The organism is Photobacterium sp. TLY01, assembly GCF_021432065.1.
Lineage (GTDB): Bacteria > Pseudomonadota > Gammaproteobacteria > Enterobacterales > Vibrionaceae > Photobacterium > Photobacterium halotolerans_A.
Genome location: NZ_CP090365.1, coordinates 1,153,173 through 1,210,843 on the forward strand (window position 1 = coordinate 1,153,173; position 57,671 = coordinate 1,210,843).

A 57,671-nucleotide genomic window follows, 5' to 3' on the forward strand; every position below is an offset into this window, starting at 1 on the left:
GCCTCATAGCCCCAGGGATCGGCCTTGTGCGGCAGGCTGTTGCCCGACTGATCACGCAGCTCAAATTTATAGCGCTCACCGGTGCCCAGCCCCTCGACAAAACAGCCCCAGTAGCCTTGGTCCAGTACGGATAACGGATGGGCGCGGCTGTCCCAGTGGTTAAAATCCCCCACGACACTGACCGCAGATGCATTCGGCGCATACACCAGAAAACGTACGCCGGAGATCGGTGAGCCGCCGGTTTCAAGTGTTAACCGTTGCGCGCCCATATGATGATACTGGCTCGAAGGATGAGCCAGTTCAGCCAGATCCGGCAACCAGTCTTTGATCTTTACTCGTCCGGCGCCCACACTTTACTCCTGCTTCTCAGCCGCCTGGCGGCGTACATCCGTCAGTCGTTTCGTCAGATCCATGATGTCCTGACGGTTAAACAGATCTTCAAGATTCACCGCCAGCTTACGTCGCCAGTTCGGATATTCATCCACTGTGCCCGGAATATTGACCGGCTTATCCATTTCCAGCCAGTCTTCCAGCTGCAGGCTCAGCAATGCACTGGAACCGGCCGCAAGATGTAACTGCAGCGCTTCGGCAAGGGTGCGATCCATCGGGACATACTGCGCGTCACGGCCGACATTTTGCGGCAGGAAGCCATGCCAGTTGACGCTGTCCAGAATGCGCTGTTTGCTTTCGGCACGGCTGTCGAACAATCCCTGCAGTTGCTGTTCATCCGGGTACAACCCCAGCTCACGGCCCAACTTGAGATCGTCGCAATGCCAGAAGCCTCTGAGTGTCGGCATATCGTGGGTACACAGGGCCGACATCGACTGCGCGGTATAGTGAGACGGAGAATAATAGCCGCCGTCTTCCGCAGTTTCGAAGAAAAAGACCTTGTAAGAGTGGATCCCGGCGCTCGCCAGTTTATCGACGATTTCATCCGGCACTGTGCCCAGATCTTCACCAATCACAGTACATTGGTGACGATGACTTTCCAGCGCAAGAATCGCCATCAGATCATCGACCGGATAGTACATATACGCGCCTTGCTTGGCCGATTCACCTTTTGGAATCCACCACAAGCGAAGCAGACCCAGCACATGATCGATCCGTAACGCACCGCAGTGGCGCATATTGGCACGCAGCAGTTCAATGAACGGCTGATAGGCCGTTTTACGCAAGGCCTGCGGGTTAAACGGTGGCAATCCCCAGTTCTGCCCCAGCGGGCCGAGAATATCCGGTGGCGCACCGACACTGACCCCCTGACACAGCGCATCTTGATCAGCCCAGGTTTCTGCGCCGGAATCACAAACGCCGACAGCCAGATCCCGGTAAAGCCCCATCACCATGCCTTTTTCTTCGGCAAGCTGCTGCGCTTCTGCCAGCTGGGTATCGGCCAGCCATTGCAGATACATATACAGCTGAACCTGCTCAGGATGTGCGGCAATGAAGTGTTTCACAGCAGCATTATCAAAATGGCGATATTGCTCAGGGAAAACCGGCCAGCCCCAGATTTGATCATTGTTCGCTTTCAGCTCGGCATGGAGTGCATCAAACGCCGCCTGATGCATCAGGCTCTCCCCGCCGGTTTCGACGAAATCCAGAAACTGTCGGCCACGGGCGCTCAGCGACGCCAGATGGCGCTGCTGAAAGGTGTGAAACAGCATGGGCAACACAAGCATTTTCAGACTTGCCACTTCACTGTAATTGACCCAGTTGCTGTCACGGGCCGCCACCAGACGCTGCTGGAATGCATCACTGCCCACTAACTGCAACGCCTCATCACACTGAGCGAATTCCGGGACCGAGCACACATCAATATAGATAATATTGAGCCAGCGGCGGGAAGACGGGCTGTACGGACTTGCCCCTTCGGGATTGGCCGGAAACAAAGAATGGATCGGGTTCAGGCCAACAAAATCGCCGCCACGGGATGCAATATCAGACACCAGATGCTTGAGATCGCCAAAATCGCCGATCCCCCAGTTATGACCGGTCCGCACTGAGTAAAGCTGGACGCTGGCACCCCAGAGTTTTTTGCCCTTCTCCAGCGCTGGCTGCTTATAACAAGCCGTTGGGGTGACAATCAGTGTCATCTCATACGGTGACTGACGGCGTTTACGAAAAATCTCAAGCTTGTGGTAGCCCAGCGCCAGTTCAGGCAGCGCGAACGTCATCCCGTTGCCCTGCTCACGGTCATCAGCCACCAGCTGCGACTGCAGCCAGCCTTCCATGACGTCGCCCTGCTCGGTTTCGAGCCGCCAGCTGAAGTCGCTGATCCGGGCACTGCGGCCCAGGGTCAGCTCAATATGAACAGGCTCTCCACGGCGGATCACTTTCACCGGTGCCAGCACTTCTCTTGGCTGCAATCTGGCCGCTGAGGATTCGAGCGCCTGATCACTACTGGTATCGTAGCCCAGCGCAGCCAGTAACCGATCCAGTGTCTCGGTACTGACCGGTGTTTCTTCACCCCAGGCACTGATGTAGCTGTCTGCCAGCCCGGCTTGTCTGGCAATCTCTTTCACAACCTTTTCTGTTCTCATTCTTCTTCTCCGTGACACGCTTCAGACTGACTGTCTCTCCCACAAGTACAGTCTTTGTCACTCCTTACAATAAAGCCGGGACTAGCCAGCCCCGGCAAAAATATCAGCGTTTCACCGCTTTTAATTGCCAAATATTCTCTACATAGTCGCGAATACTGCGGTCTGAACTGAACTTGCCGACCAGCGCGGTATTGAGTATGGCTTTTCGCGCCCAACCGGCTTTATCCCGGTAAGCATGGTCAATGCGTTCCTGAGCCGCCACATAATCCGCAAAATCAGCCAGCACCAGATACGGATCGCCCCCTTCGAGCAGGTTGTGGCGAATGCCCGCCAGTGCGTCCGGCTCACCCGGTGTAAAGGTCTCACCCAGCAACAGATCCAGTGAGGCTTTCAGCAAGCTGTCAGACTCATAGTAACGGGTTGGCTGATAGCCTTTCTGTACTAGTTCCATCACCTCGTCCACCAGCAAGCCGAAGATAAAGATGTTGTCATCACCGACTTCTTCCCGGATCTCAACATTAGCACCATCCATGGTGCCGATAGTCAGCGCACCATTCAGGGCCAGTTTCATATTTCCGGTACCGGAGGCTTCCTTACCGGCTGTCGAAATTTGTTCAGACACATCCGCCGCCGGGATAATGATCTCCGCCAGGCTGACACGATAGTCAGGGATAAAGACCACTTTCAGCTTGCCACCCAGACGAGGATCATTGTTCACTTTGTCTGCCACTTTATTGATGGCAAAAATGATGTCTTTGGCCAGCGCATAACCCGGCGCGGCTTTGGCTGCGAAAATGAACACACGCGGCTGCATATCAAATTTCGGATCATTGAGCAGACGGTGATAGAGCGACAAAATATGCACCAGGTTCAGGTGCTGACGTTTATACTCATGAAGGCGCTTGATCTGCACATCAAAGATGGCGTCGGTGTTCAGTTCAATGCCCATGTTGTCGGCCACCCAGTCAGCCAGACGTTGTTTGTTGGCCTTTTTCACGGCCATGAAAGCTTGCTGGAACTCGGCGTCATCGGCAAAGTCAGCCAGTGACGACAGTTGTTCCAGATGAGCCGGCCAGTCTGTACCAATTTTTTCATCAATGAGTGAGCTCAACGCTGGGTTACAGAACTTCAGCCAGCGTCGTGGGGTGACACCGTTCGTGACGTTCTGAAGTTTACCCGGATACAGTGCGTCAAACTCAGGGAACAGATCGCGCTTGACCAGCTCCGAGTGCAGTGCTGCCACACCATTCACCGCATAGCCGCCAATCACGCACAGGTTTGCCATGCGCACCATGCGCTCGCTGCCTTCCTGAATCACAGACAGTTTGCGTTTCACCTCATCATTGCCCGGCCATTTTGCTTCGACCTGAGCCATAAACCTGTGGTTGATCTCAAAGATGATCTCTAAGTGACGCGGTAACAGATTTGCGATCAGAGATTCGCTCCAGGTCTCCAGCGCTTCCGGAAGCAAGGTGTGGTTGGTGTAGGCAAAGACTGAGTTACAGACAGACCAGGCATCATCCCAGCTCATGAAGTGCTCATCGAGCAGAATGCGCATCAGTTCAGGAATCGCGATCGTCGGGTGAGTGTCGTTCAGCTGAATGGTTTCCAGTTTGGCCAGATCTTCAATCGCATGACCTGCCGCCAGATGGCGACGCAGAATATCAGCCACTGAACACGCGCAGTGGAAGTACTGCTGCATCAGACGCAAGGTTTTCCCCTGCTCATGATTGTCATTCGGGTACAGTACTTTGGTGACATTACCGGCCTGAATCGCCGCCTGCTGCGCCCCGATGTAATCACCGTCGTTAAACAGCGCCAGATCAAACGGTGCCGGCGCACGACATTCCCATAAACGCAGAGGATACACACTGTTATTCTGATAACCGATAATCGGCAGATCCCAGGCGATCCCGTCGACTTGCATGCCAGGCACCCAGCGGCGACGTTCAGCGCCAGTCTCGTCGCTGTACACTTCCACATGACCATATAAGCCGACCTTCTGGTTCAACTCAGGGCGTAGCACTTCCCAGGGATAGCCTTCCTGGCCACGCCACGCGTCCGGAGCTTCCATCTGGCGGCCATGATCAAAAGATTGTTTGAACAGACCGTACTCATAGTGCAGGCCATAACCTACAGCCGGAAACTCCTGTGCGGCCAGTGAGTCCATAAAACATGCCGCCAACCGGCCCAGTCCGCCATTACCAAGCGCAGGATCGCGCTCTTCTTCCAGTAAATCGGTCAGGTTCTGACCCAGGGCTGCCATAGCGCCGGACACCTGCTCGTACAAACCCAGGCTGATCAGATTGTTCCCGGTCAGGCGGCCAATCAAAAATTCCAGTGAGAGATAATTTACGCTGCGGCAAGCTTGGGCAGACAATTGCTGCTCGGTCTCAATGAGATTGCCTGTGCTGATCTCGGCCAGTGCACGGCTCATGGCCAGATACCAGTGGCGCGATGTCGCTGTCGCTGGTGTCTGGGCATAAGTCACCAGAAGATGTTGCTCAACCGAAGCCTGAAAAGCCGCCTGATCAAAGGTAGGCATTTTGGTTTGCGTTTGCATCATTTGTTTCTCGCTGTCGGGTTGTAATTGTAGAAAATGAAAAACTGTTGAGGCTAATGCTGCCTGCGCGGTTCCGGAAAAACATCCTCCCATGCCGGAGAGGCGGAGGGATGAGCACGAGGGCGTAGTGACAAGCTCACCAGAATTGTGTGACAACCCGCTGACTTTTCGGGTGATACGCCTCTGCGGTTCTGATATTCATCACAAATATCGCGGACCATGCGCTTGTGCAAAGAAGCGATAAAATTCGCAGCACCTGTTACAAAAGTGTGACAAGCCCCTTATTTTTGGGGATGAGAGGTAAAACAACTGATGATTTAGTGAGTAACTCAGGTGATGATAAATGCGCCTGCACACTCATTCATGACAATAAAGATTAATCAGAATTATGTGGATACCTTCAAAGCTTACCCGTCCCGGACGGTTACACAATGCGATCATGCGTCCCAGATTGCTGGACCTGCTGCATCAGGCGCCCTCATACCGTCTGGTGCTTTTCCGATCTCCGGCGGGTTACGGCAAAACCACCATGGCTTCTCAATGGCTGAATGAGCATCCGCATACAGGCTGGATTAACCTTGATGACAGCGATAATGACACTTTTCGTTTTGCCAATTACCTGCTCCAGGCTCTCAATAAGGCGACAAAGGATGCCTGTCTCAAGACGCGGGCGATGGCAGAACGCCGCCAATTCGCCTGTCTGAGTACCCTGTTCAGCGAGCTCTTTGCTGAGCTTCAGGATTATCCGCATCAGACCTATCTGGTCCTGGATGATTATCATGTCATCACCAACGAAGACATCCATGACGGTATGCGTTTCTTCCTGAAAAACATGCCGGATGAACTCACCCTGGTGGTCACCAGCCGCAGTCTGCCGCCCTTGGGCACAGCCAACCTGAGAGTCAGAGATCTGTTGATCGAAGTCGACCATGAATGGTTAGCCTTTGATGAAGAAGAGACCGCGCGCTTTTTCAGTAAACGTGTTGCCAATGAGATCGAAACCAGTGCACTCAGCAGCCTTCGTGCCCAGGTTGAAGGCTGGCCTTCGGCCTTGCAGCTCATTGCGTTGCATGCACAGCAAAAACCGAACCACCTGGCTGAATCGGCGTTATCTCTGGCCAACTTTAACCGCAGCCACCTTTGGGACTATCTGGCCGAAGAGGTCTTCGACCTGCTTGATGAAGACACCAAAGCCTTCCTGCTGCAATGCTCTGTTCTGGATATGTTTAACGCTGAACTGGTGATTGATTTGACCGGGCGCAGCGATGCACTGGTGAAGCTGGAGTATCTGAACCGCTACGGGCTTTTCATCACCCCGCTGGAAGGCGCCGATAACTGGTACCGGTTCCATCACTTATTTGCGGAGTTTCTGCGCCACAAACGCCATTCGCATATTCCTGAACAGCGCGAAGAGTTGCATAACAAAGCAGCGAAAGCCTGGCTGAATCAAAGCAGTCCGCAGCAAGCGCTTTATCACGTACGAAAAAGCAATAATCAGGCGTTAATGGTCACGATTCTGAGCGATCACGGCTGGAGTATGTTTCACCACGGTGAGCTCAAACTGCTGGAAGAATGTATCGCCAATTTGGATCGCAACATGCTCTTTAGCAGCCCGCGCCTGATCCTGCTCCGACTCTGGCTGGTGCAAAGTCAGCACAGGTATAACGAAGTGGGTGATCTGATTGCAGAGTCTGAAGCTGAAATGCAAAGCAATCACATCAGTTTCAACGACGCGCTGCAGGGCGAACTGAATGCGTTACGGGCGCAGGTGGCAATTAATCAAAGCAAACCGGAAGAAGCCTTACTGCTCTCTGAACAGGCACTGGGACAATTACCGGCCAACACCTATCGCAGCCGCATTGTTGCCACTTCAGTGGTGGGCGAAGTCCATCACTGCCTCGGCAATCTCAGTCGTGCACTGCCGATGATGCAGCAGACAGAAAAAATGGCTCGTCAGTATCATGTTTATCATCAGGCGCTTTGGGCCTTGCTGCAGCAAAGTGAAATCCTGCTGGCTCAGGGCGCCGTACAGCCTGCTTATGAGCTGTTAGAGCAAGGATTTAAACTCGTCCGGGAGCAGCAATTACAGCAAGTCCCGCTGCATGAGTTTCTGCTGCGCCTGAAGGCGCAGATCCTCTGGTGCTGGAACCGGCTTGATGAAGCGGAAGAAGCGGCATTAAAAAGCCTGGATGTTCTGGCCCCTTACGATGATACAAAGTCTCTTCAGGCCTACTCTATGCTGGCCCGGATTGCTATCACACGCGGGGAACAGGACAAAGCCGCGCGCTATCTGCAACGCTGTAACGAGCTGATGGAAACCGCCGATTATCATATCGACTGGCGTGCGAATGCCGATGTCGCCAATTTACTCTACTGGCAGCGAACCAAAGAGCTGGGGAGTGTCCGTCGCTGGTTATCACAAGCCGAGCAGCCCGAGGGCGCCTGCAACCATTTCCAGCAGCAGCAATGGCGTAATCTGGCCATGGCGCACCTGATGCTGGATCAGACTGACCAGGCACAGGATATTCTCAGCATGCTACTGGACAGTTGCGACAAGCATCAGCTGGTCACCGACAGAAACCGCAACCTGATCCTTCAGGCCGTCATCAGCAAAAAGGCAGGTGATCGACAAGCCGCGTTAACCCATCTTGCCGAAGCACTGCGGCTGACCAACAGCACAGGGATGGTCGGTAACTTCCTGATTGCTGCGGAAGAGATTCAAGACTTACTGCAAGCCTTGATCGATGAGAAATTATTGAACGAATTGTCGCAGCACCGGGCGCGTCAGCTCTTGCGTGAAATGAGCAGTAAAGAGCGCCATCGACTGGTTCATTTTGATGAAGCCTTTGTCGAAAAGTTGCTCAATTTACCGGATTTACCTGAACTGATCCGAACCAGTCCGCTGACACAAAGGGAATGGCAGGTACTGGGATTAATTTATACCGGCTACAGCAACGAACAGATCGCGTCTGAACTGGATGTCGCTGCCACCACGATAAAAACCCACATCCGAAATTTGTATCAAAAGCTCAACATCGCGAACCGGAACGAAGCGATTGAAACCGCTCAGGAACTGCTTAGCCTGATGGGTTACCAGGCCTCTTGATGATGCCCGCCTCAAACCAGGGGAGGATTCTCCTCCCCCTTCACTCATCCCTGCCCGTTGATGCTGGCACTCAGCTTGCTAGCAGCTCAGCAGTGGTAACGGCCTGAATCTTGACCGGGAAACTCTCTGCTGCCGACAGCACAAAGGTATGATGCTGGCGGATTAACGCTCCGGTTGCATACGGTTTATCATGGGTGGTATGCGCATCAGAAACCAGTGCAATTTCATAACCCAGTACAGCCGCACGCCGTGTCGTGGTATCGACACAAAAATCTGTCGCATAGCCGCAGACGACAAGCTGTTCAGTCTCAAGACGATCCAGCGTGGCTTTCAGCACAGTGTTATGGAAAGAATCCGGCGTTGTTTTACGCACAAAAACATCCCCCTCTGAAGTGATGAGATCTCGATGGAGCTGCCAGCCATCACTCTGATAGGCAATCTCAGTGTCAGGCTCTTCATGCTGAACAAAAATCACAGGCAAAGCTTTCTCTCTCGCCCATGTGATGAGCTGATTAATTCGTGCAACCACGGCATCTGCTTCAAATGGCTGCGGCTCCGGTTCAAAGCAGAGACGCTGTACATCAATAACCAGAAGGGCTTTTTTCATTTTGTGTCCTTACATCATGATATGGCGGAGAAAATGTCAGTTCATCCAACAGTTGCACAATATGCATTGAAACCCATGCGTTCACAATCCTGATCTCAGAATGAAGCTGCAGCGAGTTCAACTTTTTAGAACGATCTGTTCACTTCTCTGCGCTGGTGCTCCGTCGCAGTCAGCGTAAAATCGGGAGTATCAGAAGGTATTCATTCAGTGTAAAGGGGGCAGTATGTTTCACGCTCACGTATATTTTGACTTACCACAATTGGATTTAGCGGAACAGGTACGCCAGCGCATTATTGCAGAAAGACAAGCCGATATTCTGGCAATTTATCCGCTGGTGCCACGCTTGGTTGGCCCGCACGACAAGCCAATGTTTGAAATGCACTTTGCAGATAATCAGACAGGATTTATTGATTGGCTGGATCAGCACAGAGAAGGTTTGTCTGTACTGATCCACCCGGTGTCAGCCAATGAGCTGGATGATCACACAGTCCATGCACGCTGGCTTGGTCAACAGCTGCCCGTGCACACGGCCATTTTTACAGCTCGACGGTGATCTTTTCCGCCAGAGACATCGCCAGATTATTGTCGTAGTACGCTGCTTCATTGATGAAATGCGGGTAAGCTTCATAATCGCCATCCCAGCAAATCTCACTGCCGTCAAACAGGGTAAAGATAGGATCGCCGCCATGCAGAGGCTTGAAATCGTTATCCTGTACATTTTTATGCACCATGCCGATTCGCTCACCTTGCGCGTTTTCCGGCAGTTTTAAGGTTTCGGTGTAACGAAATGCTTCATAAGTGGGCGGTAATTCCGGCAACTGGCCTTTGTTATACAGATCGACATAATCCAGGATATGACCTGTCATGGTTTCCATCCAATCCAGCACATCCTGTCGAATGACCGACTGCGGCTGAGGGCCAATCTCCACAATCACACCCTGCTGGGCAATCGAACAAACGAACTTATGCTCAGCCAATGGGATTTGATCTTCAAAGACCACCACAGCTTCAGGCATGTTCGCTTTCACGTACGCGCCCATCCGGATATTGAAATCATCCGATTGCAGCACAATTAACGTTGGCCCCATGTTGCTGGTTGTATTATGTAAATCAATGATGAAATCGGTTTTGGCGTCGCCTTTAGGACCCAAAACAGCATTCATGACCTTCGCCCTGCTTTGCTCATAGTTCGCCAGTTCAGGGTTGGCCAGATCGTCCACCGCAAACTGGCGGTTCAGATCACTGTCAACGTAGCGTTTATTCTCTTCATGCGCTTTTGGATTAGCAAACAAAGTCTGCGTAGTGAAGCTCTCCCGGGTAATGCGCCTGGCATCTTGCTGCCATTTACGCAGCAGATAAATGCCGCTGAATTCATTGCCGTGAGTACCGCCAACAACAGCGACAGAATTAATGCTTTTCATCCTTATCATCACCACTTGAAGTATTGGAAAATTTGAAGAAAACCCAGTATGCCAGCCTTCTCAACGGCAAACAAACGAATAAACAGGCAAATTTAAGGCAAAGTTATTCACAGGTTAATAGTCAATCTTTCCTCGCATCGATTTCACCTGACCGCGCTGTGTTTTCTTATCCACCCGGCGTCGCTGAGAGGACTTGGTCGGTTTGGTGGGCTGGCGTTTTTTCTCTTGCTTCGCTGCAGACTGAATCAAGGCCTGCAACCTTTGCAGCGCGTCTTCTTTATTCTGCTCTTGTGTTCTGAACTGCTGCGCCTTGATAATGATCACGCCCTCTTTCGTTATCCGCTGATCAGAAAGCTGCAACAGCCTTTCCTTATAAAAATCAGGCAAACTTGAGCGCTTAATATCAAAACGCAAATGTATGGCACTGGAGACTTTATTGACATTCTGCCCGCCTGCTCCCTGAGCACGAATGGCGCTGATGTCTATTTCCCAGTCAGCGATTTGTACTGTGTTTGATATATGCAACATAACAATTGAATCATTTGAACTTCACTCTCTTGTATTATCCGAGCCACACGCCTGAAATACCAACGAAAAGCCAAACAAGTCCGGGTGATCAGGCCTTTAATCTGTGATCTGCTCTGCATCTCGCTTGCAGGAGGATTCATCGTATTTCTGAGGCGGCGTATCCTGTCATCCTCAACAATCATCATGTTTTACAACAGTCTGTTATGAATACTTTATTAGGATATCTGGCAGAATCCGGTCAATTTTTGCGTCCATGGATCAGTGACATCGCCACAGCGATGATTGCATGCCTGCTCGTTGTGTTTGGCTCAGATATCAACCGGATTCTTCGGCGTTATCTTTCAGGTACGAACTTTATTCTCCGTACCTGTGCCTTCATTTTTGTGAACGCCTTTGGCTATGGCTTCCTGATCATTGCTGCTGCACCCTGGTTAGCCACCAAGCTCAGCGGAATGAGTAATGTGTGGCTGTTTACGATAATACTGGGGACTTTCATTTTTCTGGGCAGTTGGGCGCAACGAAATAACCAGGTGTAAAAAAACCGCCGTTCATTACGGCGGTTCATTCAGACAATTCGCTGATTAGAAATTCACGGTCAGACCATCAGTGCCAAGCACCTGATCCAGCAGCGTGGTATCAATGATCAGCGTATCCCCACTTTGCTCAGGATCATCTTCGTTGCCATTACACACCAGGTTCAGGTCATAAGTATCTAATGGCAGGTAGCCAATCTCATACTGGCCTGTAACAGGGTCTACCGGTGCTGATGTCAAAGGTTCATTGTCTGAACCTAAGTCTTCAAACTGACCACCATTGGCTAATGAGTACACATAAACAAAAGCATTCGACAGATCACTGCTACACAAAGATGCGCCAACCGTGCCATCTATCGTTGCGACAGCTGTATTATCAACAACACGAACGCCGCGAGGTTTCAGCTGATAACCGTTGGCATTCAGTACCATACTTTTACGCAGATCAAATTCAATGGTATAAGCCTGGGTTGAATCCGCCTCAACAGTAAACCCATCCAGTTTCAGCTCGCCGCTGGGCACGCGGATATCTTCCACTGCATCTGTCTCAGTCACAACATGTGAATAGGGTGTACCGTCAGAATAGGTACCATTTTCCAGTACAGAGAGACGCATCTGCGTATAGTTACCTGCCAGCAACACTTCATCGCTCAATACCTGAAGCGCATCACTGCCCTGATAATCCAGCAAATCAATCACCATGAACTCAGGATTGCCGTTTGCATCTTCAGGAATAGAAAGTCCATCCGGCACACATGATGCTGAGCTTTGATCCGCAGCAAACGACGTTGTTCCCCAAGACGCTTCACTGCCGCCTGAGTGATGCACAGTAATGTTGTCAAATGCCACACAGACTTGCTTTAAACCGTCAACCGGGGCATCAGACATGGCCAGAGAAACCTTTCCGGTCGACTGGTCATCGGAATCTGATCCACAACCGGCCAAAATCAGACTGACCGTACCGGCTAACATTAATTTTTTCATTTGATTGCTCCACTTGCTTTTTAGTCAAGCTTAACGAGTTATCGCATTGAAAACAGCTGATGCGGCAAAAGTTAACAGCAATATGACAGTGAAAGAGACGGCGCAGAAATGAAAGGCGGGAGAAACTGGCTCACAGTAAAGTGAGCCTAATCGACACGCATACAACCATGCTGAACTGAGCGAGGATTCTCAAGACGGTGCAGGCAGGAGCCGATGGATTGCAGATCCTGATATTGGTACTTCACAACCATTGCCGCCGCCAGCAGCAAGCCAATGAGCGAGATGCGAGTCAGCCACAACCATTGCTTATGCAATGCCATTGCCAGAGTGAACAGGCACCCTAAAACGATAAGCAGCAAACTTGGTGCAATATAACCAAAAAGCACTCACTCACCTCAAAAATATGCCAGTTGGCGAAATAATACGGTGTTATTCACAATATTTAAAGGTGATTTATATACATTTACACTCGCTTGGAGAACGAATGACATCAGAATAAATGAAGGCAAATGCAGTCTTGAACTGAGATCTCAGTTGAAACACCAAAAAACAAAAAAGCCTCGATTTCTCAAGACTTTTGTGTACAAAGCAACAACAAGAACCTAAAGATTAAATCACAAGGCCGCCATCAATTTTCAGCGTCTGACCCGTGATAAACGCGGAATGATCACTGGCTAAAAACAGCGCACCGTTCGCAATGTCTTCTGGCTTACCCATGCGCTTCAATGGCGTTTTCGACTTCATATACTCCAGAATTTTTTCTGGCAGGTTAACGGTCAGCGGTGTCTCTACAAAACCAGGGGCGATACAATTTGCTCTGACCTGAGCGCCTTTTCGTGAAAATTCCTTCGCCCAGCCCTTGGTCATCGCAATCACGCCGCCTTTTGTGGCCGCGTAATTACTTTGTCCGATATTACCGTCTGTGCCCACGACAGATGACATGGTGATGATTGATCCTGCGCCTGACGCCATCATGACAGGGGCAACAGCCTGCGTCATGTTGAACACCCCTTTCAGGTTCACGTCCAGTACCATATCCCACTCATTTTCGGTCATTTTCTCAATCAGGTTATCCCGGGTGATCCCGGCATTATTTACCAGCACATCAATACGACCATAATCTTTTACAATGTTGTCAACAAAGCGACTTACTGACTCCCGGTCACAAACATTCAGCTCAATGGCTTTTACATTTTTGTAAGTTTTCTCCAGTTCAGCCATTGCTGCTGCATTCATATCACAGGCATAGACAATCTCTGCCTGCTGGTTGGCAAAGGTCTCCACAATACAACGGCCTATGCCTTGTGCGCCTCCCGTTACGATGCAAACCTTATTGTTCAACATACTTAATTCCCTCTGAGTTCAAAAACTGAAGCGAAAATCGAATCCAGTGCGGGCACACTGTTTCACCGCTCACTTCCATCATATTGATTTTAGAGCAAACAAATCAAAAGATTACCCTCAATGCTGCAATTCACCTTTGCGACCACTCTATTTAATCTATTAATCTAATCGCCTGCGGAATACCAAAGCGGTAATCAGCAACCCTATCAAGATAGTTTGTTACCAATATGACATTAAATTACATCAGTCGCATTTTTCTTCGAGTCATCAGTGATATTTCATATAAAACAGTGAATTAATCGCTATCATTATCCCGTCATCAACTCTTCACTGGTAATGAAGGCGGTGTTTGCTATAAATGTATCAGGGAAATGCTCAGGGATTAGAGGCAGACATGCTTGATAAGGTAGTTTTTTTTCTACACGTCGTGCGACATGGCTCGTTAAGCGAAGCAGCAAAGCAGTACGGAATTTCTGCGTCTGCCGGCAGTCGCTGGCTCAATGAGCTGGAAGAAAGCATGGGTGTCAGCCTGCTGAAAAGAACAACACGGAAAATATCGCCGACTCAGGCAGGACAACGCTTATATGACAGGTTCAGCCTGATCAACGGTGAGATCAATGACGTCTTCAATGAAGTTCAGAATCTGAGCCATGAAGATAAAGGTCAGATACGCATTGCCAGTACACCCCTGTTTGCCAAGCACTATCTGAGCCAGATTATTGGTGAATATGTTCAGCTTCACCCGTCTATCAACTTTGTTGTTCTTGAAACCGCGTTCGAAGTCGATCATGTTCATGAAGTTGACTTCGCTATCCGTGCCAATGCAACTTACAGAGGCTTTCAGGATAAAGACAGTTTACTGGTAAAACGATCCCTTATCCGTGAACCGCTGATCGCCTGCTGTTCGCCCAAATATCTCTCGCTACATGGTGAGCCGCGTTTACCAGAGCATTTAAAACACCACTTTTGTCTTTACGCCACCACACTGGTCGGAGGCAATAAATGGATCTTTGAGCAAAATGGGGAGTACAACTCTGTCGAAATAGCCCAAACCGTAGAAGCAGATGACAGTGAAATTCTGAAGAATATTGCGCTTGCCGGCGGTGGTATTGCTTATCTGCCTTATAGTCTTGTCAGCGATGAATTGAATAACGGCCAGCTTCAGCCTGTGCTCAAAGATTATGTCAGTAGTCAGTTTGAACTTAACCTTTACTTTAAACCCCGTAAGTATATGCCTGTACGTTGTGTCAATTTTAAAGATTATTTAATTGAACGGGTTGAGGAAATGGACAGAATAAATAAAAAAGCCCTGGGATTGCCCGCCCCTGTAAAAATGCGTGTGACAGTATAGAGCGCTTGGTCAGTTTTTTTTGCGATGATTTCCGGTGAATAGAACGTATAAAAAAACCGGGGAAACCCCGGTTTTTCTTTCATCAGCCATTCCGTCAGGAATTAGTCAGCACATGGCTTGCTGCGCTCATGACGAGGAGCGTGGTTACGTTCACCACGGTAGCTGCCACGATGGTCGCCACCACGATTACGGTCAAAACGGCGTTCGCCATCACGACGACCACGGTTTCCATCACGGCCGCCACGCGGAGCACCATCACGTGGTGCACCATCACGACCGCCACGACGGTGTTCGCGAAGCACGTTGTCTTCAACGACTACAGCTTTTACGTCATTCTGACGAATGCGCAATTTCTTCAGCTGAGCGATGATATCCGGCGTCATCTTCTTCGGTAACTGGACATAAGTATGCTCAGGTGCCAGCTTGATTGCACCGATAAAGTCTTTACTCAGACCCAGTTCGTTCGCGATTGCACCAACAATGTCTTTCACCTGAACGCCTTGCTCACGACCTACTTGCAACTGGTACGTATCCCAATCAGCAGTGTTGAACTGGCGTCGCTCGCCTCTTTCACCACGATCACCACGTTCCGGGCGGTCACCACGGCGATCACGACGCTGCTTCTCACGCTCAATGGCAGCAATCATTGGATCCGGACCTTTGTAGAACAGCGGACGGTTGCCTTGCTGACGTTTCAGCAAGATGGCAGCCAAAGTGGTTGCATCAACATCCACTGAGCTCTGCAGTTTCTCAACCAGCTCGACAAACGCTTCCAGACTCGCGCTTTCTTTCTGCTCTTCCAGCTCTTTACCCAGACGATCCAGACGAGCCAGGGCTACGTCATCACGCAGAGGAAGCTGAATTTCTTCCATGCGGGACTTGGTGACGCGCTCAATGGTACGCAGCATGCGGATCTGGTTGGTGCGAACCAGAAGAATTGCTTTACCTTTACGTCCGGCACGGCCGGTACGACCGATACGGTGGATGTAAGATTCCACATCGAACGGGATGTCGTAGTTAAATACGTGCGTAATGCGTGGTACATCAAGACCACGAGCAACAACATCCGTAGCAACCAGAATATCAATCACACCGCGTTTGATGTGATCAACCGTACGCTCACGCAGCGACTGAGGAATATCACCATGCAGTGCCGCCGCTTTAAAGCCACGGGAAGACAGCCAATCAGCCAGTCGCTCGGTATCCTGACGGGTACGGACGAAGACGATCGAAGCATCGGTTTCTTCCGTTTCCAGCATACGAATCATTGCTTCGTCTTTTTCTACGCCTTTTACGACCCAGAACTGCTGTTCAACTTTTGCTACGGTACGGTTTTCACCAGCAACATCGATGCGAGCAGGGTTACGCAGGAAACGATCAACGATTTCCTTCACCATCGGTGGCATTGTTGCAGAGAAAAGCACACGCTGCGCTGACTCTGGCGCTTGTTCCAGAATCCAGGTAACGTCGTCAACGAAGCCCATCTTCAGCATTTCATCGGCTTCATCCAGAATGAAAGTATGCACTTCATCCAGATGCAGACGGTCACGGCTGATCAGATCTTTCACACGACCAGGGGTACCCACGACAATGTGAGCACCATTTTTCAGCGCTCGCATTTGATCAACGATAGAAGCACCACCGTAGATTTCTAAAACTTTCAGACCCTGGATATTTTTACCCAGGTTTTTAATCTCAGCTGCAACCTGAATCGCCAGTTCACGGGTTGGTGCCATCACAATTGCCTGAGGCTTATGCTGCTTCAGGTTAATTTTGTTCAGCAGTGGCAGAGAGAATGCAGCAGTTTTACCTGTACCCGTCTGAGCCTGACCCAGCGCATCGGTACCGGTTAAAAGAAGTGGAATGGAAGCAGCCTGGATTGGAGTAGGTGCCACGAAGCCCATCGCATCAAGTGCGGATAAAAGAGTGTCGGCCAGATCTAACTGGCGAAATTCTGTAACAGATTCTTGCATTGGGATCCCAATAGGTAATCGAACGTAAACGGGGCCCCTTTGCCTTTAACACGGTTCAGCAACTGTATCCACAAGCATGGGCCTCGACTAAGGCGCGCATTGTGCGCTATTCAAGTCGAAATTACCAGAAAAAATTGATTGCTGTCACAAATTATAACTTAAGCAATTATTTATTATTCAAACAGCTTGCGATGTATACACTCTGGCAGGTTTTCTAGGCATACTGATTCTCATCCCATTGAAAATATTGATTCCTGCCCGCTTGCTTCGCCAAATATAATCCCTGATCTGCTCCGGCTAACAGTACTTCTTCCAGAATGTCTTCCGTCGGCACTCGGGTATATAACCCTATACTGATGCTAATCACCCCTTGACGCGTGCCGGAATGTGGGATCTTTAACTGATTGATAGCTTCAAGCATTTCTTCAGCCAGCAGCCTGAGCGCCTCAGTATCCATTTCTGGAACAAGGCAGACAAACTCTTCACCGCCATAGCGACTGAATACCGCTTTTTCATGCCTGCTGGCTATCTTGTCTAATGTCACAGCAACCTGCTTCAGGCACACATCACCCCTTTGATGCCCGTAAGTGTCATTAAAAGACTTAAAATGATCGACATCGAGAATCATGATACTCAGTGGTAGCTGTCTGCGCTTGGCCACCTGCCAGTAGCGTTTCAGCGTCAGATCAAAAAAACGTCTGTTCGCGACGCCAGTCAGGCCATCCTGCATAGACCAGGCTTCCAGCCGTCGGTTCGCATCTTCTAATGCTTTATTGGTCTGCTGTAATTCCTGCGTGCGTAAATGAACCCGCTGTTCAAGTTCAGCATTTAGCCTGGTCAATGCTTCATGACTTTGCTTAATCACGATTTGCTGACCCAGTGCAGCACCAAATAATTTCATGATCTCTTTCTGGTGATCCGTCAGACTTCGCTGGCTGATCAGGTTATCCGCTGCGATCCATCCGATACAATGATCACTGTTCCACATCGATATCATGGCATTCCAGCCTGTACCGACCTGTTGCGTGCCGTAATAAAGCGGCGCATTTTCCTTTACCACAACCACATCTTTACGGCTGAGTGCTTCATGTACCAGCGGATGATCAGGAATATCGTTCACAAAACTGCTGCGGGAGACAACGTTGCCCTGAGGATCCGTGCCGTAGGTGCCTTGCATGGTGTACTGCTGCATATCGGTCAGAAAAATTGCTAACCGGTCGATGCCCAGTTTCTGACGGCCCAGTTCTATTGCGGTTCTGTACAGACTGTCGAGATCGTTCGACTCAGCCAGCGCCAGTGTCACTTCATGTAGCTGCTTTAATAATGATAAGTACTCTCTGAGCGAGTAGTTACGCACCTCCAGTTCAGCCTCCACACTCCGACGGCTGATATTATGGGTCAGTGCTTCTTCTCGCAGCATGTGGACGCTGATATCGGACGCGATTAACAACAGCACGCGCTCGAAAGCTTTCAGGTTGTCATCCAGACGTTCCGGCTTTGGCGTTTCTGCATATAAATAGGCTACCGTTTTTTCGTGCATGATGATCGGAAAAACCACCTGACGCCAATCACCTGACGTATCCTTCCAAATGGCTTTGAACGGTGCAACAGACTGTGCAGACACGGCCTTACGGGATTGTTTAGATTCTAAAAGTAAATCAGACGGTACACCGTTGTAGCTCGATAAGGGTAAAGGATGCAGGTAGTATTTAAACTCTTCGTTACCCATCCAGCTTGCCAGCACTTTCGATTGGCCTTCATGCTCAACAATCAGTGTCAGGTAGGTTAAATCCAGCATATGATGCAGCGTTGAAAGCAAACGATGGCACCAACGCTCCATGTTTGCCTGACGGGCAAGCGTATCAACGAGTTTATCCAACTCATCGTTGAGTTTAAACGGCATGCTTTTCCTTACGCGATTATCTGTCTTATCACTTCATCGTGGGTCGAACAGAGTACAAAATACTCCAGATTGAAAATAATAACGACCTCAGATGCACACTTCGAAAATTGCGGCCTAACTTTCTGCAACATTTGTGACCAATCATTAATATGAACAATTAATGTCCGTTACCACAAAGAAAAAGCCAAAATGGCTATTGATGCATATATCATTGTATATTAAGTCGTTATGACATATTCATACTGAATAACAGATCACATTCTGGTGACCTGAATTCCGGCAGGATGTCCAATTTTCACAACAGCACGCGTTGCCCGTCTCAACCGCGAAGGCCGGAAAAATCGGATTACCCTTGGTTTTGAGCCTGTTAAAACGTATAGTGTGACGGTTCATAATCCGGGACCAGGCATAATGTTTCAAGATAATCCGCTTTTAGCACAACTGAAAAAACAAATTCAAGAATCACTTCCTAAGAAAGAAGGCCAAATCAAAGCCACCGACCGCGGCTTTGGTTTTCTGGAAGTTGATGGAAAAGAAAGTATCTTCATTCCACCTAACTATATGAAGAAGGTCATGCACGGCGATCGAGTCGTTGCTGTGATTCGTACTGAAAAAGAGCGTGAAGTTGCTGAGCCGCAAGAATTGGTTGAACAGTTCATGACCCGCTTTATTGGCCGCGTCAAACTGATCAAAGACCGCCTGAATGTTGTTCCGGATCACCCACAGCTGAAAGAAGCGATTAAAGCCCGAACAATCAAGGGATTAAACCCTGAATCACTGAAAGAAGGTGACTGGGTTGTCGCGCATCTGACTCGCCACCCGCTTGTGGGTGATAACAAGACTTTCTTCTGTGAAATCAAAGAAAAAATCACGGACAGTGAAGATAAAATTGCCCCTTGGTGGGTCACACTGGCACGTCATGATTTGCCCAATGCTGAACCTGCTCCGCAAGAGAGCTGGAACATGCTTGACGAAGGGTTGACCCGTGAAGACCTGACTGAAATCCCTTTCATCACGATTGACGGCGAATCCACCAAAGATATGGACGACGCCATCTATACCGTTGCGAAAGAAGATGGCAGCTTTGAAATCACTATCGCGATTGCCGATCCAACTTCTTATATTGAGGTTGGCAATGAGATGGACAAAGAAGCCCGTGAACGCGGCTTCACAATCTACCTGCCCGGCCGCAACATTCCGATGTTGCCACGTGAATTAAGTGATGAGCTCTGTTCTCTGATGGAGAATGAAAAGCGCCCTGCACTTTGTTGCCGTGTGACGGTTGATAAAGACGGTGTGATTGGCGACGACATTACTTTCTTTGCCGCCTGGATCCGCTCACAAGGCCGTTTGAGCTACGACGACGTCTCGGACTATCTGGAAAATGGCAGTACAGAAAACTGGTCTCCTTCAGCTGTCATCGATGAGCAAGTCCGTGCCCTGCAGGCTTTTGCCAATGCCCGCAGCGACTGGCGGAGCAAAAACGCTGTCGTCTTCCCGGATCGTCCGGATTACCGTTTCGAGTTGAGCGAAGACAACGATGTGATCGCAATCCATACCGATCCGCGTCGTACGGCCAACCGAATGATTGAAGAAGCCATGATCACCGCGAACATCTGTGCCGGACGTATGCTTCAGGAAAAATTCGGCAAAGGCGTTTACAACACCCATGCCGGCTTCAATCCTGAAAAACTCGATACCGCCATGGAGTTTCTGACCAGTGCAGAAGCACCATTCGACAAAGAGCAGTTATTGACGCTGGAAGGCTTTAGCGCCCTGCGCCGTTGGCTGAACACGCTTGATACCACTTATCTGGATAACCGACTGCGTAAATTCCAGGCCTACAGTGAAGTGGGTAACTTGCCTGCTCCGCATTTCGCTATGGGTTTGGATGTCTATGCAACCTGGACCTCTCCGATTCGTAAATATGGCGATATGATCAACCACAGAATGCTGAAAGCGGTCATTTCCGGTAATGCGCCTGCACAAACGCCAGATGACAACATTGGTGAGGAAATTGCTACTCATCGCCGTAATCATCGCATGGCAGAGCGTGATGTGGCTGACTGGCTGTATGTCCGCCTGCTGAAAGATGCGGTTCAGCAAGGAACAGTATTTACCGCAGAGGTTTTCGACATTAACCGTGCCGGCATGCGTGTTCGCTTGCTTGAAAACGGGGCTTCGGCTTTTGTTCCTGCACCGCTGATTCTGGACAATAAACAGCGTATCGAATGTAACGGTGATTTAGGCATCATTAATATTGATAAAATTCGCGAGTTCCAACTTGGTGATCACTTCGACATCGTGCTGACAGAAGTGCGTGAAACAACACGTCAATTGGTTGCCAAACCTGTGAAGCAATTTCCTGAAGTGAATACTCAGGAGCCGGCAGAACATCAGGCTGAAACTGAAAAAGCGTGATCATCCCAAGAACCAGGCTGGCATTCTCCAGCCTGGTTTCTCTCTCCAATCTGAATCGTCTTAAATACACTCTGGTATTCCATGTCCTATCTCAACAACGTTGAACAATGGCTAGATAATGTCGTCATTGGTTTGAATCTGTGCCCGTTTGCTGCAAAACCACGCAGAAAGGGACAAATTCGTATTGCTATATACGAGACAGATTCTCTGGAAACACTGCTGGAAAATATCTATCAGGAATTAATACGCTTGGATGACACGCCAGTGTGTGATCTTGATACAAGCCTTATCGTATGCCCTAACGTTTTACAAGATTTTGACGAGTACAATCAGTTTCTTGATATGGTTGATGCCTTGATCAGGCAGTGTGATCGGGATGGTATCTACCAGGTAGCCAGTTTTCATCCTGATTATTATTTTTACGGGACTCAACCAGATGATGCTGAAAACCTGACCAACCGGGCACCATACCCCATCTTCCACCTGATTCGTGAAGACAGTATGGAAAAAGTACTGGCGCACTACCCTGATCCTGAAGGTATACCTGAGCGCAATATTGAAAAAATGAATGCATTATCTGAAAAAGACATTCGTCGTCTTTTCCCGTTTTTATTTAGCAAACCCTAAATGACAAACCACGCAGGGATAATCAATTTCATACATCTAACCTATGAATCAGAATAACTCATCGGCCAACCTTATCGAGTGTAAGCATTCAAATGTGTTGGGATTAAGCATTAAGTTAGCTATGATATCTCCTTGATAGGGAATATTGTAATGCATACACTCTCATTTTCAGTATTTAGAAACGCCAAAATGCGTTTCGCATTGCCTTTGGCCCTCGTGGCAGGCACTTTTGCGGCTCATAGCAACATCGTTGCTTTCATGTCGCAACACGTTGATGTTTTGCTACTGCTTCCCTACATTCTGTTGAGCCTGGTGATGATGCTGTGTCAGCCATTCAACCAGAGTAAGACAGGGATCAGCGCAATGCTGATGCTTCTGGCGTATTACCTGATTCAGCAAAACCTTCAGGCGCCACTTTCACAGTCACAAACCGGACTCACCTATATTTTACTGGCTGTACTGCTGCCACTGAATCTGTTCCAGCTTCACTTCATCCCGGAGAGACGGCTGTTCTCACGTTTCGGTTTGATCTACCTCAGTATTCTGGGCCTGCAGCTATGCTGGGGCTGGTTACTGATCAACCACGTCAATCCTGAACGTTATAACGCCACCTGGCAGATGTATTTTTATACGATTGGTGAGTTTTCTCCGTTACCTTTGCTCCTGATCATCATGATTGTTGCCCTGGCCTGTGCCAGTGCTTCGATTATTCTGAAAAGAAACCAAGGCTATGATCAGGCAACTTTCATCTGCCTGCTATTTACCGGACTCACCCTGTTTCAGTTCCAGCAACCTTACATATCCAGTATTGCATTCACAGCCGCTTCCAGCCTGCTTTTGCTGAATCTGATTTCCTGTTCTCACGAACTGGCTTTCATTGATCCGCTCACAGGTATACCCGGGCGCAGGGCAATGGAAACGGAGTTAAAACACCTTGGCCGCACATACACGCTGGCGATGCTGGATGTCGACCATTTCAAAAAATTCAACGATAAATACGGCCATAAGACAGGTGATGATGTCCTGCGTTTAGTTGCCCAGCTTCTCCTGAATATCAATATCAAAGCAGATGTTTACCGTTTTGGTGGCGAAGAGTTCACCATTTTGATCAAAGGAAAGACCAAAAATCAGTGTCTTGATGCGCTCGAAGAATTACGGGAAGCCATCGCAAGTTACCCGATGCACATCAGAGATAATGAAAAGCGCCCTGCCGATGATGAAGACGGCAAACGTAAACGTGGTAAGCGGAAACAATCCGAAGTCGTACAGATTACTGTCAGTATCGGTGTTGCAGACAGCCTGGAAGATTCCAGAACCGCCAACGTTCTAAAAGTGGCGGACAAAGCGCTGTATCAAGCGAAGCAAAATGGCCGGAATCAGGTCGTATAGCGTTCTATCATTCTGACTTGGTATCAAAGCACAAAAGCCTTATCTGTACTGATAAGGCTTTTGTATTTTTCTGTTCAGGATTTTATTTATATCCACCAACAACCAGTGGCAAAACCTGCTTTAATTTCACCTGATTTCTGTGCACCGCTTCCGCAGGCAGCGGCAGGAAACCATGTTTTTCAATGATGGACTGGTTATCCTGGTCAAACGTGAGATCAACCAGTCGCTGCTGCTCGCTTGTCAGCCCTTTCTGTTTGGGTGGAATATTCAATGACAGATAATACACATTTGCCAATGGATAACGCCCCGACAGCACAGTTTCCGGATCGATGGTGAAGGCTTTGCCTCTGTCATCTAAAATAGCAATCCGCTTCAGGTCGTCGGGTACACCAGGTAAAACAGAGTAGCCAATTGCATTGATATCACTGCTGATCTGCTCGTTCATTTCATCGTGACTACTGAGAAATTGTGTCGCCAGATATTGATCTTTCCCGCAATCCACCAGCTTAGAGAAATTTAAGTGTGTATCCAGCTCACCGGAAACAGCATAGGGAACGGCCGTTGAAAAATCCTCATTCTGATGATCCGGCAACTGGCGCCAGTCCAGCTTCTGAGGTGAATCCTGACAGCCGAAAATCTGCTTCAGCTGCCCCATCGTCATGGCCCTTACAGGGTTATCTTGATTAACGAGAATAGAAACTGCATCGTAAGTAAAAAATATCTGTACCGGCCGATAACCGAATTTATTTTCAAACAAGGCGATTTCGCTATCCAGCCATTTGCGGGAACTAATCCCCATACTGGCTTCATTGGCGATCATCGCCGCCTGAATATCGCCTTTTTCAATCAATTGAACAGGCGTATTGTTCGCATTGGCCAGTTCATGAACCATTACATTCAGCTCTTTTTCAACGGCAACAGCGGCATACACTGAACAGCTGGCCAGCATGATCCCCGTTGCAATCAGGGTGTGTGTCATCAATCGCATGGTGTCATTTATCCTGTCACTGAGTTTGCTCGGAGCTGAAAATTGTCCAAGCCGGCTTCACGGTCATTTCCGGTTTAGTGATCACAGCAATGGTGCGGCGTTTACGTACTTTTAAGAACTGGGTCAGTGACGTAATCTGCGAATACCGCTGCTCAGAAATACGTTCCGGGGCAATACCGTTCAGTACCAGAGCCTCTTTAATGACGCCTGTACGCCTTTTTGCCAAGGCATCATTATATGCATCTGTCCCTTCCGGGCTGGTGTCCCCCACTAAAATCACTTTGGCTTCGTGATTGTCATTCATGATAGCGAGCAGTTCATCGAAAGAGTCTGATTGATCCATCCGGATATGATCATCATCAAAATTGAAATACACCGATAAGACATCCAGCTTCTCAAATATCTGCCAGGAAGCACAGCCATGCTCATCCACCTGGGCACCCCGCAAAGTGTCTAAACAGACATCCCTTTGATTGATCACGCCATCCTGATCTGAGTCACGCAGATCATCCATCTGGTGGCGTGTCGTGGTTGTATCCGGCATGTCAGCACAGGCAGACAATAATAAAGGTAAGGTGATCAATCCAATCTGGCGAAGTCTCATCCGCGTTTCTCCTTCTCTGTCTGCCATTCTTCAGGATGTTCTACGCGTAATGCATAAGTCAGAATCCCCATCGCATTGAACATGCGGTAAGCGGCCAGGGTGTGATCGTATGACGCATTGACATAGTTCTTTCTGGCAAGGAAGACTTCCACCTTTGCGTCCAGCACATCAAGCAGGCTACGTCGCCCAACATTAAACTGCTGTACATAACCATCTTCTGCTGCTTTCGCGGCATCCACGTTCTGTTGCAGCAGCTGTTTTTGTTTATCCAGCATGTTATAGGCATTCCACGCCAGTGTTGTTCCTTCGCGCACCTGACGTTCCGCTCTTAAACGGATTGATCTGGCTTGCTCTGCGCGCCAGGCAGCCGATTCCACGCGGGCATTGGTGCTGCCACCGTTGAACAAATCATAATCCAGTGTCAGCATCACGCGGGCATCTTCCTCCGGCCCTTCGACGCCCCCGATGTTGTCATTTTTGTTGCCATAGGCTTCCAGTTTCAGCTCAGGGTAATAGCCCCCTTTCTCACGCCTGACTTCTTCGCGAGCCGCTTTGATATCCAGGATGGCTGCCTGGATCTCCGGATGATTTTCAACGGCCTGGTTGATCGCGATATCCAGATCAGGCGGCAACAAGCTGTAATCAAATACAGGCGTCACCAGTTCTTTGGTCGGCAGCCCGACCAGGCGCATAAACTGGGCTTCCTGATCGTACAGATTATTCTGGGCAGAAATCAGCGTAGATTTCGCCGTAGCCACACGGGCAGCAATCTGAGCCAAGTCCGAGTTACTGCTCAGCCCTTTCTTTTTCCGGTCAAGAATATTGTTATAAATGGTTTCATGATCGATCACATTGCGTTTGCTTAACTCAAGAATTTGCTGAGATTTCAGGTACTCGAGATACACACGCACTACATCGAGTGCAACATTTTCTGCGTCGGCGATCAGTGTCAGTCGCTCAGACTCAGCCTCGTAGCCCAGGCGGTCAATATTGGCGGATGTTTTCATGCCATCAAAAATCAGCTGTGACACTTTTACGCCCATTTCAGTGCGTGTCAGTCCTCTGTCATCCGGCGCAATTTTATTCCCGCTGCTATAACGGGTTTCTTCATAGCCCGCCGCCGCGTAAAGATTAACCTGGGGCAAATAGAAGCCTTGCGCTTCGTCCTGATCTCTGACGACAGACTGAAATCTGGCATATTGTCCCAATACTTCCGGGCTGTAATCGATGGCCGCTGCAACCGATTCTTCCAGGGAAAGTGCATAAGCAGAGGATATTCCCATCGGGGTCAAGCCCAGCATACAAGTCATCAATAGTCGTTTGGATCGCATTACCTATCCTGTCCTTGTTGTTATTAGGGTTCACGCAGAGCAACTTCTTTCGCTCTTAATAAAGGTTTAAGCCAGTAGCTCAGAACAGTTTTCTGGCCGGTCAATATATCAACGGCTGTTTGCATACCGGGTATGATCGTGAAAGGCTGCGCCTCTTCATTTGCATCAAGCCGGATATGCGCCCGGTAATAAGCATCCCCTTCTTCCGTTTGCAGTGCATCAGCACTGACATAAATGACTTTGCCTTTCTGACCGCCATAAATCACAAAGTCATAAGCGGAAAATTTTACCGTCGCTTCGAGTCCCACGTGCACAAAGGCGATATCCTGAGGCGAAATTTTGGTTTCGACAATCAGACTGCTGTTATAAGGCACCAATTCCATCATGGGTTCTCCGGGACGAACAACGCCGCCAATCGAGCGGATCAACACATCTTTGACCGTGCCATCCACCGGGGATAAAATTTGTGTCCTTTTGAGCTGATCGGCCAGTGCCTGCTGGCTTTCATTCAGCTGAGCCAGCTTGGCCGAGACTTCGTTTAACTGGCCCTGTGCCTTGGAGCGAAAATCAAACGCGATCCCTCTGAAATCAACAATCGCTTCAGAATAAGTCGCTTTCTGCTTTTGTGCCAAAGTGTTGGCGCTGGCCAAATCACCCACCAGCTTGACATAGTCACGTCTCAGTTTAAGCAGCTCAACTTCGGCCACGGCACCGCTTGCCACAACATCCCTGAGCATTGAGATCTCTTTTTCGACAATTTCCAGACTGCGCTTGAGCGTCTGTATGGTGTTCTGAGTATCTCGGTATGCCTGATCCTGCTGATCAATACGAAACTTCGCCTGCTCCAGTTCAGAAGCAAGTTGTTCTAAACGCTCAGCATAGTTGGCTCTCGCATTCAGCTCAGCGGGTAAGCCCGGATCAATGTCCAATGGCTGCTTATCGATGACAACTTGCTGACGCCAATCGTCTGCCTTTGGATTCACCTTCACACTCCCCAGCTCGGCTTTGAGTCGCTTTTCCTGAGCCAGTAAGCTCTGGACCTGCTGGCCGGCCTCCTGATAAGCAGCGCGAAAGCGGGTATCGTCCAAGATCATCAAAGGCTGGCCCTGACTCACCCGGTCGCCCTGACTCACTAATACCTGCCTGATAATGCCGCCTTCCAGGCTCTGAATCTTTTGTACCGATAATGTGGGAACCACTTTTCCTTCGCCTACGACCACTTCATCCAGCTTGGCCCAACTGGCCCAAATCAGGGTGGCTGCACACAGCGCGACACACAGCCAAATCAGCTTACGTGACCGGTAAGCCTGACGATTGTTGGACCACATGATCTGACTACTCATGCTGACCCCCTTTCACGATGCTGACTGAACGAATCCGGCTGTTCTGCCTGCCTTCCTGACGGGACAGAATGTCCTGTGGCTTGCCATCGGCCACCAGCTTGCCTTTATCCAGCACCAAAATACGGTCACAAAGCGATAAAAATGACGGCTGATGAGAACAGATAACCATAGCAGTACTTCTCGGCAGCCTTTGAATGCTCTGGAAAAGCTGTGCCGTTGCCTGTTTGTCTAACCCTGTGGTGGGTTCATCCATCAGTAAAAGAGAGGGATGGCGATAAAATGCCCGGGCGATGGCCACAGCCTGTCTCTGTCCACCAGAGAGATGCCGGCCATTTTCACCCACCTGAGTTTCCAGTCCCTGCGCCAAACGCGGCATATAAGCATTTAATCCGGAGAATTCAATCGCGTTTGCCAAACGTGTTTCATCGATGACGTCATGACCAAAGGTAATGTTTTCATAAACGGTACCGAAGACAAATCCTGGCGTTTGTCCTACCCAACCTACGGCATCTCGTATCACGCTGGGTGGCCACAAATTGGCATCCAGTTGCTCGTAATACATTTGTCCATGTGTTGGTTGCAGTTGTCTGGCGATCAGCGCCATCAGTGTGGATTTACCTGACCCCGCATTACCGATGATGCCAATGCGTTCACCGGCTTTCACATTGAACGTCAGCGTTTCCAGGACATCCAGCTCTGAACCCGGGTAACGAAAACTCACGTTATCAAGGGCGAAACTGCCTTTAAATTCGCCGCGATCAATCACCTGATGCGGTGTTTCTTCCTGCGGTAAAGCCATAATCTGGTTCAGGCCCTCTATGGCCGAGCGGGTTTGCTGATAACGCAAAAGCAGCATAGAGAGCTGATTGACCGATCCGGCCGCCCGGCCGCTTAACATCACGATGGCAATTAATCCGCCCATGCTCAGGTGACCTTCCGCAATTTGATATACACCCAGCGCAATCAGAAAGACGGTCACCAGTTGTTGGCTGCTCATAATCGAGTGCGAGACCAGGTTTGAATAATATCTCGACTGTGTCTGCCACTCAGACAAGGCAACCACTGTTTGTTCCCAGCGTTTTTGCACCAAACCTTCCGCATTATTCTGCTTGATTTCCGTCAGCGAATTCAGGTTGTCAAACAACTGGGCCTGTCGTTGCGTGGCGTAGCGGCCGGATTCTGTGAAAGTGTCGGCAATCTTATTTTTCATGACGGCACTCAACAGCAGCAAAGCCAACATAACAGTGACAGGCACAAACATCATGACCCCGCCCAGCCAGCCAATCAGCAATAAAAACAGAACAGTAAAAGGTAAATCAATCAATGCCACCAGGGTGATCGACGTAAAGAAATCTTTGACACTGTCAAACTCCTGCAGCTGGCGGGCAAACGCCCCCACCGACTGTGGCCTGTGCTCCAGCTGCATGCCCATGACCCGCTGGAACAATTGAGCCGACAATTTGTTATCCAGATACCGGCTGGCCATATCCGTGACTGAGCTTCGTGCACTGCGCAGCAGCCAGTCGAACACAATCACCACCAGCACACCAACAGACAAGACCCAGAGCGTGTTAAATGCCTGATTGGGAACAACCCGGTCGTACACATTCATCGTGAACAGCGGCATGACCAGCGCCAGTAAATTGATGACAACCGAAGCCACAAACATATCTCTGTACCAGGGGCGTACTTCCCTGAGTACGGCACGAAACCAATGCTGCGGCTTCGCTGGTTTCACATCATCGACCCGGCTGTCGCTTTGCGGCACGGCTGACACCTGCCAGATTTCCGGCTGTATCGCTTGCTGAACTTGCTCTTCTGACCAGTGCTGTTCTTCGGTGTTTTGTCCCGGGAAATGCACCCTGTATTGCCCCTGATCTTTCGCAATCAGAATCACGGGCAGGCCGGCTAACGAAGTCGCCACTGCAGGCAAGGTCGCCTGATCAAGAAGGCGTTTGTCTATAGCACCACTTTCCAGTTGTACCTGCGCCGCCGCACGTATAAATAGCGTTTCAGTCAGCAGGCCTTGCTCCAATGGCAGCCCTGATGTCACCTTCAATGGGTGGCAACGCAGACCATAATGACGGCAGAACCAAAGCACCGTTTCCAGCCATTCATCTTTCAGCGGTTTATCCGACATCTTCATGCTCAGCTATTTACAATTAAGTTTTGGTCATCAATCATTTTCTGGAGCAATTCAGCTTCAGAAACCCCTGAGGCATTCCCACCGTAAAGATCATCACGAGAGACGTTATCCAGCACGATAATTTGCTCGACCTGGCTTTCATCCGGTTTGACATGAATTTCAATGCCCGATGCAGTTTCTCCGAAATCAATCACCGCATCTGCCGACGCACCGTCGGTGATATTCAGCCCAGCCAGTATGCCACTTAAATCAATGGCATCGCTGTCAGCAGAATAGTCAAAGTTCATAATGGTATCCGTTGATGGGGAGCCAGCGGTTCCGCCGTCCAGGACAAAGCGATCCGCCTCGCTGGTTGCGGTAAAACTGTTATCACCGGGTTCTGTCAGGCTGACCTGGATATTTTGCGGCATGCCGGTGGCGGTATCGCCACCAAGTGTCGCAGAAGGGGTTATCGACAACTCAAAGTCGCTGCTGCCACTGTAACCTCCGGCAATGCTCAGTCCGTCGACATCGCTCTGATCGATAATCCAGTCACTGCCTTGCTTTGTGCCTGCCGATAATGTCATGCCATCCGGTAATCCGGAAATGGTCAGTGTGCCTGCCTCATTCGCAGCAGGATTCATCAGCGCCAAAGATAAACCCAGCGGAATCTGGCCATTGGCTTCCGCAATGATGCTGGGGTACTCGACGGTCAGAACCGGTGTATCCACCACTGGCGTTATCGTGATCACCATATCTTGTGTCGTTTCAGGCCCGTGATCGGTCACGTGGGCACCCAGAACCTGATTGCTGTCCACCGTTGAGGCCGTCAGCGTGATATTCAAATCGCCGAATGCATCACCGGCATAGAGCTCAAAACTGTCGACCTGGCTGGCCGGCACAATCAAAGTTGCTTGCATACTGCCATCGGCATTGAGCATAAAACGGGCAAACAGATCGCCAACTTTAATGCGATCAAGCCCAATCAGCGCGCTGGGATCAGAATCTGCATTCACTGTTACCGTCAGCGAAATAAATTCATCGCTGCTGGTTTCAGCGCTGGTGATATTTACCGGGACAGTGATTGGATCCCCTTCACTGCCCGACATCGAATCGGGCACGCCAAAGAACTGGGCATTGTCCCCCACCGGATTCACCCCAACCGTAAAATCTTCCGTGGTAAATTTCACATCTGTGGTGCCAATCTCCTGGGTCATCGCTTCGAGCGTCAGTGGCAGGTCACCACTGAAATCCTGCGGTGGCAAGATGTAGATGCTCCCCAGTTGATCCGGTTGTACCTGCCAGGCCATGGTCGGTGTGCCGTTAAATGTGCCGCCGTCATAGCCATTGTTCGGTAACAGCACATATTCATCGCCCTGTTTCAGCACCAGTACCGCACCATCAGGTACGCCTTTAATGGACAAAGACAAGGTTTCAGATCCATCCGTATCGATGAGAGAAGCGCTGAGGTTTGACAGCGCAATATAGCTGTCTTCATCACCGGTAACATCTTCTGCCGTTAATTGAGCCAGATCGGTAACGGGGGCAACGTTAATCGTGATCGTGGCAGACTTGTCTGCGGTATCTGTGACGGCCACACCGGTTGCTTCATCGGTAATGTTTGCGGTCGCAGTGATCGTGATATCACCACTGAAATGAGCGGGCGGCACTAAGGTGATTTCGTCCAGACGGGCGGGATCACTGACAAGCCAGACCCCATTCCCCTGATAGGATAACAACCCCGGATCATCAGCAACCAGTTCACAACCAACAGGCAAAGTCAGGGTCAGTGAATTCACGGTTTCCTTCCCTTCGCTGGGGATCCCTTCTCCCTCGATACTCTGGCCGCTCTCAATACTGTCACCCAACACAAGCGCCAGATTAATATCCGCGGCAACATCTTCCTGCATGCTGGTGACATCAGACGTGAGCGTCATCTCATCCACGACCGGCTCAACCACGATGTTGATCTGCTGATTAGTCGTGACGCTGTCACCGTTACAGCCCGAGGTTTCAATCACAGCGATATTCAGAACCAGGTTGCCTGCCCAGTCTTCATCCAGGCCCACCACCTGCAGGGTGGCTAAACCTTCCGGTGGAATGGTATAGCCAATCACATTGCCTTGTTTATCGTATTCTGTAATGACGCCTTGCCCCTGAATCGTCACCCCTTCAGGTAAGCTTGAAGCATCAACAAAGAAGGAAAGCGCATTGTCGGGATCGCTGGCAACGTCCGGGTTCAGCAAACCGCTCAGATCAATCGGTTCACCTTCCTGGGTATGGACTGGCTGGCTGTTATCCTGAATGTCGTCCGGTGTCCCGACAGGATCACAGGTTCCGCCACCAGAGTGGCCGGTAATCTGTATATTCAGAGGCGTATCAATAAAGCGCGCATCTTGATCGTCAATCACACGGGCACTGACAATAATTTCAACAATACCCGTATCTGAGGCGCTGGAAATCGTGGCTTGCTGCAACAGCATGGCCGCCTGCTCTTGGAACGAGTCGCTGGTCAGCCCCGTGGCGGGAATGACCCAGTTTCCGTCTGCATCCTGAGTCGCGCCATTAGGATGCTCGACAATAAAGTTGTAACCGGCAGGCATCTTAATCAGGATGTAATCCAGATATTCAGACCCATCCAGATCCGCATCGACAAACCAGACGGAATCGGACAAATCGATCGGCCCGCCATCTGTGCTTTTCAGCACTTCAGTCGTTGATTCCAGACGGGTATCCAGTTCTACCCGGCCATGAAACTGAACATCCACCTGTGCCTGAATCCATTTGACGTCTGTGTCTGAGGGATGATCTGGTGAGGTGTCTGTCACCTGATAAGACACAGGGAGCTTGAATGTACCGCTCAGATCTTCAGAGGCACGGACGGTTATCCGGCCACTTTGGAACAGCTCAGCCAGGCTCGCATCCGGATCAAGCGTACTGACATCCAGCCCGCCTTCCGGCACCTGAATCTCAACGCCATCAAAGTAAAGCGTCAGTTCCTCAGGAAGAGAATCAATCTTATATCCCGTCAGTGCTTCACTGCCATCCACATCCTGGCTGGGCACAGGTAACACGGTCACACTGGCTTCTCTGTCTTCGATGCCATCCGCCGTGAAAATGGTGCCATCCTGTTCATCAACCACAGGAGACACAGTGATATCCACCCCCAGATTAAACGTGCCTGAGTCCCCGTCCGGTTCTGTTGAAACCACCAGAATATCCAGGTGAATATCGCCGCTGAAATCCTGCGGGGCCTTGATATATGTATTCTGTAATTGTTCGCTGGTGATCTGGTACTGGATGCCGGTGTCGGGATCAACATTGGCGATTGGCAGCGTCAAGGGATTGCCTGCGCTATCAACCAGGGTAAACCCATCCGGCAGGTTGGTTAACAGCAAATTCAGCACTTCAGACTGATCGTCGTCTGAGGTACTGAGCATAAAATCAAGCGGGATCAAGCTGTCTTCAGCAAAAGGTGAAGTACCTGAAATCACCTGAGTGTCAGAGTCAAACTGCCAGTGGCCCTGCCCGCCATCTGTGACATCCGGGGCATCGACCACACCTTTGAGTTCAATATTGATGGTTTGGGTGCTGCTCTCTGCCGTCTGATGGATCGGATCCAACCCATCGGCTGTGGACTCAGTGGCGATTGCTGTCACTTTGACTGACAAAGATTGAGTCACAGAGCTGATATCTTGCTTCGGAATGAGCCTGATCTGGCCTGCAGCCACTTCATCTGCAGAGACCACATAGACGCCCGGTGACACTTCCTGCGCCGTACCGCCTTCAATTAACCAGCCATCCTGCACTTCGATACGATAAGAGAGGGTTTCTGAACCGTCCTTATCTGCCAGCTGACCCGTAATAATGTTATTCAGGTTAATGGCTTGATCTTCAAGCCCTTTATAATCCTGAACAGATAACTGGGGCGCATCGGCATCCGGACTGACATTCACTGTGACTTGATGGTTGATTTGTGCGGTTTTATCACTGCTGTCAGCAAACACATTGCCGCTCTCAGTGGCAATTGCGATGACGGTGAAGGTGAAAACACCGGCCAGATTGGCATCGGCCCGAATGGTCATCTGCGACAACTGTGCCTGCGTATAGGCTTTTCCTTCCTGAACCACATTGCCGTTAAGCATCAGGGTAATGCCGTCAGGAATGCCACTCAGTTTGTAGCTCAAACTTTCTGAGCTGTCCTGATCCACCAGATTGGCTGTGATGTCCAGCGTGGGCGCATTGGGATCATCTTCCACCAGATCATAAACGAAGGTGGACTCCGCCCATTCCGGGGCATCGGCGACAGGCAAAACGGAGACATCAAGCGTTGCATCAATGACTTTTGAGTCGTTATGAGTGCTGATGATTGCTGATATATCCAATGATATCTGAGTCGTGGTATCAGACTGATTGAAAGGCGGTAAATAAGTGAGATCTCCGGCGGGCTCTACCGCTCTTCCGTCACCGATTTGGGTTAACTGATCGCCATAGAGAACAATCACACCATCGACCGCCGTCAGCGCTTCGCCATTCAGATACAAGGTGCCGCCCTGAAGGGATGCCTCGCTGATTTGAATCGAAGTGACCTGCTCACCCTGATCGTTATCACCGGGTGTGACGACAATATGCAAAGCGCCGGTTTGGGTATCTTCTACCGTTTCAGCATTCAATGTCCGGATACTGCCGGCGTTATCGCCCAGAGTCAGATTCGCAGTATTGGTTGCTTCATCGCCATCATGATCACGAACCACATAGGTCAGATCATCAATGATGGTTGGATCCGTCTGCACCGCACCTTCTGTGGTCAGATCCAGCCGGCCATCCTTGTGCAAACGGAAAGAGCCATAGATTTCATTGTTTTCGGTATTGACCAGATTGACATCAAAATAATCAACCCCTTCGCTTGCGAAATTGTATTCCACGCCGTTATAGGTGAAACGGTTCAGTTCTCCGCCATCGGCGCCCAGACGAACATCGGTCAGCAAATTGGTTGAGAAGCTTTCGCCTTCAACCAGTTCCAGGGTACTGTCGGTGCCTTCCGGTACGGAATCCTGCACATTCACAGTCAGTGTCACGCTGTCGGACGTGTCACCATCCACATCAACCGCATGAACGTCAAAGTTGAGCGGCAGGTTGTTTTCTCCGTTACCCGACGGATGATCCAGCGCGGAGACTAAAACAAACTCCGTTGTGCCATCGTTGTTGAGTTTAAGCCTGAATACCTCGTCACCTGAAGTCTGCGTTTTCGCGATGTACCAGCCATTGACATCTTTATCACTCAGCAACACAGCCTCGCCGCCACTTTGATAGCCCAGGGCATTGAAAGCATCCACATCCAGGACGATTTCAGCAATATCATCACTGCCTTTCGCGACAGATATCACAGGCGTTGCTGACACAATGCCCGCTTCTGTGCCATCACCCAGCAAGCCATCTTCATCCACAGAGATGGCGCCCGTCACCGACAACACCGGATCTTTACCATCAAAGACAGTCACTGTCGTATCCGCTTGTTGCTGCGTGCCATCACTGTCTGTGACAACCACAGGCAGCGTCAGATCAATCTGAGTATCTTCCTGACCTGAGTCACCGTGATCGATTGGCTTGTGCAGTGAGAAATCCAGATCCACGCTTGCTGTCGTACCTGAAGCTACCGAGATCGTTTCAGGCAAGGTCACCGTAAACACGCTTTGACCATTTGGCAGGATGGCATCGTAACTGCCATCACCATTATCGCGCCAGATCAGCGCTTCGTGGTCGTGGGTAACGGGCTGGCCGTTACTGTCCAGAACCGGATCGCCATTGTTCAGCTGGAGGCCGATTTTGACAATCGGATCCTTGTTCGCTGTAACCGTAAGCGACACTGTCGCATCGGCATCCAGTGCCGCTTCAACCTTAGGTAATTCTGTAACAGAGATGGCCCCGGAAGTAATGCCACCGGACTGGCTGTCATTCAGATCAATAGGAAGCGTTAATGTTGAACTGTCACCGTCATCATCAATCACAGTCACCACCAGAGGCAGTGCCGTCTCGCCATTGAGCTGATCGATGGCTTTTTTCAGCGTGAAGTCATACGTGACTGTAGTGTCGGATTCCGGTTGATAGCTTCCCAACTGAACCGTAAAGACTTCTTCGCCACCGGCCCAGGCTGTCAACAGACTGCCATCGGCTGACAGCGTATAGGTGATCGTCTCACCGCCGCTGCTTAAATCCGGCTGATCAGCAAGATGAAATGCCAGGCTCTGAATGGCATCGCTGCCGACAGTGAGATCGAAGCTCCCTTGCCCGACAACATCCCCGGACGCCAGATCATCTTCATTGAGGTTAACACCTGATACAGAGCTCAGTTGCGGGTCAGCCCCGTCTTTGATAGTCCAGACAAATTCGCCTGCAGGAATCGTCGTCCCGTCCGAGTCTTCACCGATAATCGTCACCGGCAAAATGATGGCGTCGTTCGCAGTGGTGTGATTCATCGGCCGTTCTAACGTCAGCTGAACATTGCCTTCAATGTCACTGCCGACCACCCTGCCGGACATGGTCATACTAAGTACGATCTCGCCCTCAGCCGTGGTGCCGGTGATCACCCGGCCATCACTGCTGAGCGTAAACTGAATCAGCTGATTATCCGCACCCGTCGTCAATTGAAGCGCATTTAACGAAGCCAGCGTTGCCGGGTCGAAAGCAAACGTCGCCGTGGCAGGATCATCTGAACCGGCAATAAACTGAATGCTGCCATCAAAAGACTGGGCACCGTCGGACACTTTGCCTTCAGTGGCCGTCGCGGCATCGTCGACAATTTTTCCCGCGGCACCGTCATGGACATTGATGACAACGTCTGCAATGTCATAATCGATATCGCTGTCACCGGCCAGATAAGAAAACCGCACCGTTTGTTCCTGACTGTTATCCAGATCACGGTCGGCTTCCAGTGTCCAGCGGCCGTCACTGTAAATAGTCAGAACCCCTTGTGCCGTCGTAAATTGCGCACTCCCGCCAACTGGGATCGCCGCGTCTTCCATGACGTTATCACCATCAAAATCATGACGAATGAAACGTACAACCAGACCTTTGTCCAGGTCATAATCATTGGCAAGAATATTGCCTGAACTGAGTGAGGCTTCGACAACATCAAAGCTGTCATCTTCCGCGACGGGTTCCGAATCCAGAATATAGGTCACAACTGGTGCCAGAACGGTTTCTGTGGTGCCGTCCGCATCCTGCTGTGTGCCTTCGATCATAATGGCTGTTTGTGTGGTGTCGGTACCGATACCTTGATCGACCGGCGCATGCAGGGTGACGGTTATCCCATCTCCAGCTCCGTTAATCACAGCGCTCAGCACCAGCTTGCCATCGCTGCGAATGACATTCAGGCTCTGTCCATCGGCAGATAATTCGGCACTGACTGACAGACCGTTTGACGTCAGTGCATTGAGATAAGGCTGATCCGCATGAATACTGAACTCAGCAAATTGAATGTGAATCTCTGACACGGCTTCAGATGTGCCATCGCCATTTGCGCCCAATTCAGATTCTTCCAGCAAGACGCTGTCAGGCAACACCAATGTCGGCATGTCATCCGTGGCCTGGTTGCCGGCCAAATCGGTCACGCTGGCATCCATGGTCCAGGTTGCCTGTGCATTCAGTGCGCTGATGTCGATATTCTCGATCAGCCAGCGACCATCCGCCGCGATCTGACCGGTCAGCAAGACACTGTTCGTCCCGTCAGAGACAGTCACTTTGACCGTCTGTCCTGCTTCAGCACCTGTCGTCGTTCCTTGTAACGAAGTCAGGTTGCCGCCTTTAAAGTTGTAGATTCCCAATCCATCAAGCGTGTCGATGTCTATGGTCACCTGCGTATCAATCACGACTGTGTTATCTGTTGCGCTGGCCGGGTTACCGGCCAGATCGCTGGTGGTTGCAGTGACACTCAGCGGGCCATCTGCCAGTGCTGACAAATCTTCCGTGATTTCCCAGGCGCCCTGGTTCACCGTGGCGGTGAAGCTGTGCGACACATGATTACTGTCGGTCACCAGGATGGTCACCGTCTGACCATCTTCGACATTCGTGACGGTGCCGAACAAACGAGTGGCAGGCAGCTCAGACGGATTGAGGAAATTATCGTCTCCGCTGTCTACATTGACCGTAATCGCCGCCTGGGTATCTTTGATGATGGTATCTGTGTTGGTGGCCGGGTTGCCTGCAATGTCTGTGGTGTCCGCCTGTACGGTCAGCTCACCATCAGACAAGCCGCTGAGATCCAGATCCGACAGGCTCCACACGCCGCTGGAAACTGTCGTCTGCGCCGTCACTGTGTCGCCGTTGATGTCTGTGATGGTCACGAATACCGTCTGACCGTCTTCGACATCATTGACCGTACCTGTGATATCGCTGAGCGGCGATTCCACGTTATTCAGGTATTCATCGCCCTTGCCGTCAATCTCGACAGTAATGGCGGCCAGTGTATCTTTGATCACCGAAGCTTCTGACGTGGCCGGGTTGCCGGCAATGTCTGTGGTTTCGGCTTTGACTGTCAGTTCGCCTTCGGCCAGGGACGAAATATCGCCATTGATGGTCCATTTGCCATCAACGACTGTGGTTTCCAGCTCAATACTGGTGCCGGCTGAATCCGTCACAGTGACATAGACAGTCTGTCCGTTTTCGACATTGGACACAGTGCCACCGGCCCAGCTGGACTCCGATTCTTCTTGATTCAGATAATTATCACCGTGACTTAATATCTCAACCGAAATGGCCGCCTGAGTATCTTTGACGATCGTATCGGTATTCACAGCCGGGTTGCCTGCAATATCCGTGGTTTCTGCCAGAACCGTCAGTTCGCCGTCCGCCAGGCTGCTGAGATCCAGATCGTCAATCGACCAGACGCCACCCGTCACTGTGGCGTCTTGGGAAACTGTGTTGCCGTTAATGTCAGTGACAGTGACAGACACAAGCTGGCCATCTTCAACGTTTTCGACCGTGCCGGACAGATCACTGACCGGGGCTTCAGCAGCATTGAGGAAGTCATCGCCTTTGCCGTCTATGGTGACTGTAACAGCTGCCTGAGTATCTTTGATGATGGTATCTGTGTTTGAGGCCGGGTTACCTGCGATATCCGTGGTTTCCGCCAGAACGGTCAGCTCACCTTCTGCCAGACTGCTGAGATCCAGACCGTCAACAGACCAAGCGCCTGCGGAAACCGTGGCTTGCACGGTGACGCTGTCACCATGAATATCTGTGATAGTCACAGTCACGATCTGGCCGTCTTCGACGCCAGTGACTGTGCCTGTGATATCAGAGACAGGTACTTCGTCTTTGTTGAGGTAGTTATCGCCTTTACCGTCGATATCAACCGTGATGGTTGCCTGGGTGTCTTTGATGATGGTGTCTGTATTTGAAGCCGGGTTGCCTGCGATGTCTGTGGTTTGCGCCAGAACCGCCAGCTCGCCATCCGCCAGGCTGCTGAGATCCAGATCGTCAATTGACCAGACGCCTCCTGTCACTGTGGCGTCTTGGGTCACTGTGCTGCCGTTGATGTCGGTGACAGTGACAGAAACCACCTGGCCGTCTTCAACATTCTCGACCGTGCCGGAAAGATCACTGACCTGGGTTTCAACCGCATTCAGAAAGTTATCGCCTTGGCCATCGATAACAACCGTGACGGCCGCCTGAGTATCTTTGACAATCGTATCTGTATTGGAGGCCGGGTTGCCGGCAATGTCCGTGGTTTCTGCAAGAACCGTCAGCTCACCGTCTGCCAGGCTGCTGAGATCCAGATCGTCAATTGACCAGACGCCACCCGACACTGTCGCCTCTTTCGTGACTGTATCACCGTGAATATCAGTCACAGTGACAAACACACTCTGGCCGTCTTCAACGTTTTCGACTGTGCCGGAAATATCACTGACCGGGGCTTCAGCGGCATTGAGGAAGTCATCGCCTTTGCCGTCGATGACAACCGTGACAGCGGCCTGAGTATCTTTGACAATCGTATCGGTATTGGAAGCCGGATTGCCGGCAATGTCCGTGGTTTCTGCCAGAACCGTCAGCTCGCCATCCGCCAGACTGCTGAGATCCAGATCGTCAATTGACCAGACGCCACCCGACACTATCGCCTCTTTCGTGACTGTATCACCGTGAATATCAGTCACAGTGACAAACACACTCTGGCCATCTTCAACGTTTTCGACTGTGCCGGAAATATCACTGACCGGGGCTTCAGCGGCATTGAGGAAGTCATCGCCTTTGCCGTCGATGACAACCGTGACGGCCGCCTGGGTATCTTTGACAATCGTATCGATATTGGAAGCCGGGTTGCCTGCTATATCCGTTGTTTCTGCCAGAACCGTCAGCTCGCCATCCGCCAGGCTGCTGAGATCCAGATTATCAATTGACCAGACGCCACCTGTCACTGTGGCGTCTTGGGAAACTGTGTTGCCGTTCATGTCGGTGACAGTGACAGACACACTTTGGCCGTCTTCAACATTTTCGACCGTGCCGGAAATATCACTGACCGGGGCTTCAGCGGCATTAAGGAAGTCATCGCCTTTGCCGTCGATGACAACCGTAACAGCGGCCTGAGTGTCTTTGATGATGGTATCTGTGTTTGAGGCCGGGTTGCCTGCGATATCCGTGGTCTCTGCCAGAACTGTCAGTTCGCCGTCTGCCAGGCTGCTGAGATCCAGGTCGTCAACAGACCAAGCGCCTGCGGAAACCGTGGCTTGCGTAGTGACACTGTCACCATGAATGTCTGTGATGGTCACAGTCACGCTCTGGCCGTCTTCAACGCCAGTGACTGTACCTGTGATATCAGAGACAGGCACTTCGACTTTGTTAAGGTAGTTATCGCCTTTACCGTCGATATCAACCGTGATGCCCGCCTGCGTGTCTTTCAGTATGCTTGTGGTGCTGGACGCCGGGTTACCCGCCACATCCACGGTCTCGACGGTAATGGTCAGCTCACCGTCCGCCAGTGACGAGACATCGCCGTTCACCACCCATTTGCCGTCCACCACAGTGGTCTGCGTCTGAATCGTCAGCCCGTTCACATCCGTTGCTGAGACTGTCACGGTCTGGCCGTCTTCGACATTGGACACCGTACCGCCGGCCCAGCTGGAGACTGATTCAGCCTGATTGATCACGTTATCGCCATTGCCAAACACTCCGACCGAGATCGCCGCCTGAGTATCTTTGATGATGGTATCGGTATTAGAGGCCGGGTTGCCTGCGATATCTGTGGTTTCTGCCAGAACCGTCAGCTCGCCGTCCGCCAGCCCGCGCAGATCTTGATCCGGCAGGTGCCACACGCCACCGGATACTGTGGTCTGCGCCGTGACTGTGTCGCCGTTGATGTCTGTGATGGTAACAAATACCGTCTGGCCGTCTTCGACATCTCCGACCGTGCCTGTGATCACACTGCCAGGCACTTCAAACTGATTGAGGAAATTATCACCCTGACCGTCAATATCAACCGTCACAGCTGCCTGGGTATCTTTGATGATGGTATCTGTACTGGTCGCCGGGTTGCCTGCAATATCTGTGGTTTCTACCGTAACTGTGACTTCGCCGTCCGCCAACGACGAAATATCACCACTGGCGAACCACTTTCCGTTAATAACGGTGGTTTCCACCTGAATGCTTGTCCCGTCTGAATCAGTGACTGTGACATAAACTGTCTGTCCGTCTTCCACATTAGATACTGTGCCGCCGGCCCAGCTTGAGACCGACTCTTCTTTGTTGAGGTAATCATCGCCGTTGCCAAACACCCCCACAGTGATAGTGGCCTGAGTATCTTTGATGATGGTGTCTGTGCCAGAGGCCGGGTTGCCCGCGACATCTTTGGTGGCAGCACTAACGGTTAGCTGTCCATCAGCCAGAGACGACAGATCCAAGTTATCCAGCACAACCTGACCTGCTGAAACGATACCGTCATATTCCAGGGTATTGCCGGCTGAATCAGAAATGGTAACTTTTACAGGCTGACCATCTTCGACATGTGTCAGTTGTAGCGTGACTTTTGTCTGCTCCTGACTGATTTCGGCCAGATTCAGATAATTATCGCCGTTACCGTCCATCTCTACACTGAGCTCAGCCAGCGTATCTTTAATGGTCGAATCTGACGCATCGACGCTGTTATCCAGCACGTCCGTCGCAACGGCATAAACGTCCAGCGGGCCTTCGGCAAGGCCGCTCAAATCAACATTATCAATCTCGTACCTTTCATCCTTGACCCTTGCTGAAAGCGACAGTGTCTTGCCGTTTACATCGGTAACCGTGACGCTAATTGTCCACCCGTCCCGAATGTCGATGGCATCACCACTGATCGTGACCGATGGCACTTCAAATTGGTTTTCGTAACCGTCGCCACCATCATCAATACGGACGGTCAGTCTGGCATCTGTACTTAACAGGTTTAGAACGCCATCAGTCGGGGAATTGCTCTCAGCTCGATACGAAGTAGGCTGAGTGTCGAAACCGGCTTCCGGCAAAACTTCAGGTAAGTCTGGCGCGATATAGGTGACAAAACCCGCGCTGTCGCTGGAGAGATCCTGGCTATTATCGGAGGAGGCCGGTGCGGATGATGCAGGTGTATCATTCTCTGAAGACGCAGGCGCGGATGCTCCAGGGGCTGACTCGCCAGCTTTAACGGCTTGCTCAACCTGACCGGTATCTTCAACCAGCGTGATGGTTGGATCCATGTGCTCATCTGGCGCCAGTCTTTGCCAGCTTCCGTCTGGCATTACTTTCCAGATTACACCCTCAATCTCAATATAAAATATTGGATCCATTGCCTGCTCCTGAAGCCTGATTCGCTGATAACAACACGTTCACATTAAAACGAGTCGCATATTAGACTAATATTCTCAGCTACAAACACAAGTAAAATTATTACAAGCAAAAAAATTCAATCGCCAGAATTCACTGAATGAATAAAAGGCATATTTTTCAGGTGGGCATTTATGTGGAAATAATGAGCAGGAACATCGGAAAAGGTCAGGTATGAACCTTAAAAAGACCCTGTAAAGTGTAATGCTATTGGTGAGGCAGATAATAAAAAGCCCGGTGAAAACACCAGGCTATGGTTACTAATCAAACCACTTTTTGTAAAAAAACAAAAAGAAGGTCCAGCTATGCAGCAACGCCAATAATATGAGAGAAGTGACTTAACAGATCGGCGGCCAAACCAAAGCTAAGTATTCATCTCGGGAGTGGCCTGCACCTAAGTGAAAGCAGGCCTTTTTATCATTATCCTTTTACCCCTCCGGCAGTCAGACCACCGACAAGAAACTTCTGAGCCAGCAAAAATACCAGTGTGATGGGCAGTGCCGACAACACAGCGGCGGCAGCGAAATCACCCCACAGGTAATTTTGCGGATACAAATATTGCTGCATTCCAACAGCTAATGTGTAGGAATTTACATCACGTAATAACAGAGATGCAACAGGAACTTCGGTTACAGCGGCAATAAACGAAAGAATAAACACCACAGACAGGATAGGTACAGATAACGGCAGTAAAACCAGTCTGAACGCCTGCCACGGACTCGCCCCATCTAAGGCTGCAGCTTCTTCCAGTGAATTGTCGATGGATTCAAAATATCCTTTAATTGTCCACACGTGCAGCGCAATACCGCCCATGTAAGCAAAGACCACCCCACCGTGAGTATTCATGCCAAGAAACGGAACATAGGCACCCAGTCGGTCGAACAATGCATACAGTGCTACCAAGGCCAATACTGGCGGAAACATCTGTAATATCAGCATAGCACGCAGAATTTGGCTTTTACCGGCAAAGCGCATTCTGGCAAAAGCGTAAGCGCAAGTTGTGGACAACGCCACAATTCCGATGGCAGTCAGTCCCGCAACTTTCACAGAATTCCAAAGCCAGGTCAGTACCGGAAACGGTGGCAGCGTTTTACTGCCATCGGCATGTTCAACGGCAATTCCTAACGCCAGTTTCCAGTGTTCCAGTGACGGGTCACTTGGAATCAGCTCACCAGAGGCGTAGTTTCCTTCTCGGAAAGAAATAGCGACCACCATCAGCAGTGGCAACATGATCAGCGCCAGAAAGCACCACATTGCAATATGCGTCGCCCAGACGCGATATTTTAAAGATTTCGGTTGTACCATCGCCATGAGTCTTCCCCTTACTCAGCATCCAGTTTTGTGAATTTCATATTCAGTAATGACAAACCGCCAACCAGCAAGAATATTAAGGTAGCAATCGCCCCCGCCAGACCAAAGTCCTGTCCGCCCGCACCTTCAAATGCGATGCGATAGGTATAACTCACCAGAAGATCGGTATGGCCGGCTGGCACGCTGGTGCCCAGCATGTCCGGTGCGCCGTTGGTCAGCAGCTGAATCAAGACAAAGTTATTAAAGTTAAAGGCAAAACTGGCAATCAATAGCGGCACCATCGGCTTCACCAGCATCGGCAGCGTAATGCGGAAGAAATTATCCAGCGGACCGGCACCGTCCATGGCGGACGCTTCATACAAATCATCAGGAATGGCTTTAAGCAAACCCATGGCCAGAATCATCATATAAGGGTATCCCAGCCAGGTGTTCACAATCAGAATCATGGTTTTGGCCAGAAACGGATCGGTAAACCATGCAGGGCTTAAACCAAACAGACCTTGCAGAACCTGGTTAATTTCACCAAAACTCTGGTTAAACAAGCCCTTGAAGATAAGAATCGAAATAAAGGCAGGAACGGCATAAGGCAAAATGAGCAGCACACGGTAAAGGCCACGCCCTTTCAGAGCTTCCCAGGACACCACCTGCGCCAGGACGACACCTACGGCCAGGGTAAACACAACCGTCAGGGCCGAGAACAGGATGGTCCAGATAAAAATGCTGACAAAAGGCCCCTGAATGCCGGGATCGGTAAATATCCGGGTGAAGTTATCCCAACCGCTGTTGACGATAAAACCCGGTGACATGGATTCACCGATGAACTGCCCTGCCTCGTTGACTTCCTGATAATAACCCGTCTCCCAATTGGGTTTGTACACCTGCTTGGTCTGCTGGTTGATCAGCGTTTCACCATCGTCCTGCAGTGCAAAAAGCGACTGGCTGGCCGCAAATTTACGCAGCCCCGACATCGTCAGGTGATCGCCGTTTGGCAAGCTGACGACCAGGGCGCTCAGCTGCTGACGGTTCTGAATCACTGTTTTGAGTGGCGCTGCCTCTGTTGATGGTTGCTGTGCCAAAGACAGATTCAATGATTCTGGCAATGCCTTCAGATCAATGGGATCACTCAGATACCAGCCATCCTGAGTATTGAGTGCTAACTGGTAGCTTCCTTCCTCACCATACAGCGAAAAGCTATAGCTTTCTCCAGTCTGAAATGACTGCTCCATTAACACTGACTGGGCGCGTTGAAAGCTAAGTTGATTGCTGCCGCTGTAGTTGGTGAATGAGAGGCCAACGGTATACACCAGAGGGAAGATGATAAACAGAATCATCCCGGCGACCCCCGGATAAATATAGCGGTGCGCATAGGTGCTCTTGCGGGCGAACACATACACGCCCAGCGCAGTCAGAATAAGAGTGAGTAACGCAAATGCATATTCAGCACGTGCATACATCAGTATGGTGGCATAACCGTTTATGGCGCTCACTCCACCCAGCGCAGCCCACTTTAACCAGGTTCGCAGGGCAGGTTTGTTTTTTGAGTTCATGGTCATATCGGTAGCGTCAAGAGCCAGTTCGGCAACAGGATGAGACTGCATCATCGTTCCTCGCAGTACGTCAGAGGAAGGAGCAAGCAGATGCTTGCTCCGATAGGTAAGTTTACTTGGTCATTCGATCAGCAACAGTATTTAATGCGTCTTCAACAGACTGACGTCCATTCACGACATTGTTAATCGCTGCTTTCTCTGCATACCAGAAAGAAGACATCTGAGGGATATTCGGCATGACTTCACCGTTCATTGCATTCCCCATGGTGGCAGAAATACGGGCATCCGAGCTCAGCTCTTCCTGGAACGAGTTCAGCGCAACCGCACCCAGCGGGGTGTCATTGTTCACTGTGCGCAGACCGTCGTTTGTCAGCAGGTAGTTTTCAAGAAACTCAACTGCCAAATCTTTATTTGGCGAAGCAGAGCTGATACCAGCGGTCAATACGCCAACAAATGGTTTAGACGGATTGCCATTCAGCTTCGGCAGCATGGTCACGCCGTAGTTGATGCCTGCTTTATCAATGTTCGCCCAAGACCAAGGGCCATTGATCGTCATTGCCACGTCGCCTTTGTTAAAGCCGGCCTCAGCAATGGCATAGTCGACATCTGGTGCAATCACACCTTGATCTACCAGGCTCTTCACAAAGCTCATTGAACGTTTGGCACCTTCGTTGTTCACGCCAACATCTTTCGCGTCATAGCCGGAAGCCGTGAATTTAAAGGCATAGCCGCCGTCAGCTGCCAGCAGAGGCCAGGTGAAGAAAGGTTCTTGCAGGTTCCACATGATGGCGCGTTTGCCTTTCTTTTTCAGCTCAGCATCCAGTGCAGCCACGTCTTCCCAGTTCTTCGGCGGTTCCGGCAGTAAATCTTTGTTATAAATCAGTGATAATGCTTCAACTGCAACCGGATAACCCACGTATTTACCGTTATACGACACGGCATCCCAGGTGAAATCGGCAAACTTACTGCGATAGGCATCAGAAGGTTTCACTTCAGTCAGCAGCCCAGCCTGAGCATAACCCCCAAAACGGTCATGCGCCCATAGAACGATATCCGGGCCGTCTCCTGTTGAAGCCAGCTGAGGAAACTTTTCTTCCAGCTTGTCCGGATGTTCAACTGTGACTTTGATGCCAGTCTCAGCTTCAAACTTTTTACCGACTTCAGCCAGGCCGTTATAACCTTTATCACCATTAATCCAAATCGTGAGCTGACCTTCTTCAATGGCAGCATGCGCTGAAACAGAACTGAGTGCGGCAAGGGTACAGAGTGCGACAGTACTGAGGACTTTCTTCATTGTTATATCCTTCCAGATGGTTAACGTTGCGTTTTCAATTGGCAACACATTTTCCAGTCTCTATCATCTATCAGTCATTCTTGTGAAGCATCATCCCAGGCGCTACGCCCCCCATCATGCAGAGTGGAAATCGTGATCCTAATCATCCCCGTGGGTGACCAAGTTCAAAAAACAACGATCATTCGTGACAGAGAGCACATACTACTTGCAATGATTTCAGCAGACAGCACACCGCCTGAGAAAATGTGATCTGAATACTCCTCCCCCGCTCATCCCCCTGAGAAGAATAGTTCAGGGAGGATGTTGGACACAGGTGTTTTACGCACAATGGCATCGACCTCAGCAAGGCTTGAGCGTGTTCAACGGTAAACTGTCTTTTTATTGTTGACTGTTGCTGCATGAAGCAACATTGATGTCCACCACTTGGCATCGTCACACCTGCGGAAATGTTGGGGAAGTCATTTTCGCAGTTTACGGGTAGCAGCCACTCCAATGCCGCTGTACTTTGGGCGCTACCCTGTTTTTTTCTACACCGACTTTACTGGTACGCAGAATGGCATCTACCATGGTGCGGGCCAGAGATAACATAGAGGGAAGCCAGATGGCGAGTGTCACTTTACGCAATGTTAGTAAAGCTTATGGCGATAACCTGATTTCAAAAAACGTCGATCTGGATATCGCTGAAGGAGAATTTGTGGTGTTTGTCGGGCCATCTGGCTGCGGTAAATCCACGCTGTTACGCTGTATTGCTGGTCTGGAAGACATTACCTCAGGTGATTTATACATAGGCGAACAGCGGATGAATGACATCCCACCAGCCCAGCGCGGTGTGGGGATGGTTTTTCAGTCTTATGCGCTCTATCCGCACCTGAACCTGTTCGACAATATGTCGTTCGGCATGAAGCTGGCCAAAGCCGATAAAGCAGAAATCCGTAAGCGGGTTGAAAACGCCGCTGACATTCTTCAGTTAGGCCACCTATTAGACCGTAAGCCCAAATCGTTGTCTGGCGGACAGCGCCAGCGTGTTGCAATTGGCCGGACACTGGTCGCGCAACCCAATGTTTTCCTGCTGGATGAACCTTTGTCCAACCTGGATGCGTCGCTTCGTGTGCAAATGCGGATTGAAATCGCCAAACTGCATAAGCAACTGGGCTGCACCATGATCTATGTGACCCATGATCAGGTTGAAGCCATGACGATGGCAGACAAGATTGTGGTGTTAGACGGCGGTTTTGTCTCTCAGGTTGGTAAGCCCCTTGAGTTATATCATTATCCAGAGAACCGCTTTGTTGCCGGTTTCATCGGCTCTCCAAAGATGAACTTCATGAGCGTCTTTGTCGAGCAGGTTGAAAAAGAGCGCGTCATGGTTCAGTTGGCGAACGGCACCACATTCTGGATCCCTGTAGATGGCACCACAGTCACCCGCGGTGATCGGATGTCGCTGGGTATTCGCCCTGAACACCTGCTCTCAGGTGATGAAGGGGATGCTACCGTTGAAGGCGACATTCAGGTGGTCGAAAAACTGGGCAATGAAACGCAGGTGTATCTGAATCTGAAAGGGGTTGATGCGGATTTCGTTTACCGCCAGCCAGATATACTGGATGTTGAATCAGGCCAGGTACTCAAAGTCGGTATTCCGGCACATCGCTGTCATCTGTTCCATCGTGACGGCCAGGCTTGCCGCAGACTCTTCCAGGAATTTGGCGTGTAATCTTTGTCAGTGAGAACATCTGTTCATCGCGACTCTGTCCGTAAACATACGCTATAAAACTGAATCCAAGCTGTTTTCACCGCTCATCACCGGGAAGCCCATCAGGCTTCCCGGTTTTTTTATTCCTCATACATCTAATCAACAGTAAGTTCAGTACAAGATAGGAATAAACAGGTGGCCGATTTTACAGTATGCTTGTTAGTGGAACGTGTCAGGACGACACTGACTGGCACTGTGTTACAGCGATTGAGCCGGAGGTCACAATGAGTATCCGAGAACGCATTGAAGACATTGAACTACGCCTCACAGCCGCTTATCAGGAGGGTGATTATCAGCAAGTAAGAATGCTGGAAAACCAACTGAAAGAAATTCGTGGCCAGCACAGTATTGTGGATGACAAAGAACCTTACACCCCGGAAGGCAGATTCTATCCCGATGACGGGGAGTGATTACCCTCAGTCATATTTCTTCAGCCCGGCCAGATGATGGCCGGGCGAATCATAACCAGAATTCACCAGATTATCTGGAATTGGCGGGCCTGAATGGGCGAGAAAGATGTCATATTGAAAGTGACTCGCTGAGCAGTGCCACTTGCGACGCCAAACGAGCTCCTCGCCTGTTGCCAGATCAGGTTTTGTGCCTGAATCAGCCCGACCGGGGCGGACAGGTGATCACTCAGCACATCTGCAACCTGTCCATCTGCATCGACAGTGACGGGGGCATAACCTGTGGCGCCGTAGGTATAGTCTTTCTGACCCTGAGGGCCAGATTCACTGAGTAAAGTGTTCCCCAGCCAGTCAAACTGCGTTTGTTCACCATTGACGGTTTTGCTGATCCGGCGTCCCAGAGGATCATAAGTATAGGCAGCGGTCACTTCGATGCTGGATTGCAGTGTGGTTTCACCATTTCCGGCATCTGCGCGGGTCACCCGCTCGCGCTGGTAAGCGACTAAACGTTCTGCGTCGTTATAGGTGAAGCTTTCGATGGTGCTGCCGTCTTTACGGGTTTTCTTGTTCAGGTTACCGCGCAGGTCATATTCGTAGCTGAACTGGTTGTCTTCCAGCAACTTGCCGTCCGGGCTGTAAACACCACCGAAGTCTAACCGGTTGCCTAAATCATCGTATTGATACTGATATTCACCAGTGACTGTGTTCGCCTGCACTAAGCGCTGGCTGGCATCGTATGCAAAGGTCTGATTCTCGCCATCCTGAGTGATGCTTTCCAGCAGCCCCGCCAGACTGTACTGATACTGCCAGTCTTTACTGAAAGCGCCCTGATTGTAACGCCTTGAGGTTAAACGGTTTAATGCATCGTACTGATTGGTTAACACCAGCCCGTCGGGTGTTTGCTGGCGGGTGAGAATCCCGTTGGCATTCCAGTTGAATGAATAGCTCCCCTGCGGCGTGGTCATGTTCTGGCTCTGACCATTCGCATCATAGGCGTAACTGACGGGTGTTCCTGCGTTATCCCATTGTGCAATCTCACCAAATGGGGTGTAGCTGTACTGATGGGTCAACCCCTGACTGGATTTTCATTGCCAACCTTCACCAGCAGCCAGCATCATTTATCAGTTAGGAAAGAGCTTATCCTTCATTTTGAAAAATAATAAGAGCGAGAGTAAATACAACAAAAAAGCAAGTAATCGCCCTCCCAACATAGGTACAAGCAGCCCCATTTCTAACTTTTTAAATAAAGATGGTGTAATCACATAAACAGGATAGTAATAACCGGTATCAAGGGCTAACCACACTAATCCATTTGATGCGTTCACTATTCCCAGAAGATATGTTGCAACCGGGAAAATCAAAATCAACAGACTAAGATAAATCCTCAGCTTTCTAGCCATTAGTTGCACCTCTTACCACGTCTTGTCATACGGCAAGTTAGAAGGTTTGCTAGTCGGTCATATCTTGCTTCAGTGCGTATGCAAAATCCTGACAATTTCTGCACACAACACAATATGTGTTGTTATCCCATTCCCGCGAATATTGTCCAATGCTTGATGCATTAAATTATCGTCATAGACAGGCCCAAAAAAAAGTCATAATCATTTCTGTTATAGCCATCGTCTGAACGAATATCGTCAGCAAAAAAATCCAACATTTTCATTTGGATTACCGTCAAACCAAAGCTGTTCATGTGCGCGATGATAATTGCTTCTTCCTTCGGGAATACGGTTGTTACTGTAATAAGATTCATCACCACTCAATGGTTTGAACCCAAATCTTTCTAATCCCAATGGCGATATAACTCAGTGGATTACCTCAACATAAGAATAAGTATCCACAGTTAGTAGATCAGATAAAAACCAAACTCTTAAACAACTACCAAATCAAGACCATAATTACATTTAACTTTGACCATCATTAAATACATCAATTAAAGTCTCGACTTGAAGGCCTAATGCATTAGGCTCTCCATCATTACTCACTCCATAAATCATTAGATAATCAGAAAGGGAGCTAATCACAACCTCAACCTCATCTTCAGACAGATCAATCAAATATTGACCTGAGGGATACTTACCTTTTTCGAAATACTGCCCATCTTTTTCATATTCAATAAGTCTTTTGACCAAGGCTGAATCTTCAACTTCCTCAATTAGAAGTTTGATATCTGACAAGTTAATTTTAAATTGCATTGTAACTACCTTATTGATTTAGGATTATAACTAAAACCTAAGTCATTAGCCTTGGCCTGTGCAGATCCACTTCCTGAAGAACGGGTCGTTCCTTGTTGCCAAATTTGAGGCCCTCGAGATTTCCCATAAGTCGTAACTACTTTTCCTTCACCATTCAATATAACGGTAGCTTTACTGCCTTGATACTTAACCAAACCGTTAGCCTGTTCTACAACTTTTTTTGGATTCCGAACTGCATCTAATATGTATTCAGCTTTGACACCTTTACCACCATTTCTTCCAATAGCCTGGTTCAATCCGTGTTTTGTATACCCAGTGATTTTACCTGCAACGGCTTTATTCGCAACCCGGCTCGCAGCCCCCCAATCCCGTTACGCCGGGTATCACTAATCCCGCGACATCAAAACTCAGCGCTGTTAAGTTACTGCTTAAATTCCCACAATCACCAAGAACATTGTCGGTTAAAATTCGATATAAACCATAGCCAATAAACCCGAAGTCAGCGACAGTGTCAATAATTAACCCTGTCGAATCTGTATAGTTCAGCGGGTCTGCACCGGCATAGCTGTACAGGTTGTATCCCCCACCCAACCCAATCGGATCCCACTGAATGTACCGCCCAGTATTCGGATCGTAATCCCGGTAGAAATTGTAGTTCAGGCCGGACTCCGCATCCCGGTATTGCCCTGGAAAACCAATGTTGAAGGTGAGTGGCTGAGCAGTGCCACCTGTTTTCCCAAACGGGCTCCTCGCCTGTTGCCAGATCAGGTTTTGTGCCTGAATCAGCCCGACCGGGGTGGACAGGTGATCACTGAGTACATCTGCAACCTGTCCGTCTGCATCAATCGTGACTGGAGCGTAACCTGTGGCGCCGTAGGTATAGTCTTTCTGACCCTGAGGGCCACTTTCACGAAGTAAAGTGCTCCCCAACCAATAAAACTGCGTTTGCTCACCATTGACGGTTTTGCTGATCCGGTGTCCCAGTGGATCATAGGTATAGGCAGCGGTCACTTCGATGCTGGATTGCAGTGTGGTTTCACCATTTCCGGCATCTTCGTTGGTAACCAACTAAACGTTCTGCGTCATTGTAGGTGAAGGTTTCAATGCTATTGTTTAATTAGAGTGTTTCGCCAATATCGGTCTTATCTAGGTTATTTGTTTTTTAAATCAATAACTAAATAACTCTCACCATCAAATATCCCAAGAATAATAAAATTCAATTTTTTCAACACATTAGAAAAAAAATTATTCATATCATCTACATTGCCATTTGAATTAAAACATTCGAATAAAACACATACAAAGTGCCAACTTAGCTTGGTTGCGTAAATCAATTCAAGTAAATCTTTATCTGAATCAACCATCTGTTTACTTATATAATGATAGGCATCGCCATTATATAAAAAACCCCGAGATTTAAAGTCATTTATTTCATTTTCACTCGCCATTACATCATCAAAAACACAACACAAATCATTCCTTTTTATTAAATCATAAATAAATAATGACAGCCAATCACTTGAATCAACAACTTTCACTATTCCAGAGTCATTTTGATGATCCTTTGAATTCACATTAAACACACCACCCGAACTGAGATTTATCTCAGAAATAGCATTAAAATTCTTAGGTACAATTACGTAGCATGGATAAATATTATTAATTATTTTTTCAATCAAGCTCTTATAAAACTCATTACTATCATTTAAGTAGCTACTAATATATTTTCTGACTATTTCAATATCAACGTTAATAATATCAATGTTAATGTTATTATTTTGGTTTAACTGTTCCATCTGGATAAATCCTCCACCCTGGACCTTTCCTATCATTTAAATCCCAATGCGGACCAACAGGCTCACCATGATCAAGATCAGGATGTAAACTCTCTGGACCATTTGGGTTCTTATAACCTCCATATGGACCACCTTGAGGTTCTTTTCCCTTCCAAACCCATTCCTCACCGTCTTCACCTATAGGAGGCTTTGTTGGATCATCAAAGTCAAAATCAGGAATAGGACAAACATTGGAGTCACCGGTACTCCCCTCCTCATTATTATAAACAATCCAATCAATTAAGGCAGCTCCTCCTATGGCTATACCGTACCCTACCCATTTGGGCCAAGCTGCATCTGTTGGATCTGGTATCGCTGTATCTGTGCCAATCCAGCCACCAACAACAGCAACTGCAGAATGACCTAAAGGATCAACATAATTTAGTGGGTTCCCAACCACATAAATAAATGGATTTACCCCACCAGTAAGCCCTATTGGATCATACTGAACATATCGTCCAGTTCTAGTGTCATAGTCCCTAAATAAATTATAACTTAGCCCTGACTCAGAATCGTTGTACTGCCCAGGTAACCCGATATTCAACAATATAGGTTGTGGTATTGATTCCAAAGTAACCCCAAACGGACTCCTCGCCTGTTGCCAGATCAGGTTTTGTGCCTGAATCAGCCCGACCGGGGCGGACAGGTGATCACTCAGCACATCTGCAACCTGTCCATCTGCATCGACAGTGACGGGGGCATAACCTGTGGCGCCGTAGGTATAATCTTTCTGACCCTGAGGACCAGATTCACGGAGTAAAGTGTTCCCCAGCCAGTAGAACTGCGTTTGTTCACCATTAACGGTTTTGCTGATCCGGCGTCCCAGAGGATCATAGGCATAGGCAGCTGTAACTTCGATGCTGGATTGCAGTGTGGTTTCACCATTTCCGGCATCTGCGCGGGTCACCCGCTCGCGCTGGTAACCGACCAAACGTTCTGCGTCGTTATAGGTGAAGGTTTCGATGGTGCTGCCGTCTTTACGGGTTTTCTTACTCAGATTACCGCGCTGGTCATATTCGTAGCTGAACTGATTATCTTCCAGCAACTTGCCGTCCGGGCTGTAAACACCGCCGAAGTCTAACCGGTTGCCTAATTCATCGTACTGATACTGATATTCACCAGTGACTGTGTTCGCCTGCACTAAGCGCTGGCTGGCATCATAGGCAAACGTCTGATTCACACCATCCTGAGTGATGCTTTCCAGCAGCCCCGACAGACTGTACTGATACTGCCAGTCTTTACTGAACGCGCCCTGATTGTAACGCCTTGAGGTTAAACGGTTTAATGCATCGTACTGATTGGTTAACACCAGCCCGTCGGGTGTTTGCTGGCGGGTGAGAATCCCGTTGGCATTCCAGTTGAATGAATAGCTCCCCTGCGGCGTGGTCATGTTCTGGATCTGACCATTCGCATCATAGGCGTAACTGACGGGTGTTCCTGCGTTATCCCATTGTGCAATCTCACCAAATGGGGTGTAGCTGTACTGATGGGTCAGCCCCTGACTGGTTTCCGACGTCAGCCTTGCCCATTGGTCATAGGCGCGAGTCAGGGTATCGTTGGCATTGCTGATTTTGGTCAGCTGACCACGCGCATTGTAAGCGTATTCAACCACTTCCGAGCCAACCGACAGCGTGACCAGCCGTTTACCATCGTCATATTCATAACGGGTCAAGATTCCCATCGGGTCGGTACTGCTGGCCAGCAGATTATCAGTCCGGTAGGTATAGCTTTCTTTGCTGCCGTCATAACGGGTCAGCACACTCAGCCGACCATAGCTGTCGTAACTGTAGGTTTCCGAAGCGCCGTTGGGTGCAATCACAGCGGTCAGCTTTCCGGCCTCGTCGTATGTATAGCGGGTTTCAAGGCCCGCAGGGTCCCGCTCGCTGACTTTACGGCCCAGCGCATCGTACTGATAACGCCAGCTTTGCCCGGCGGCATCCGTCGCTTGCGTTAAGTAGCCATTGCCGTCATAACTCAGGGTTTGGGTTTGCCCCAGTGCATTCACGACAGCAACTAGCTGCCCCTGATTGTTGTATGTGAAGGAAGTGACATTGCCTTCCGGGTCTGTGCTGTTGGCAAGCAAACCATTTGCCAGATAACTGCGATGTGTCGTCTCCCCCTTCGGCGTGGTGACAGAGGTCAGATTGTGGCTGGCATCATAAGTCAGCAAGATGGTTCGGGATGCGCCACTGTCTGAGGTTTCAAGACTGCCATTGGCAGGCAGATAAACCATGGCATTCGGATACCGGCTTTCTCCCCGATACTGGTACTGCGTGATGAGATAACCGTAATGCTGCTGCGTCACCCGATCGGCATCATCCCGGCTTACCGTCTGGCTGTAACCCATGGGATCGGTCACAGATGTCACATAGCCTTTTTCATCCCGCGTATACACGGTTTTGTAACCCAGTGGATCAATATCTTCGATGCGCTGACCACCCGCACTGAGTTTGAAACGCCAGTTCGCGCCGGTACTGTCTGTTTTGGTCACCCAGTCGGCACTGTAGTCGTAACTGAAGGTATTACTGCCCTCGGTGTAAGATTTCACGCGGGCGCCGTTGTAAGTCACCGAGGTCACTACAATGCCGGCTTCATCGCGGATTTCTTTCAGTTGACTGTAAACAAAAGCATCACCACTGGGCTGATACCGACCATACAGATAGGTTCGAGTCTCACCCGTAGGATCAGTGACAGCAACCAGTTCACCGTCCGCGTTGTAATCGTAAAGCCACTGGCGTCCGGCCTGGTCGGTCACGGCTTGCACACGACCACTCGCGTTATAAGCCAGTGTTAACGACTGAGAAAAGCCATTACTCAGTTCGATCAGGCGCTGATTTTCATCGTATTCATACTGCACCTGATTGTTGTTGCGGTCTGTTTTTCGCAGCACCAGCCCTGACGAAGAAAAGGTCACCGAGTGGCCTTGTTCAAAGGCAAGGGTTGGTGTTTCACCATCAATCAGGATTGCTTTCACGCGATCCGGCGACTGATAGCCGCCTTGCCCGTCCGGCAGGAAAGTCATCCGGCGGCCATTGCCAACGCGATAGATAAATTTCGTGAGGGTTTCGACGCCACCATCAGCAGTCTCCTGCGTATCCGTGACTTTCAACAGAGAGATTTCGCAATTGAACGTCCAGCCTTTCCCGAAGGGACCATCTTTCGGGTCATTCGAGTTAAAGACCCGGCGAATCGACAAAGGCGTCGCTTGGCCCACGACCAAATCCACGTCATGCCAAACGAAGTGGCCGGTTTTTAAATAAACCGGGGAGCCCTGTTCACAACTACTCTCTTCACTTTCCGATTCACCGGGCCCAGGCTCATTTTTCGGATTATTGTTCAGCGTGGTATCGTGCCCCTGATCCCACGGGTAGTGATAGGCCAATAAAGGCGAACTGAATAACAGCGCACTGAAAAATGCCGTCACCGCTGCGAGTCTGATCTTCATGATGCATTCTCCTCTGCGGGAACCGTTTCAGGCTGGATAGCACGAATAGATTGCGTGTACTGATTGAATCGTGTCTTTATCTGCTCCAGCTGTGCCTGTTTTTCCGGATGAGACAGCAGGTAAACGGTAATATCCCCTTCATGCACAACGCCAAAACGCGCATGTTCTGCCGGTGAACAATCATAACGTGCGAAGGCTGCATTCACTTTCTGCGCAGTCTCCGAGTCGGCTTCATACATCAAATCCACATTGGCCTGTTGCTGTAGCAAGATCAGGCGTTGCGCCATTCCATCCACCGTATGCTGGCGTGACTCAATCTCAATGGAAACATACTGCTCAATACTCAGATTGCATGCGGCCATAACGGGCGCTGTTACCCATGCGAACAATACGGCAATAAGAAATTTCATAGTCTGCTTACCTGTAATTTGATAAGACGAACGATCATTAGTAATACACCCGCTGGACGGTATATAGGTACGGGCTGACATAGCCTTGCGGGTCGATGGCACGGATGCCGAGGCGATATTTCCCGGGAGCAACTCCATTACCATCGTCGGCTTTCACGTCCCAGATGAGTTGCTGATTCCCTGCAGCCACATTGCTGAATAATTGCCGCCGAACCAGTGCACCGGTATCGATATCGCTGACGCGAAGTTCAATATCCGCAGGTTTATTCAGTGAGAAAGACAGATGACTGTTGCCATCGCTGGTTTCGGTATGGGTATTCGGTACCACGATAGAAGGCTGTGCCTTAAAGCTGTTCAGCACCGGGCCGGAGGACAAAAAGATGGTATTATCCCCCATCGAATATCCCCAAATCCCAAACAGGAACTTGTTCGAAGCGGTCGTCACAACCGGCTTGCCATCATCGCCCAAACCACTCCACACGATTCTGTGTTTACCTTTCCCCAGCGGTTCACGGTTTTTAAAGGTCACCAAGCGGGTATTCGTATTGAATAACCCCATAAACGCCGTCACCTCAGAAGGCTTGTTCAGCGTAAACTCAATCACCAAAGGTTTGTTGTTATAGGGCTCAAAAGTGCTGGGGATCCGGCTGCGACTGGGGTTATAGACCGCGCCACTAGTAGAAGGACGTAAATCAAAACGCACAACCCTGCCGTCTTTGCGATAGTTCAGCACGGCATAATAATCGCCCTGTGGCAGTGGCTGTCCCTGAGCATCCAGTCCATTCCAGATATCTTCATAAGCGCCTGCCTCCCTCTCCTGCCAGGGAACAAGCGTACGGACGATCTGACCCAGGCGATCTTCAATTTGTATGGTCAGCGACAGATTGGCACTGATCACGGTTTTCACCCGTGCGGCCTGCCCGGCTGTCGGATCGATACTGTTGCCAATAATGCTCAGGCTCAGACTTTCCTGT

37 protein-coding genes and 1 pseudogene (2 of these 38 cut by a window edge) are annotated in these 57,671 nt (G+C 49.8%); 9 read left to right on the forward strand and 29 right to left on the reverse strand.

The features are described 5' to 3' along the window. From glgB to LN341_RS20965, 3 genes and pseudogenes are all read right to left on the reverse strand, one after another. A pseudogene (gene glgB / locus LN341_RS20955) lies at window positions 1–302 on the reverse strand (1,4-alpha-glucan branching protein GlgB); its annotated part reaches 1,555 nt to the left of the window's first position; the annotation flags it as partial. A 51-nt stretch (window positions 303–353) separates the two neighbouring features. Continuing rightward, entirely contained in the window at window positions 354–2,537 is a 2,184-nt protein-coding gene (malQ, locus tag LN341_RS20960) for a 4-alpha-glucanotransferase (RefSeq protein ID WP_234205678.1), read from the reverse strand. Window positions 2,538–2,640: 103 nt separating this feature from the next. Then, the gene (locus LN341_RS20965) at window positions 2,641–5,103 is read right to left on the reverse strand and encodes a glycogen/starch/alpha-glucan phosphorylase (RefSeq protein ID WP_234205680.1); all 2,463 of its coding nucleotides are present in this window, start codon (window positions 5,101–5,103) and stop codon (window positions 2,641–2,643) included. A 385-nt stretch (window positions 5,104–5,488) separates the two neighbouring features. On the opposite strand from LN341_RS20965, the gene malT reads away from it, so the two are divergent. Next, a complete protein-coding gene (gene malT, locus LN341_RS20970; RefSeq protein ID WP_234205682.1) occupies window positions 5,489–8,206 on the forward strand; it encodes an HTH-type transcriptional regulator MalT in 2,718 nt (905 codons plus the stop codon). A 70-nt stretch (window positions 8,207–8,276) separates the two neighbouring features. On the opposite strand, the gene LN341_RS20975 is transcribed toward malT, so the two are convergent. Further along, window positions 8,277–8,813, reverse strand: a complete 537-nt coding sequence (locus LN341_RS20975) for a cysteine hydrolase family protein (protein ID WP_234205684.1) — start codon at window positions 8,811–8,813, stop codon at window positions 8,277–8,279. 223 nt (window positions 8,814–9,036) lie between these two features. On the opposite strand from LN341_RS20975, the gene LN341_RS20980 reads away from it, so the two are divergent. After that, window positions 9,037–9,366 carry a DOPA 4,5-dioxygenase family protein gene (locus LN341_RS20980; RefSeq protein ID WP_234205686.1) on the forward strand — a complete coding sequence of 110 codons (330 nt, stop codon included), beginning with the start codon at window positions 9,037–9,039 and terminating at the stop codon, window positions 9,364–9,366. Here LN341_RS20980 and LN341_RS20985 read toward each other — a convergent pair. Both LN341_RS20985 and arfB read right to left on the reverse strand, forming a co-directional pair. Further along, a complete protein-coding gene (locus tag LN341_RS20985; protein WP_046221391.1) occupies window positions 9,350–10,234 on the reverse strand; it encodes an aspartoacylase in 885 nt (294 codons plus the stop codon). The genes LN341_RS20980 and LN341_RS20985 overlap by 17 nt on opposite strands. Before the next feature lie 114 nt (window positions 10,235–10,348). Further along, window positions 10,349–10,762: an alternative ribosome rescue aminoacyl-tRNA hydrolase ArfB gene (arfB, locus tag LN341_RS20990; RefSeq protein ID WP_046221392.1), complete on the reverse strand. Its 414-nt coding sequence runs from the start codon at window positions 10,760–10,762 to the stop codon at window positions 10,349–10,351. Window positions 10,763–10,965: 203 nt separating this feature from the next. On the opposite strand from arfB, the gene LN341_RS20995 reads away from it, so the two are divergent. Then, complete coding sequence (locus tag LN341_RS20995) at window positions 10,966–11,298, forward strand: DUF3392 domain-containing protein (protein ID WP_046221393.1); 333 nt, start codon at window positions 10,966–10,968, stop codon at window positions 11,296–11,298. 45 nt (window positions 11,299–11,343) lie between these two features. On the opposite strand, the gene LN341_RS21000 is transcribed toward LN341_RS20995, so the two are convergent. From LN341_RS21000 to fabG, 3 genes are all read right to left on the reverse strand, one after another. After that, the gene (locus LN341_RS21000; protein WP_234205688.1) at window positions 11,344–12,279 is read right to left on the reverse strand and encodes a DUF4382 domain-containing protein; all 936 of its coding nucleotides are present in this window, start codon (window positions 12,277–12,279) and stop codon (window positions 11,344–11,346) included. Window positions 12,280–12,425: 146 nt separating this feature from the next. Beyond that, window positions 12,426–12,665, reverse strand: a complete 240-nt coding sequence (locus LN341_RS21005; protein WP_046221395.1) for a hypothetical protein — start codon at window positions 12,663–12,665, stop codon at window positions 12,426–12,428. Between the two features lie 223 nt (window positions 12,666–12,888). Continuing rightward, the gene (gene fabG / locus LN341_RS21010) at window positions 12,889–13,623 is read right to left on the reverse strand and encodes a 3-oxoacyl-ACP reductase FabG (RefSeq protein WP_046221396.1); all 735 of its coding nucleotides are present in this window, start codon (window positions 13,621–13,623) and stop codon (window positions 12,889–12,891) included. A 394-nt stretch (window positions 13,624–14,017) separates the two neighbouring features. On the opposite strand from fabG, the gene LN341_RS21015 reads away from it, so the two are divergent. Next, window positions 14,018–14,974, forward strand: a complete 957-nt coding sequence (locus tag LN341_RS21015) for a LysR family transcriptional regulator (RefSeq protein ID WP_046221464.1) — start codon at window positions 14,018–14,020, stop codon at window positions 14,972–14,974. A 101-nt stretch (window positions 14,975–15,075) separates the two neighbouring features. On the opposite strand, the gene LN341_RS21020 is transcribed toward LN341_RS21015, so the two are convergent. Both LN341_RS21020 and LN341_RS21025 read right to left on the reverse strand, forming a co-directional pair. After that, window positions 15,076–16,947 (reverse strand): DEAD/DEAH box helicase, encoded by a 1,872-nt coding sequence (locus LN341_RS21020; protein ID WP_234205689.1) that lies wholly within the window; start codon window positions 16,945–16,947, stop codon window positions 15,076–15,078. Between the two features lie 214 nt (window positions 16,948–17,161). Continuing rightward, on the reverse strand, window positions 17,162–18,850 hold the full coding sequence (locus tag LN341_RS21025) for a sensor domain-containing diguanylate cyclase (RefSeq protein WP_234205692.1): 1,689 nt from the start codon (window positions 18,848–18,850) through the stop codon (window positions 17,162–17,164). 411 nt (window positions 18,851–19,261) lie between these two features. Between LN341_RS21025 and LN341_RS21030 the strand changes: the two genes are divergently transcribed. From LN341_RS21030 to LN341_RS21040, 3 genes are all read left to right on the forward strand, one after another. Further along, entirely contained in the window at window positions 19,262–21,271 is a 2,010-nt protein-coding gene (locus LN341_RS21030; RefSeq protein ID WP_234205694.1) for an exoribonuclease II, read from the forward strand. 81 nt (window positions 21,272–21,352) lie between these two features. Next, entirely contained in the window at window positions 21,353–21,898 is a 546-nt protein-coding gene (locus LN341_RS21035; protein WP_234205695.1) for a DUF1415 domain-containing protein, read from the forward strand. Window positions 21,899–22,087: 189 nt separating this feature from the next. After that, on the forward strand, window positions 22,088–23,287 hold the full coding sequence (locus tag LN341_RS21040) for a GGDEF domain-containing protein (protein ID WP_234205697.1): 1,200 nt from the start codon (window positions 22,088–22,090) through the stop codon (window positions 23,285–23,287). An 82-nt stretch (window positions 23,288–23,369) separates the two neighbouring features. On the opposite strand, the gene LN341_RS21045 is transcribed toward LN341_RS21040, so the two are convergent. From LN341_RS21045 to malE, 9 genes are all read right to left on the reverse strand, one after another. Further along, window positions 23,370–24,275 carry a PstS family phosphate ABC transporter substrate-binding protein gene (locus LN341_RS21045; protein WP_234205698.1) on the reverse strand — a complete coding sequence of 302 codons (906 nt, stop codon included), beginning with the start codon at window positions 24,273–24,275 and terminating at the stop codon, window positions 23,370–23,372. A 16-nt stretch (window positions 24,276–24,291) separates the two neighbouring features. After that, window positions 24,292–24,879, reverse strand: coding sequence for an OmpA family protein (locus LN341_RS21050; protein ID WP_234205700.1), 588 nt, complete (start codon window positions 24,877–24,879; stop codon window positions 24,292–24,294). Next, window positions 24,876–26,210, reverse strand: a complete 1,335-nt coding sequence (locus LN341_RS21055; RefSeq protein ID WP_046221403.1) for a TolC family outer membrane protein — start codon at window positions 26,208–26,210, stop codon at window positions 24,876–24,878. The genes LN341_RS21050 and LN341_RS21055 overlap by 4 nt, the downstream gene beginning before the upstream one ends. A gap of 23 nt (window positions 26,211–26,233) precedes the next feature. After that, window positions 26,234–27,553 carry an HlyD family type I secretion periplasmic adaptor subunit gene (locus tag LN341_RS21060; protein ID WP_234205702.1) on the reverse strand — a complete coding sequence of 440 codons (1,320 nt, stop codon included), beginning with the start codon at window positions 27,551–27,553 and terminating at the stop codon, window positions 26,234–26,236. Then, a complete protein-coding gene (locus tag LN341_RS21065) occupies window positions 27,546–29,699 on the reverse strand; it encodes a type I secretion system permease/ATPase (protein WP_370643767.1) in 2,154 nt (717 codons plus the stop codon). Before LN341_RS21065 ends, LN341_RS21060 begins: the two co-directional genes overlap by 8 nt. A gap of 2 nt (window positions 29,700–29,701) precedes the next feature. Next, window positions 29,702–42,466 (reverse strand): RTX toxin, encoded by a 12,765-nt coding sequence (locus LN341_RS21070; RefSeq protein WP_234205706.1) that lies wholly within the window; start codon window positions 42,464–42,466, stop codon window positions 29,702–29,704. A gap of 457 nt (window positions 42,467–42,923) precedes the next feature. After that, window positions 42,924–43,814: a maltose ABC transporter permease MalG gene (malG, locus tag LN341_RS21075; protein WP_046221406.1), complete on the reverse strand. Its 891-nt coding sequence runs from the start codon at window positions 43,812–43,814 to the stop codon at window positions 42,924–42,926. Window positions 43,815–43,825: 11 nt separating this feature from the next. Further along, complete coding sequence (gene malF, locus LN341_RS21080; RefSeq protein ID WP_046221466.1) at window positions 43,826–45,367, reverse strand: maltose ABC transporter permease MalF; 1,542 nt, start codon at window positions 45,365–45,367, stop codon at window positions 43,826–43,828. Window positions 45,368–45,473: 106 nt separating this feature from the next. Continuing rightward, a complete protein-coding gene (malE, locus tag LN341_RS21085; protein WP_046221407.1) occupies window positions 45,474–46,655 on the reverse strand; it encodes a maltose/maltodextrin ABC transporter substrate-binding protein MalE in 1,182 nt (393 codons plus the stop codon). Between the two features lie 601 nt (window positions 46,656–47,256). Between malE and malK the strand changes: the two genes are divergently transcribed. Then, window positions 47,257–48,366, forward strand: a complete 1,110-nt coding sequence (malK, locus tag LN341_RS21090; RefSeq protein WP_046221408.1) for a maltose/maltodextrin ABC transporter ATP-binding protein MalK — start codon at window positions 47,257–47,259, stop codon at window positions 48,364–48,366. A gap of 263 nt (window positions 48,367–48,629) precedes the next feature. Then, window positions 48,630–48,815, forward strand: a complete 186-nt coding sequence (locus tag LN341_RS21095; protein ID WP_046221409.1) for a hypothetical protein — start codon at window positions 48,630–48,632, stop codon at window positions 48,813–48,815. A gap of 62 nt (window positions 48,816–48,877) precedes the next feature. On the opposite strand, the gene LN341_RS21100 is transcribed toward LN341_RS21095, so the two are convergent. The 9 genes from LN341_RS21100 to LN341_RS21140 form a co-directional block, all read right to left on the reverse strand. Further along, window positions 48,878–49,882, reverse strand: a complete 1,005-nt coding sequence (locus LN341_RS21100; RefSeq protein WP_234205708.1) for a hypothetical protein — start codon at window positions 49,880–49,882, stop codon at window positions 48,878–48,880. A gap of 51 nt (window positions 49,883–49,933) precedes the next feature. After that, window positions 49,934–50,212, reverse strand: a complete 279-nt coding sequence (locus LN341_RS21105) for a hypothetical protein (protein WP_234205710.1) — start codon at window positions 50,210–50,212, stop codon at window positions 49,934–49,936. 504 nt (window positions 50,213–50,716) lie between these two features. Continuing rightward, on the reverse strand, window positions 50,717–51,007 hold the full coding sequence (locus LN341_RS21110) for a hypothetical protein (RefSeq protein WP_120513005.1): 291 nt from the start codon (window positions 51,005–51,007) through the stop codon (window positions 50,717–50,719). A 5-nt stretch (window positions 51,008–51,012) separates the two neighbouring features. Then, window positions 51,013–51,303, reverse strand: a complete 291-nt coding sequence (locus LN341_RS21115) for a hypothetical protein (protein ID WP_205576924.1) — start codon at window positions 51,301–51,303, stop codon at window positions 51,013–51,015. A 40-nt stretch (window positions 51,304–51,343) separates the two neighbouring features. Continuing rightward, window positions 51,344–52,075, reverse strand: a complete 732-nt coding sequence (locus LN341_RS21830; RefSeq protein WP_304622705.1) for an RHS repeat-associated core domain-containing protein — start codon at window positions 52,073–52,075, stop codon at window positions 51,344–51,346. A gap of 83 nt (window positions 52,076–52,158) precedes the next feature. Beyond that, window positions 52,159–52,803: a hypothetical protein gene (locus LN341_RS21125; RefSeq protein WP_120513003.1), complete on the reverse strand. Its 645-nt coding sequence runs from the start codon at window positions 52,801–52,803 to the stop codon at window positions 52,159–52,161. Beyond that, entirely contained in the window at window positions 52,781–56,287 is a 3,507-nt protein-coding gene (locus LN341_RS21130) for an RHS repeat-associated core domain-containing protein (RefSeq protein WP_234205712.1), read from the reverse strand. The genes LN341_RS21125 and LN341_RS21130 overlap by 23 nt, the downstream gene beginning before the upstream one ends. After that, the gene (locus tag LN341_RS21135; protein WP_234205714.1) at window positions 56,284–56,697 is read right to left on the reverse strand and encodes a hypothetical protein; all 414 of its coding nucleotides are present in this window, start codon (window positions 56,695–56,697) and stop codon (window positions 56,284–56,286) included. The genes LN341_RS21130 and LN341_RS21135 overlap by 4 nt, the downstream gene beginning before the upstream one ends. Window positions 56,698–56,734: 37 nt before the next feature. Beyond that, window positions 56,735–57,671 carry the 3' end of a FlgD immunoglobulin-like domain containing protein gene (locus LN341_RS21140; RefSeq protein WP_234205715.1) on the reverse strand. Its footprint extends 1,481 nt past the window's final position, so the window shows 937 of its 2,418 coding nt (coding positions 1,482–2,418); its start codon lies beyond the right edge, outside the window — the gene reads right to left on this strand; the stop codon is at window positions 56,735–56,737.

Coding starts and splice junctions, on each gene's coding strand:
- malQ (WP_234205678.1), bottom strand. CDS start 2,537: ATGAGAACAGAAAAGGTTGTGAAAGAGATTGCCAGACAAGCCGGGCTG.
- LN341_RS20965 (WP_234205680.1), bottom strand. CDS start 5,103: ATGATGCAAACGCAAACCAAAATGCCTACCTTTGATCAGGCGGCTTTT.
- malT (WP_234205682.1), top strand. CDS start 5,489: ATGTGGATACCTTCAAAGCTTACCCGTCCCGGACGGTTACACAATGCG.
- LN341_RS20975 (WP_234205684.1), bottom strand. CDS start 8,813: ATGAAAAAAGCCCTTCTGGTTATTGATGTACAGCGTCTCTGCTTTGAA.
- LN341_RS20980 (WP_234205686.1), top strand. CDS start 9,037: ATGTTTCACGCTCACGTATATTTTGACTTACCACAATTGGATTTAGCG.
- LN341_RS20985 (WP_046221391.1), bottom strand. CDS start 10,234: ATGAAAAGCATTAATTCTGTCGCTGTTGTTGGCGGTACTCACGGCAAT.
- arfB (WP_046221392.1), bottom strand. CDS start 10,762: ATGTTGCATATATCAAACACAGTACAAATCGCTGACTGGGAAATAGAC.
- LN341_RS20995 (WP_046221393.1), top strand. CDS start 10,966: ATGAATACTTTATTAGGATATCTGGCAGAATCCGGTCAATTTTTGCGT.
- LN341_RS21000 (WP_234205688.1), bottom strand. CDS start 12,279: ATGAAAAAATTAATGTTAGCCGGTACGGTCAGTCTGATTTTGGCCGGT.
- fabG (WP_046221396.1), bottom strand. CDS start 13,623: ATGTTGAACAATAAGGTTTGCATCGTAACGGGAGGCGCACAAGGCATA.
- LN341_RS21015 (WP_046221464.1), top strand. CDS start 14,018: ATGCTTGATAAGGTAGTTTTTTTTCTACACGTCGTGCGACATGGCTCG.
- LN341_RS21020 (WP_234205689.1), bottom strand. CDS start 16,947: ATGCAAGAATCTGTTACAGAATTTCGCCAGTTAGATCTGGCCGACACT.
- LN341_RS21025 (WP_234205692.1), bottom strand. CDS start 18,850: ATGCCGTTTAAACTCAACGATGAGTTGGATAAACTCGTTGATACGCTT.
- LN341_RS21030 (WP_234205694.1), top strand. CDS start 19,262: ATGTTTCAAGATAATCCGCTTTTAGCACAACTGAAAAAACAAATTCAA.
- LN341_RS21035 (WP_234205695.1), top strand. CDS start 21,353: ATGTCCTATCTCAACAACGTTGAACAATGGCTAGATAATGTCGTCATT.
- LN341_RS21040 (WP_234205697.1), top strand. CDS start 22,088: ATGCGTTTCGCATTGCCTTTGGCCCTCGTGGCAGGCACTTTTGCGGCT.
- LN341_RS21045 (WP_234205698.1), bottom strand. CDS start 24,275: ATGCGATTGATGACACACACCCTGATTGCAACGGGGATCATGCTGGCC.
- LN341_RS21050 (WP_234205700.1), bottom strand. CDS start 24,879: ATGAGACTTCGCCAGATTGGATTGATCACCTTACCTTTATTATTGTCT.
- LN341_RS21055 (WP_046221403.1), bottom strand. CDS start 26,210: ATGCGATCCAAACGACTATTGATGACTTGTATGCTGGGCTTGACCCCG.
- LN341_RS21060 (WP_234205702.1), bottom strand. CDS start 27,553: ATGAGTAGTCAGATCATGTGGTCCAACAATCGTCAGGCTTACCGGTCA.
- LN341_RS21065 (WP_370643767.1), bottom strand. CDS start 29,699: ATGAAGATGTCGGATAAACCGCTGAAAGATGAATGGCTGGAAACGGTG.
- LN341_RS21070 (WP_234205706.1), bottom strand. CDS start 42,466: ATGGATCCAATATTTTATATTGAGATTGAGGGTGTAATCTGGAAAGTA.
- malG (WP_046221406.1), bottom strand. CDS start 43,814: ATGGCGATGGTACAACCGAAATCTTTAAAATATCGCGTCTGGGCGACG.
- malF (WP_046221466.1), bottom strand. CDS start 45,367: ATGACCATGAACTCAAAAAACAAACCTGCCCTGCGAACCTGGTTAAAG.
- malE (WP_046221407.1), bottom strand. CDS start 46,655: ATGAAGAAAGTCCTCAGTACTGTCGCACTCTGTACCCTTGCCGCACTC.
- malK (WP_046221408.1), top strand. CDS start 47,257: ATGGCGAGTGTCACTTTACGCAATGTTAGTAAAGCTTATGGCGATAAC.
- LN341_RS21095 (WP_046221409.1), top strand. CDS start 48,630: ATGAGTATCCGAGAACGCATTGAAGACATTGAACTACGCCTCACAGCC.
- LN341_RS21105 (WP_234205710.1), bottom strand. CDS start 50,212: ATGGCTAGAAAGCTGAGGATTTATCTTAGTCTGTTGATTTTGATTTTC.
- LN341_RS21110 (WP_120513005.1), bottom strand. CDS start 51,007: ATGCAATTTAAAATTAACTTGTCAGATATCAAACTTCTAATTGAGGAA.
- LN341_RS21125 (WP_120513003.1), bottom strand. CDS start 52,803: ATGGAACAGTTAAACCAAAATAATAACATTAACATTGATATTATTAAC.
- LN341_RS21130 (WP_234205712.1), bottom strand. CDS start 56,287: ATGAAGATCAGACTCGCAGCGGTGACGGCATTTTTCAGTGCGCTGTTA.
- LN341_RS21135 (WP_234205714.1), bottom strand. CDS start 56,697: ATGAAATTTCTTATTGCCGTATTGTTCGCATGGGTAACAGCGCCCGTT.